This is a genomic window from Rhodococcus sp. HM1, assembly GCF_023218075.1.
In the GTDB taxonomy this organism is placed as follows: domain Bacteria; phylum Actinomycetota; class Actinomycetes; order Mycobacteriales; family Mycobacteriaceae; genus Rhodococcus.
The window spans coordinates 115,344-173,014 of the sequence record NZ_JALPTB010000001.1; the positions used below are offsets into that span (position 1 = coordinate 115,344).

The window sequence follows — 57,671 nt, forward strand, 5'->3', positions numbered from 1 at the left end:
TGGTGGAGAACAATCCGAAGCCGATCGACGAGGCGCTGCAGCAGGCCCGCGCGACGCAGCCGGCGATCGACGGGATGCGCACCCACCTCAAGGGTGGTCGGGAGATCAGCCGGATCTCCCCGCTGTACTGGAACACCAAACCCCGGCTCGAACGGCTGACGGCGGCGGCCGATCCGATCGACAACGCGATGCGCAACATCCGGGTCCTGGCCCGGCGGTCGCTGTCGCTGGTGCGCGACGACGAGATCCTCGACCCTCGGCTCGTTCAGCGCATCCAGGACATCGCGAAAGCCCTCGACGTACTCCGCGAGATGATCCTCGCGGAGCCGGGGGATCAACCCGATCAGGCCGAGGCCGCGCGGGTGTTGCGCAGCGTCGCCCGCAAGATGAGGCCGGAACTGATCGAGGGTGCCGGCCTGTCCGCGACGGTGGTGTTCGCGCAGTTGCGTTCACTGATCGTCGACCTCATGCAGGCCGCGGGCATGGAACGCATCTCCGCGATCGCGACCCTGCCGCCGACCACGGACACTCCCGCCTATCGTCCCGAGCTCGTCAGCGACTACGACCCCGAACCCCGTCCCACCTCGGATGACGGGAACCGATTTCCGGCCTGACCGGGTGACGGATTCCCGTCCCCCGCAGCGGAAGTATTGAATACATGCGCATGTGTGCATATGCTGTCCGGGATTCGGAGGGAGAGTCATGGGGGCCGGTCACGGGCATTCACACGGAGTGGGACGCGAGAACGGCGGCGTCGGTCCTTCCAGGACGACGATCCGCCGGATGGCGATCGCGCTCGGCATCCTCGTCGGATTCCTGATCCTCGAAGCCACCGTCGGCCTGCTGATCGGGTCGCTGTCGCTGCTCGCCGACGCCGGGCACATGCTCACCGACGTCGTCGGCATGTCGATGGGATTGGTCGCGCTCCTGCTGGCACGACGCGGCAGCACCGCCGCGGCCCGCACGTTCGGCTGGCACCGCGCCGAGGTGCTCACCGCGATGGCCAATGCCGTCCTGCTGCTCGCCGTCGCGGCCTGGGTGTTCTACGAGGCGATCGAGCGCATCGGTGACACCCCGGAACTGCCCGGGCTGGCGATGATCCTCACCGCTGTCGCCGGACTCGCCGCGAACCTCGTGGTGATGTACCTGCTGCGCAGCGACGCGAAGGACAGCCTCGCCGTCCGCGGCGCCTACCTCGAAGTGCTCGCCGACGCGGTCGGCAGCGTCGGCGTCCTGATCGCCGGTGCGTTGATCATCGGCTTCGGCTGGGACTACGCGGACATCGTCGTCGGTGTCCTCATTTCGCTGTGGGTCGTGCCGCGCGCGTTGAAGCTGGCCGCTGCTTCGCTGCGGATCCTCACGCAGGCGTCGCCGGCGCACCTGGACGTCGACGCGGTCCGCGCGGACCTCGCGGCCCTGCCCGGCGTGGCCGGCGTCCACGATCTGCACGTCTGGACTCTGACGACCGGAATGGACGTCGCGACCGTGCACCTGGTCAGCGACCACGACTCCCGATGGGTCCTCGACTCCGCCCGCACCGTGCTGTCCGGCCACGGCCTCGACCACGCGACCGTGCAGATCGAAACCGTCGTCGACGGACGCCGGTGTGAGGACGACGTCACCTGGTAGGCGGTCAGGTCAGCCGCAGCGTCCACCTGCCGTCACGGGCGTGCAGCCGGGTGATGCTCACCGGCCGCACGTCGACGCGCCAGAACGCCGAGACCGGAGCTCCCAGCGCACAGACCGTCGCGGCCCGCACCACCGACGGGTGCGTCACCGCCAGCCACCGGCCCGATCTGCCCGCCATCGTGTCGAGCCAGCATCGGGTTCGGTCGAGCAGCGTCGCGATCGATTCGCCGCCGTGCGGCGCCGCATGCGGATCGGTCAGCCAGACCGCGAGATCGGCCTCGGGCACCGCCGACATCGGCCGGCCCGTCCACGTGCCGTAGTCGAGTTCCCGCAGTGCCGCGTCCGGTTCCGCGCACATCCCCAGCGCAGCTGCGGTCTCGACGGTGCACCGCTCCGGTGCGCTCAGCGTGTGGTCGACGGCGGGCGCGTGGACGCGCCGGAGTTCGCGCCGGCCCCGATCGGACAGCGGGTCGTCGGCGGGGAAGCGCACGTCCGCGAGCGCGTCGGTGGACGCGTGGGCCAACAGCAGCAGGCGCAACACGAGCGATATTCGACCACAACGGTCTTCCGCTTGACATGCGCGGTGGCGCAGTGCAATTGTTCGGCGTACGCATGTGTCGAGGTGCAGGCAATCCGGTGGGAAACCGGAGCGGTCGCGCCACTGTGACCGGGCCGATGGTCCGGGAGCCAGAAAACTCCCTCGGCGCGTGACCTTTTCGATGGGACGCGTCATCCCGAGGAGGCTCTTTCATGGCTGTCGTTCATCTTCCGGACGAGTCGCTGGGCAACGCTGCGCTCGCCGCGGCCGTCACCGCGACGGTTCTGTTCGCATTCGTGGTGCTCTACCTGGTCGGATTCGATCAGGGCGCGATCTCCCGCAGTGGCATGTTCATGCACGAACTGATGCACGACGGCCGGCACCTGCTCGGTCTGCCGTGCCACTGAGCGCGGGTGGATCGATGCACCCCGCCACAACCGAATCGAAGTCCCTTCCGCTGACCGGCAGTTTCGTTCAGCTCCTGCTGCGCGGCTTGCTGGCCGGTCTCGTCGCGGGCCTGCTCGCCGGGGCGGTCGCCTTCGTCGTCGGCGAACCGCACGTCGAGGCGGCGATCGCCCTCGAGGAAGCGGCAGCGGATCACGGGCACCCGCACGACAGTGCAGAAGCTCAGGGCCACAGCCACGGTGAGGAAGCCCTGGTCGGCCGCACCGGGCAGAAGGCCGGCCTGTTCCTCGCGACCACCCTCGCCGGCCTCGCGCTCGGCGCAATCTATGCGTCCGTACTGCATTTCGCTCGCAGGCACTCCGCGCTGTCCGGATGGTCGCTGGCACTGGCGACGGCGGCACTGGGCTGGGTCGCGATCGAGGCGGTTCCGTTCTTCGAGTACCCGGCGAATCCGCCCGCCGTCGGCGATCCGGAGACGATCGCCCAGCGCACCTGGTTGTGGCTCGCCGCCGTCGTGCTCGGCCTCGTGGCCGTCGCGGTCGCCGTGATCGTCCGGAAGACGCTGGCCGCGCAGGAATTGCGTACCGTGCGCCTCGGTGCGCCGGTGCTCGCCTTCCTCGCCGTCGTGGTCCTCGGCTACCTGGTGCTGCCGGCGATCGACGAGGTCTCCGACGACTTCCCGGCGACGCTGCTGTGGGAGTTCCGGATCTCGTCCCTCGCCGTGCAGGCCACGCTGTGGGCCGGGCTCGGTGTCGCCTTCGCGTTCCTGACCGAACGCGCCGATCGCCGCACCGCGGTCGCCTGACCGATGGGACAGGGTCTGCTCGTCGCCGGAACCACCTCGGACGCAGGAAAGTCCGTGGTGACCACCGGGATCTGCCGGGCCCTGTCCCGCCGCGGACTCGCGGTCGCGCCGTTCAAGGCGCAGAACATGTCCAACAACTCCATGGTCACCGTCGATCCGGTCACCGGCACCGGCGCCGAAATCGGCCGGGCCCAATGGATCCAGGCGGTCGCCGCCCGCGCGACCCCCGAGCCCGCCATGAATCCGGTGCTGCTCAAACCCGGCAGCGATCGCACCAGCCACGTCGTCGTCATGGGTGCACCGGCAGGTCGTCTCCAGGCCGGTGAATTCGCCGGTGGCCGGAAACATCTCGCCGAGGCGGCGTTCGCGGCGTTGGACGACCTGCGGTCCCGTTTCGACGTCGTCGTCTGCGAAGGTGCGGGTAGCGCCGCCGAAATCAATCTGCGTGCACACGATTACGTGAACATGGGACTGGCCCGGCACGGCGGGATGCCGACGATCCTGGTCGGCGACATCGACCGTGGAGGTGTGTTCGCCTCCATGTACGGCACGCTGGCGTTGCTCGACCCCGACGACCAGGCGCTGATCCGCGGTTTCGTGATCAACAAGTTCCGCGGCGACGTAGGGCTGCTCCGCCCGGGTCTGGACTCGCTGGAGAAGCTCACCGGCCGCCCGGTGCTGGGCGTGCTGCCCTGGCAGCGCGACCTGTGGCTCGACTCGGAGGATTCGCTGGCGCTGACGTCGCGTCCCGCCCACGACGGCGCAGGCTCGCTGACCGTGGCGGTCGTGATGCTGCCGCACATCAGCAATTTCACGGACGTCGACGCGCTGTGCCTCGAGCCCGACGTGCGGGTGCGGTTCGTCGACGATCCGCGGGCGCTGGCCGGCGCCGACGCGGTGATTCTCCCCGGTACCCGCGCGACCCTCGCCGACCTGGCATGGCTGCGGTCGCGGGGGCTCGACGTCGCACTGCTCGACCACGCCCACCGCGGCGGCGCGATTCTGGGGATCTGCGGAGGGTTCCAGATGCTCGGCGCGGTGATCGACGACCCCAATGGTGTGGAAGGGGTTGCGGGGGCATCTGCTCGGGGGCTCGGGTTGCTCGACGTGCGTACTGTTTTCGCGCGCGAGAAGGCGCTGCGGCTGCCGGCGGGGTCGGCGCTCGGTGTCCCCGCGTCCGGGTACGAGATCCACCACGGGCGGATCACCGTCGGCAGCGGCGAGGAGTTCCTCGGCGGCGCCCGATCCGGGTCGGTGTTCGGCACGATGTGGCACGGCAGTCTCGAGGGCGACGCCCTGCGCGCGGCCTGGCTGCGGGAGGTCGCGAGGGCGGCCGGTCGTCGGGTGCGCACGGGCGCAGTGAGTTTCCCGGTCGAACGGGAGGCGCGGCTCGAGGTGCTGGCCGATCTGATCGAGCAGCACGTGGACGTCGATCGTCTGCTGGGCATGCTGTCGGACAGGTCGCGACTGCCCACGCTGACCGGGGTCCTGGCGTGACCGTCCTCGTCCTGGGCGGAACCGGCGAGGCCCGTGCGCTCGCGGAGCACCTGCAATCGGACGGCACCGCGTTCGTGTCCTCCCTCGCCGGTCGGGTCACGGACCCGCGACTGCCGGTCGGGGAGGTCCGCATCGGAGGCTTCGGCGGGGTCGAAGGCTTGCAGAAGTTTCTGCGGGACAACGCGATCGAAGCCGTCGTCGACGCCACCCACCCGTTCGCCGCCGGCATCAGCGCGAACGCGGTGACGGCGTGTATGAGGGAGGGTGTCCCGTTGTTGCGGCTCGCACGCCCGGGCTGGGCGGGAACCGCCGGATCCGATACGTGGACGTGGGTCGACGGGCACGACGAAGCGGCAACGGCCGCCGCCGGCGGCGACCGCGTCTTCCTGAGCACGGGACGCCAGACCCTGCACCGATTCGTCGGTCCGCTCGCCCGGCACGAGACCCTGGTGCGGGTCGTCGACCCGCTGGACATCGAGGTGCCGGCCCGATGGACGGTGCTGCGCACCCGCGGGCCCTACACCCGCGAGGGCGAGCGAAACCTGATGCGGGAACACCACATCGACACCCTTGTCACCAAGGATTCGGGCGGCACCTACACCCGCGCCAAGCTCGACGCGGCGGCCGAACTCGGGGTGCGGGTGATCGTGGTGCGCCGGCCCGCCGTGCCGGAAGGGATCGACACGGTCGCGACCGTCACCGCTGCGGTGTCGTGGGTGCAGCGCCGCTGAACTGTCAGCGTTGTCGAACTGTCAGAGTTGTGGTCCCTCGGCGCGTAGATCGTCGACCTTGCGCATCGCCTCCCGCAGCTCGGCGAGCCACGCTTCGCTGTGCTGCCCGGCCAGTTTGACGGTCCAGCTCAGGGCATCCGCCCGGGAGCGTGCCACGCCGGCGTCGACCAACGTGTCGAGGACCTTCCGTTCGGGTTGACGGAGTCGCGTCATCACGGGAACAGCCAAGTGGGTGAACAGAACTCGGCGATCGCCGAGGGTGACACCCCACGCGACCTTCCGGCCGTAGCGGGCCTCGGCCTCGTCGGCGATACGCATGCGCTCGCCGCGGGTGGTTTCCCGGAAGCGGGTGATGCGCCCGTCTGCGGTCGCGTCGCTGTTCTCGTCGGGTGGGGGAAGCGCGCCGACGACGACGATCTCCTCCCGATCCACCTCGACCTCGGCGGGGCCGGTGAACCAGTCGTCGGGTAGTCGCCCGGCGAACCATTCGGCCGCGTCGGACGCATCGGGGATGTCGGCTTGCTGCCAGCCGCCTGGGCGGCCGAATCGCCTGTAGTTAGTCATGATGGTCCTCCCAGGGACCGATCGGCAGGTGCGTGTTGCACTGATTACAACGTTACACCGATTCACCACCTGGGGGCAGCCGTGATGCTGCAAGACTGCGGTCATGGCCGAGAACAAGACCAAACCCACCACACAGTCCGTGCCGGAATTCCTGGAAACGGTCGAGCACCCGGTCCGGCGGGCCGACGCCTGGACGCTGCTCGACCTGATGAGCGAGGCGACCGGAGAGCAGGCGGTGATGTGGGGACCGTCGATGGTCGGGTTCGGGAGCTACCACTACCGCTACGCCAGCGGCCGGGAAGGCGACGCACTCGCCGTGGGCTTCGCCCCGCGGAAGACGAACCTTGCGCTCTACGGACTCACCGTCGCGCCGGGGGCTGCGGACCTCCTCGCGACCCTCGGCAAGCACAAGACCGGTGCGGCGTGCCTGTACATCACGAAGCTCGCCGACGTCGACCTGATCGTGCTGACCGAACTCGTCCGCATCGGGTACAGGCACATGGCGACGGTGGAGCACCGGCCCTAGGCACCTACCGACCGGCGGCGAGCGCCGTGGCAACGGCCACGGCGAGCGCTCCGGCCCCGACCCGCGCCGCGAGCCGGGCGGTGCGGCCGATATCGCCGGGCACCGGGTGCGGGCCGTCGCCCAGGGTGCCGCGGTCCTCGACGCGCCCGTGGTAGACGTTGACGCCCCCGAGCGTGACACCGAGGGCTCCGGCGAACGCGGACTCCACCGGCCCGGCGTTGGGACTCGGGTGCTTGTGCGCGTCGCGCCGCCAGATGCGCAGCGCGGCCCCGGGGTCGTCGCCGAGCAGCGCCGCCAGCAGCGCGGTGAGACGTGCGGGCACGAGATTCACGGCGTCGTCGAAACGTGCGGAGGCCCAGCCGAACCGATGGAACCGGGGGGTGCGATGGCCGACGCGGGCGTCGAGGGTGTTCGCCGCCCGGTATCCGAGCAGTCCGGCCGGACCGAGCAGCGCCCCCCACACCAGTGGGGCGACGACCGCGTCCGAGGTGTTCTCGGCGACGGATTCGATGGTGGCCCGGGCGATTCCGTCGGCGTCGAGTTGCGAGGGGTCGCGCCCGACGAGATGGGTCACCTGGATGCGGGCGGCGGCGAGGTCTCCGCGGTGGAGCTGGTCGTCGAGGGTGCACGCCTCGCGGCCGAGCGATCGCCCGCCGAGCACCGCCCATGTCGCGGCGGCGGTGACCGTCGTGTTCAACAGGGCATGTCGCCGGGTGGCACGGTCGGCGGCGTAGCCGAGCGCAGCGGCGCCACCGACCAGAACAACGGTGAACAACGTTCCGGCACAGCGAGAGTCGGCATACAGTCGGCGTTCGGTGGCGCGGGCGATCGCCCCGAACCCGCTCACCGGATGCCCGCGTCGCGGATCGCCGAAGATCCGGTCGGCCACGTATCCGAGGGCCAGTCCCGCCGCCCTCATCGGATGGACCGCCACGCGTCGACGAGCGCCCCGGTGGTCTGCGGGTCGCGCACTGCGATGCGGATCCAGTCCTCACCGAGGCCGGGGAACGTGTCGCCGCGCCGCACCGCGAACCCGCTCGCGCGCAGCTTCTCCCGGGTGTCCTCGGGAACCCGCGCCAGCACGAACGGTCCGGCGGGATCGCCCGCGACGGGAACACTGAGCGCGTTCAGCTGATCGACGAGAAACTCTCGGTTAGAAGCGATCTCGGCTGCGATGGCCTCGGATTCGGAGGTGGCCTGCGCCGACGCGCAGGCGATCATCGCCGCCGCGGCGGGGGTCGACACGGACCACGGCGGCTGGTGCACGGCGAGATCCCCGATCACCGCGGCGTCGCCGACGACGTAACCGGCCCGCACCCCAGGGATCGCCCACGTCTTGGTCAGTGACCGCACCACGACCAGTCCCGGAACGAACGCGCCGGCCAGTGTTTCCGGTTCGCCCGGTACCGCGTCCATGAACGCCTCGTCGACGACGACCACGCGCCCGGGCCGTACCAGCGACCGCAGCGACCCGGCCGGATGGAGCACCGACGTGGGGTTGGTCGGGTTGCCGACCACCACCAGATCGGAGTCGTCGGGCACGCGGACCGGGTCGAGCACGAAACCGTCCTCCGGCCGCAGCAGGACCCGGTGCACGGTGTGCCCGGCGGCGATCAGCGCGGCCTCGGGCTCGGTGAACTGCGGGTGAACCACCACCGGCTTGCGCCAGGGCCGCGCTCGGGCAATCAGAGTGAAGGCCTCGGCGCCACCGGCGGTGGGCAGCACCTCGTCGGCGGTCCGGCCGTGACGTGCGGCCAGGGCTGCGCGGGCCGCACTCGGATCCGGGTATCGGCTCAGCTCGTCGAGTGAGGCGCGCAGTGCGTCGTCGAGCCAGACCGGACGCGGTCGCCGCGACACGTTCACGGCCAGGTCCACCAGCCCGGGGGTGGCTTCGCGGTCGCCGTGGTGATGCAGGTCGGGGGCCTTCGTCCGCGGTCGGCGCAGGGGTGCGGCGACGGGTGTCGCGCCGCGCACGGCGTCGACGAATCGCTGCGCCATCGAGGGGTGCCCGGCCCAGTGGGTGTGCAGGTACGACGCGTGCAGCGTCGCGGTCGCGAACCCGTCGGGTCGCCCGTCGAGCAGCCAGGCCGGATCGGTACCGGAATCGACGGTGGTGCGGTGGAATTCGTGGCCGGTCACGCGAGTACCGGTCACGGCGAGAAGGTGGTCGGCGGGCGCGATCGCGGTGCGGTAGCCGAGGGTCAGGCGCGGCGTCATCCGGGCGGAGGCGTCGAGCACCCCGACCATGTCGGCGCCGTCGACATCACGGCACAGATACAGCAATCCCGCGCACTCGGCGACCGTCGGGACCCCGGCGGTGATCGCACTCCGCAAATGGTCGCGCAGAGGTGTGTTCGCGGACAGGTCCGCGGCGTGCACCTCGGGGAATCCGCCACCGAGGTAGATGCCTGCGGTGCCCTCGGGAAGCTGTTCGTCGCGCAGCGGATCGAACACGACCGTGCGACATCCCGCGGCGCGCAGCATCTCTTCGGTCTCGGTGTAGCGGAACGTGAAGGCGCGACCGCCGGCGATCGCGACGACCGGACCGTCATCCTCCGTGCCGGCGCCGGGGGACCACGGCTCCGCGTGCAGATCCGGTGCGCTGCGGGCGATCCGGACGATCTCGGCGAGGTCGACGTGCGCGGCGATCCGGTCCGCGAGCCGGTCCAGCTGCCCGGCCGCCTCGCCGCGCTCCTGCGCCGGCACCAGCCCCAGATGCCGGGACGGGGCGCTGATCCCGTCGTCGCGGTGCAGGACGCCCAGCACGGGGATCCCGGTCGGTTCCAGCGCGGCGGTCACCTCGTCGGAATGCCTCTGCGACCCGGCCTTGTTGAGGATCACCCCGGCGATGCGGACGCCCCGGTCGTAGGACGCCATGCCGTGTACGACCGCCGCGATCGACCGCGACGCGTGCGAGATGTCGACGACGAGCACCACGGGGGCCTGCAGGAGCGTGGCGGCGTGGGCGGTCGAGGCGAACCCGTCGGTACCGAGCATCCCGTCGTACAGGCCCATGACGCCTTCGACGATCGCCAGATCGGCACCGGCCGCTCCGTGCAGGAACAGCGGCGCGACCAGGTCGGTGCCGACGAGGTGCGGGTCGAGGTTGCGGCCCGGGCGGCCGGTGGCGAGGGTGTGGTAGCCGGGATCGATGTAGTCGGGTCCGATCTTGTGCCCGGACACGACGTGACCGGCCACGCGGAGTGCGGCCATGAGACCTGTTGCAACGGTGGTCTTTCCGTGCCCCGATGCGGGAGCGGCGATCACCAGCCGCGGTATGGCTACCATGCTGTGCCTACCATGCTGTGCCTACCATGCTGTGCCTACCATGCTGTGCCTACCATTCGATGCCCTTCTGGCCCTTCTGCCCGGCATCCATCGGATGCTTGATCTTGGTCATCTCGGTGACCAGGTCCGCCGCGTCGACGAGCTTCGGGTGGGCGCGGCGACCGGTGATCATCACGTGCTGATGTCCGGTGCGGTGGACGAGGGTGTCGACGACCTCGTCGATGTCCACCCAGCCCCAGTTGATCGGGTAGGTGAACTCGTCCAGCACGTACAGCCCGTGCTGTTCGGCCTCGAGCCTGCGCCGGATCTCCCGCCATCCGGCGAGGGCGTCGGCGGCGTGGTCCTTCTCGGTGCCGTCCTTGCGCGACCACGACCAACCCGACCCCATCTTGTGCCATTCGATGGCCCCGCCGGTGCCGTCTTCGTCGTGCAACGCCCCGAGCGTCTCGAACGCGGTCTGCTCGCCGAGCCGCCACTTCGCGGACTTCACGAACTGGAAGACCGCGACCGACCAGCCCTGGTTCCAGCCGCGCAGCGCGAGACCGAACGCGGCCGTCGACTTGCCCTTGCCGTCGCCGGTGTTGACCATGAGCAGCGGCCGGTGCCGGCGTTGCCGGGTGGTGAGACCGTCGTCGGGTACCGCGATCGGTTGTCCCTTCGGCATCAGGCGGCTCTCCCTCGGATCGCGGTGGTGATGGCGTCGGCCTGCACGTCGCCGACCGCGACGTACTCGGCACCCAGACGTTCGGCGAGATGTCGTGCGAGTCCCATCCGGAACCGGCCGGTCTCCGAGTCCAGAACCACGGAGGAGATACCCTGTGCGGCAATGAGTTCGGCGGCTGCGAGCGAACGGTTCACGGCGTCGGGCCCGGCGGTGGCGCGACCGTCGGTGACGACGACGAGCAGCGCCCGCCGGTCTGGATCGCGCAGGCGGTGCCGTCGAATGGTCTCGGCGGCCTCGTGCAGCCCCTCCGCCAGCGGCGTGCGGCCGCCGGCGGGCAGTTCCCGCAACCGGGTCGCGGCGACGTCGACGGAGTTCGTCGGAGGCAGCAGCAGGTGCGCGCCGTCGCCGCGGAAGGTGACGAGCCCGACGGTGTCGCGGCGGCGGTAGGCGTCGAGCAGCAGCGACAGGATCGCGGTTTTCACCTGCGTCATCCGTGCTTTCGCGGCCATCGACCCGGAGGCGTCGACGCACAGCAGCACCAGGTTGGCTTCCTTGCCTTCGATGACCTTCCGCCGCAGCTCCCACCCGTGTGCCTTTGTGGCGGTCCCAGCCGCCACAAAGGCACACGGGCGGGCGGCGGTGGCGCGGATGGTCGCGGGCAGGTGGATCGGGCCGGAGTCGCCGTTGTGCTCCCCGACCGTGCGGCCGATCGTGGTGCGCGCCCGCGATCTGCGCCCCGCCGCTCCGCGACCGGTCCGGTCCGCGGCCAGCAGGCGGGCACGATAGGGCTCGGCGGGAGCCGTCACCGTCGTCTCCGCAGGCCGACCGGGGGAATCCGGTGCGGCGGCGTCCGAACCCTCGCAACCACCGCTCGGATCGTCGTCGGGATCGTCGGGTCCGCCGTCCTCGTCGGCGAGGAGGTCGTCGAGCAGCCGGTCGTCCATCCCGGGGGAGTCGAACGGGTTGCGGCGACGCCGGTGCGGCAGCGCGAGTTTCGCCGCGACCGCGATGTCCTCGCGGGTCACCTCGTCACGCCCGCACCACGCGGCGTGCGCGACCGCGGCCTTCGCGGTCACCAGGTCGGCGCGCATCCCGTCGACGTCGAACGCCGCGCACACCTCGGCGATCGCGACGAGCGCGGCATCGGGCAGGAGCACGCGCGGGAGCCGGAGCCGGGCATCGGCGATGCGACGCGACAACGCGGCCTCGGCGTCGGACCACTTTGCGACGAATCCGTCCGGGTCGGCATCGAACGCCAGGCGACGCCGGACGATCTCCGCACGCTGCGCGGGATCACGCGGCGCCGCGACCTCGACGGTGAGCCCGAACCGGTCCAGCAGCTGCGGCCGCAGCTCGCCCTCCTCCGGGTTCATCGTCCCCACCAGGACGAATCGGGCCGCGTGCGTGACGGAGACGCCGTCGCGCTCGACGGTCGAACGGCCCATCGCGGCGGCATCGAGCAGCAGATCGACGAGATGGTCGTGCAGCAGATTCACCTCGTCGACGTACAGCACGCCGCGGTGCGCGAGCGCGAGCAGTCCGGGCTCGTATTCCGCGGTCCCCTCGGCCAGCGCCTTGCCCAGGTGCAGCGACCCGGTGACCCGGTCCTCGGTGGCGCCGACCGGCAGTTCCACGAGCCGGGCCGGGCGGGTGTGCGCGGCGGCACCGGCGGGGTGCGGACCGTCGACGCACGCCGGATCCGGGGCTTGCGGATCGCACCCGAAACGACAGCCCGTGACCACGGTGACCTGCGGCAACAGTGCCGCCTGCGCCCGCACCATCGTCGATTTCGCGGTGCCCTTCTCGCCGCGCACCAGCACACCACCGATCGCCGGCGAGACGGCACACAGGGTCAGGGCCAGCGCCAGGTCGTCGGAGCCGACGACGGCGCTGAACGGATACACGTGCACAAGATCCTCCACAGGCTCCCGCTGGGACGTTCTGTCCGGCAGCCGAATCGAGGCCGGTATTCGGACTTCCCGGTCGAGCGCCGTGCGATCGCCTTCCCGGACCGACGGTCCAGTGGCTGCGCTTACGCGCGTGATCGACGACTCCCGGGTCACCGCAGCGGGCCTGTGCCGGATTCACACCGGCTTCCCGATTATCCCCTGTGAAGGGGCACCTCGATTGTCACTACCGCCGCCGAGTGTAGCCGGAGAGTCTCGGTTATGGTTCACCGCCATGGGTTCCTCGATCACCGTCGTCGGCGTCGGTGCGGACGGCTGGGACAGCATCACCTCCGAAGGGCAGGCGCAGGTGCTGCAGGCCGACGTGCTCATCGGCGGACGCCGGCACCTCGCACTGCTGCCGGACACGCCCGCTCTCCGCGAGCCGTGGCCGTCGCCGCTGCTCGCCGGTCTCGACGACCTGCTGGCGCGGCACGCCGGGAGCGACGTCGTCGTGGTCGCGTCCGGTGACCCGATGGTGTCGGGCATCGGCACCACGCTGATCCGCCGACTCGGATCCGGTGCCGTGCGGGTGATCCCGACGGTATCCTCCGTTGCGTTGGCCAGGGCCCGGATGGGTTGGGCCGCAGAGGATTGCGACACCGTCACCCTGGTGGGCCGCCACGTCGGCACATTGCGCCGCTATCTGACACGCGACCGCCGCCTCGTCGTATTGACCTCCGACGCCTCGGGTCCGGCGGAGGTGGCGCGACTGCTCGTCGACGCCGGTTTCGCAGACGCCCGCGTCACCGTGCTCGCAAACCTCGGACACCCCACCGACGAAACGCGCCGCGACGGGCGGGCCTCCGAGTTCGTCGACATGCCGGCCGCCGACCTGAACCTGCTGTGCATCGAATGTTGCGGAGCTGAAGGGCTTTCGACCACGCCGGGTCTGCCCGACGACTGTTTCGAGCACGACGGGCAACTCAGCAAACGTCCGATCCGCGTCGCGGCGGTGTGCGCGCTGGCCCCGAAGCCGGGTCAGCTGCTGTGGGACGTCGGGGCCGGTGCCGGGTCGGTGGGCATCGAGTGGGCCCGCACCGATCCGCGCTGCCGCACCGTCGCGCTCGAGCACAACGACGCCCGCGCCGACGCAATCGAACGCAACGCCGCCCGGCTCGGCGTCCCGACCGCGGTGCAGGTCGTGCGTGGTGACGCCCCCGCGGCGCTGACCGGACTCGAGACGCCCGACGCGATCTTCGTCGGCGGCGGGGGCAGCCGGCCGGGGGTGCTCGACACCTGCTGGGATGCGCTGCGCCCCGGTGGCCGCCTCGTCGCGCACGCGGTGACGCTGGAGACCGAGGCGGTGCTGGTCGAGTGGTGGAAGCGCCGCGGGGGAGAACTCACGCGGCTGTCGGTCGAACACGCCGCCGCGATCGGAACGTTCACCGGCTGGCAGGCGCTGCGTCCGGTGGTGCAGTGGAGTGTCGTGAAAGGTGAAAAATGACAGTACATTTCGTGGGATCCGGCCCGGGTGCCGCCGACCTGCTGACGCTGCGGGCGGTTGCCCTGCTGCGCGAGGCGCCGACGGTGCTGTACGCGGGCACCTACCTGGACGAGGAGGTGCTGTCGCACTGCGCGGCCGGCGCCGAGCTGATCGACACCCGGAACCTCGATCTCGACGAGATCACCGCGCATCTCGTCGATGCGCACCGACGCGGACTCGACGCCGTGCGGCTGTGTTCCGGTGACCCGTCGCTGTATTCGGCGCTCACCGAACAGACCCGGCGACTCGACGCCGCGGGTGTGCCCTGGGACGTCACACCGGGGGTACCCGCGTACGCCGCGGCCGCCGCAACCCTCGGAACCGAACTGACCGTGCCCGAACTCGCGCAGACCGTCGTGCTCACCCGCACGCAGGCCCGCTCCACCAAGATGCCCGACACCGAGGCGCTCGCGAAGGTCGCGGGGATTCACGCGAGTCTCGTTCTGCACCTGGCGATCACGCGGATCCGCATGCTCGCGGAGGAGTTGAGCGCAGAATACGGGGCGGACTGCCCGGCCGCGGTCGTGGCGTTCGCGTCCCGGCCGAATCAGGTGGTGCTGCGCGGCACGCTCGCCGACATCGCCGATCTCGTCGAGGCGGCGGAACTCAAGCACACCGCAGTCATCCTCGTCGGCCGGGCACTCGGCATCCGCGAGCAGGCGGACGTCGCGTGCTCACATCTCTACGATCCGGCGCGCGACCGGGTGCGCTGACCTGCCCCTCCGCCCGAGCGAGCGGTACACTCACTCGCTCAGATCGACTGAATGTACCGTTCGCTCGGAAGAACGGGAGAGAAATCCCGGCCCCTGCCCTCGGCCCCTCGTTCAGTCGTCGGCAGCGACGGTGCCCACGGCCGCCTTCACGGCCGCGATGATTCCCTGATAGCCGGTGCAGCGGCAGATGTTCCCGGACAGCGCTTCCCGGATCTCGTCGTCGGTCGGGGACGGGTTGTCCCGCAGGAATGCGCTCGCGGTGACGACGAAACCCGGTGTGCAGAAGCCGCACTGGAGACCGTGGTGATCGCGGAACGCGGCCTGGACCGGTGACAGCGTGCCGTCGGGTTCGGCGATCCCCTCGATGGTCGTGATCTCGGAACCGTCGGCCTGCACCGCGAACACCAGGCACGCGCGGACCGCTTCCCCGTCGAGCATCACGGTGCAGGCGCCGCAGACCCCGTGCTCGCAACCGAGATGTGTTCCGGTCAAACCGCAGTCGACGCGAAGGAAATCGGCGAGGGTCAGCCGCGGAGGCACGGTGCGGCGAAAGCTCGTGCCGTTGATCCGGACCTCGATGTCGACGTCAGCCATGCGTTGCCTCCTCCACGGCGCGCTGCCATGCGCGCGCCACCATTGCCGTGCCGACACGCTTGCGGTACTCGACCGGACCGTGCAGGTCCTCGGAGATCGACTCGACACCGGCAAGAACGTCCCGGGCCACCATCTCCGGATCCTGCTCGGCCACAGCCCCGCCGGTGAGAGCCTGTTCGACGACGGTCGCGCGGGTTGCGGTGGGACCCAGCCCGAACGTGGTGATCGCACACCGTTCGATCGTCGAGTCCTCGGCGAGAGTCAACGCGACCAGCGCACCCGCGACCGCGAAATCGCCGCTGCGACGGGTGAACTCCTCGATCGCGTAGCCGCTGCGGGCCGGTGCGACCGGGAAGGTGATACCGGTGATCAGTTCGTCCTCGGCGAGGTCGGTGCTCCACATGCCGGTGAAGAACTGCGACGCGGGGATCGTGCGGGTACCGCCGGGCGACAGCGTCTCGATCTCGGCGTCGAGTGTCAGCGCGACGGCCGGGTATTCGCCGGCGCCGTCCGCGTGGGCGATCGACCCGCCGATCGTGCCCCGGTTGCGGATCTGGAAGTGCCCGATCAGCGGGGTGGCGCGCGACAGCAGCGGCACCGCAGTCCGGATCTGCTCGGACCGGCCGACCGTGCTGTGCGTGGTACCGGCGCCGATCCACACCGAATCGCCGCGAACTTCGATGCCGCGCAAGGTCTGTACGCGGCGCAGGTCGACGAGGTGCTCGAACACGGCCAGCCGCAGGTTGAGCATCGGCATCAGGGACTGTCCGCCGGCGATGAACTTCGCTTCGTCGCCGAGTTCGCTGATCAGTGCGACGGCTTCCTCGGCGGTCGCGGGCGCGTGGTAGTCGAACGCTGCCGGTTTCATGCCGTCACCGTCCGGGCCTGCTCGATCATCGACACGATGGTCGACGGGGTCAGCGGCAGCCGGGTGATCTCGACTCCGAAGGGGGAGAGGGCATCTGCGACCGCGTTGACGACCGCGGGCGACGATCCGATCGCGCCGCCTTCGCCGACGCCCTTGTGGCCGCCCGGTCCGGGACTCGGTGTTTCGATGTGCCCGAGTTCGATGTCGGGGACCTCCGTGGTGGTCGGCAGCAGGTAATCCATGAACGTGGTGGTCACGGGGTTGCCGGTCTCGTCGTAGGCCAGGTGCTCGTAGAGGGCGCCGCCGATGCCCTGCACCGTGCCGCCCCAGATCTGGCCCTCGACGACGTTGGGGTTGATCATGGGGCCGCAGTCCTCGCTGACGATGTAGCGCAGGAACTTCACCGCACCGGTCGCGATGTCGACCTCGACCGTGCACAGGTGCGTCGCGTTGGCCCAGATCATCATGTTCTCGGCGCGGTAGCGGCCGCTCGCCTCCAGCCCCGGGGGCACACCCGGCGGCAGTGTCTCGGTCTGGAAGTACGCGATGTCCGCGATCTCCTGCAGCGACAGCCCGGCTCCCGGCACGCCGCGGACCGTCGCGCGGCTCTCGGCGAGTTCGATGTCCTCCGGGGCGGCTTCGAGGCGGTGCGCGGCGATCGCGAGGATACGTTCACGCAGTACCGACGCGGTCTCACCGACCGCGCCGGCGGTCATCGCCCCTGAGCGGCTACCGCCCGTGCCGGCACCGAACGGCGAGACGGCCGTGTCGCCCTGGATGGTGTTGACGTCGGAGAGGGCGACGCCGAGCGCGTCGGCGGTCAGCTGGACGACGGTGGTTTCGAGGCTGTTGCCCGACGACCCGCCCGCGACGTAGACGTTGACCTTGCCCGACGGTTCGATGCGGATGGTCGCGCCCTCGGTGCTGTGGAACGGGGTTGCGCCGGCGGTGGGTTCGAGGTAGGTGCAGGTGCCGACGCCGATGTAGCGGCTCTCGGCGCGGGCCTGCTCCTGTTCGCGGCGGAACGCGTCGTAGTCGAGCATGGCCAGTGCCTGCTCGAAGGTCTCGCGCGGGGTGACGTCGCTGAACGGCATGCCGGTCGGTGCCGCGACCGGGAATTCGTCGCTGCTGTACATGTTCCGGCGCCGGAGTTCGGCGGGGTCGAGGCCGATGCGCCGGGCTGCGCTGTCCAGCAGCACTTCTCGTGCCATGGACTCGTACTGCCACGGACCCCGGTAGGCGACGCGGCCGACGGTGTTGGTGTAGTGCAGTTTCAGGCTGAACGTCGCGGCGGGGATGCGGTAGGGGCCGGGGAAGAGCATGCCGACGGCGGATGCGGCGGTGATCGGGGACGGGATCGGGTAGGCGCCGACGTTCTGCACGTGGTCGAGCGTCGCGGCGAGGATCCTGCCGTCGGCGTCGAACGCCATGCGGGCCTCGCCGTGTTCCTGCCGTGCCATGCCTGCGGACATCATGTGTTCCTGCCGGTCCTCGATCCACTTGACCGCGAACGGCAACATCGTCGCCGCGAGCATGATGCAGATGTCCTCGCGCTGTGGCACGACCTTCTGTCCGAATCCGCCGCCGGTGTCGCGCATGAGCACGCGGACCCGGTGTTCGTCGATGCCGAGCAGCTTCGCGCAGAACGCGCGGACCTCGTGCGGCGACTGGGTCGACGCCCAGATCGTCATCTCTCCGGTCGATTTCGTCCACTCGGCGACCAGGCCGCGCGTCTCCATCGGCACCGCGATGTAGGCCTGCTGATGGATGGTCCGGCTCACGACGTGCGGGGCCTCGTCGAAGATGCGCAGCAGGTCCTCGGACGGCGGGATCGCCATGCCGCCGGCGTTGTTGCCGGGGAACTGTGCGTGGACGAGTTCCTCGTTCGTGTCGGCGGTGGCGTAGTCGACGACGGGGGTCAGCGCGTCGTAGTCGACGGCGACGAGTTCGGCGGCGTCCTCGGCGATGTAGCGGTCGCGGGCGATGACCAGCGCGACCGGGTCGCCGACGAACCGGACCTCGTCCTCGGCGAGCGGCGGCCAGTTCAGGCTCGGCATGAACGGCCCGTCCAGCGCGTACTTCTGCTCGTGGACGCGCGGGTTGAGATCGGACGCGACGAACACCGCGTGCACGCCGTCGAGTGCCTCGGCCTCGCTGGTGTCGATCGAGAGGATTCTGCCGCGGGGAATCGGGCTGCGGACGAAGCACGCGTGGAACATGCCCGGGCGGGTCACGTCGTCGACGAACAACCCGGCTCCTGTGAGCAACCGAGGGTCCTCGACGCGTGGAACGCGGGTACCGACATAACAGGACGGAACTGCGGGGGTCACGCTCACTCGTCACCTCGGACTTCGCACGAACAAGGACGCTGGACGGTCGAGATCGCTGTGTGCTGAGCACTTGTTTAGCATCAGCTCGAAAGAGATGTCAATCACATTCTCCTTATTGGAGAGTGTGAATTGCCTGCATGGCCCGCCTCGAACCGGGAGCGTTCTTGACGGGCAAGGGGTGAACGACGTTCACTGGGGCGCGGTGAACATCGTTCACCCCTTGCGAGCGATGGAGAACACCGTGACCCCAGATCATCCGAGCCCCTCGGCGGGCACCCCCGCGCCGGTACGGTCCGGTACCGCCGTCACCGCGCTGCTGAGCCTGGCAGGGCTCGTCGTCGCGCTGCAGACCACCCTCGTGGTCCCGCTGCTGCCGAACCTGCCGGGCATCCTGAACGTCAGCGACGGCGACGCCACCTGGCTCGTCACGATCACGCTGCTCACCGGCGCGGTTACGACGCCCATCGTCTCGCGCATGGCCGACATGTACGGCAAGCGCCGGATGATGGTCCTGTGCCTGTCGATGATGGTGCTCGGCTCCCTGATCGCCGCCCTCGGTGGCACCTACATCGCGGTCCTCGTCGGCCGCGGCTTCCAGGGTTTCTCCTCCGCGCTGATCCCGGTCGCGATGGCGGTCCTGCGTGACCTGCTCCCGCGCGAGAAGGTGGCAGCCGCCGTCGCCCTGGTCAGCGCCACGATGGGTATCGGCGGCGCACTCGGCCTGCCGGCCGCGGGCCTGCTGTTCGACCACCTGGGCTGGGCCTCGGTGTTCTGGATCTCCGCCGCCGCGGGCACCCTGCTGCTGACCGGCATTCTGATCCTCGTTCCGGCCGGCGTCACCGGTACCCGCGGCCGGTTCGACGTCGCCGGCGCGATCCTGCTCTCGCTCGCCCTGATTGCGCTGCTGCTCGGCATCTCGAAGGGACCGGCCTGGGGCTGGACCAGCCCGCGCATCCTGCTGAGCCTCGCGGCCGCCGTCGTCGTCCTCACCGTGTGGGTTCCCTACGAACTGCGCGTGAAGGCGCCGATGGTCGACCTGCGGGTCTCGATGTACCGCCCGGTGCTGCTCACGAACATCGCGGGCTTGTTCGTCTCGTTCGCCGCGTACGCCAACACCCTGGCGACGACCCAGCAGCTGCAGCTGCCCGAGGCCACCGGATTCGGATTCGGGCTCAGCGCCGCGACCGCGGGCCTGTGCATGGTGCCCGGCGGCCTGGCCATGATGATCTTCTCGCCCGCGTCGGCCCGGATCACCGCGCGGTTCGGTGCCCGCGCGACGCTGGTCGCGGCGACCCTCCTGATGACCTTCGCCTACACCTTCCGCATGACCTTCGACGACACCGTCGTGCTCATCGTCGTGGGCAGCGTCCTGGGGAGTATCGGCAACGCGGTGGCCTTCGCGACCATGCCGGCGCTCATCATGAGTTCGGTGCCGTTGAGCGAAACCGCCGCCGCCAACGGCGTCAACGCGCTGCTGCGCACCGTCGGCTCGTCGGGCATGAGCGCCGTCGTCGCCGCGCTGCTGACCGCAATCACCATCGACGTCGCGGGACAGACCCTGCCCGGGCACGGCGCGTTCGTCGCGATGTTCGGCGTCGCCGCCACCGCGACCCTCTTGGCTACCCTGGCCGGTGTGTTCCTTCCGAAGCCCACCCGTGCCCGCGCAGAACAGGTGACCATCCCGGAATCCGTCCGGGCAGGATCGTGACCGACCGGACGACGCGCGACGTCATCCTCGACGTCGCGCGGCAGTTGTTCACCGAACGCGGATTCACCTCGACGACGATCCGTGACATCGCCGAACGCGCCGGTGTCTCACCGGCATTGGTGATGAAACTGACCGGCAGCAAGGCCCAGCTCTTCGAGGCCGCGGTCCCGGATGCGCCGAACGTCGGCGAACCCGACCATCCCGCCGAGCCGCTCGGCCACCGGATGGCCCGGGCACTCGTCGAACGCCGCGATACCGGCGACTTCGAATTCTGGGCGATGGCGCCGTTCCTGCTGCAGGAAGCGCCCGACCGGGAGGAGGCACGCGCGAAGATGGCGGCGCGGTTCGTGCCGCGCATCGCGACCGTGATCGGTGAGGACACCCCGGAGAAGGTCCGCGCGCGGCTCGTCGTCACGTTGCTCCTCGGGCTGGCAAGCGGGCTGCGAACCTTCGAACTCGTCACCCCCGACGTCATCGAGAGCCGTCGGCTGATCGACACCTACGGCGCGCTCATCCAATCGATCATCGACGACCCGACACTCTGACCTCTCCAGGCGCTTACCGCACGGATCGGGCCGTCCACACGGCACCCGAGGACGTTACCGAAGTACCTGCGGCGCCGACGATCACGAGGCATTTCATGTCGATTGTCGCCGGATCCAGCTTCTCGAGCGTGGTGACCTCGAGAGACTCCCCGGGCCGGCCAACGTCCCGGCCGACGACGACCACGGTGTCGGCCGGGCGGTGCCGCAGCAGCACCGTCTTGGCGTCGGCGACCTGCGTCGTGCGCGACCGCGACGCCGGGTTGTAGATGCCGAGGACCAGATCCGCCTGCGCGACAGCGACGAGGCGTTTCTCGATGACCGGCCACGGCTTGAGCCGGTCGGACAGGCTCATCACCGCGAAGTCGCCACCGATGGGGGCACCGGCGCGCGCGGCGACAGCCTGGATCGCGGACACACCCGGGATCACCCGGACCGGAACCGCTGCGTAGCGGTCGTCCTGCGCGGCCTCGAACACCGCCGACGCCATGCCGAACACGCCCGCGTCGCCGCCGGACACGACCGCGACCTTCTCGCCCCTCAGTGCCAGCTCGAGAGCAAAGCGCGCGCGGTCCACCTCGACGGTATTTCCGCTCGAATGACGGTGCAGCCCCGGACGAACCGGCACCCGATCCACATAAGGCCCGTACCCGATCACATGATCCACGTCGGCGAGCGCCGCGGAAGCCTCCGGGGTCAGCCACCGCTCGTCGGCGGGACCCAGCCCGATCACCAGCAGCTCCTGCGCCGCAGGCAGTTCCGGATTCTGTACGACCTCGGGTCGGGAACGGTCGGCGGTGTCACGATTGCGCGGCGCCCGGTCGCCGGGCGCCAGGATCACCGAGAAGTACGGCACCGCATCGGGATCCACCTCAGCGGCCGGTGCGATGCGCTGGCCACCCATCGACGCGCGTTCGACATAGACGGCGTCGTCGAGCCGGCCGGCCTGGGCGAGGGCGTTGCGCACGGCGGGAAAGGTCCGGCCCAGCTTCATGATCACGGCGCCGTCCGTGTCGGCGAGGCGCCGCGCCAGTTCCGGTTCCGGCAGGGTGCCGGGCAGGATCGTGAGCACGTCGGTGCGTCGCACGAGCGGTTCCGCGGCTGCGGCGGCCGCGGCGGAGAACGACGTCACGCCCGGAACGACTTCGGCAGCATGCTGTTCCGAGAGTCGATCGTGCAGGTACATGTAGGAGCCGTAGAACAGCGGATCGCCTTCGCAGAGCACGACGACCGTCCGGCCGGCGTCGAGGTGTGCCGCGAGCCGTCCGGCGCAGTCGTCGTAGAAGTCGGCGATCGCGCCGTCGTACCCGCCGGGGTGGTCGGTGGTGCCGGTCGTCACCGGATACACCAGCGGTTCCTCGAGTGCGCCGTCCGGGATGAGTTCGGCAGCAATGGATCGTGCGATGGATCGGCCGTGCGTGCCGGAGTGGTACGCGATGACGTCGGCCTCGCCGATCAGCCTCGCCGCCTTGCGGGTGATCAGTTCGGGATCGCCGGGGCCGAGACCCACGCCGTAGAGTCGTCCGGTGCTCATTCCTGCTCCTGCGCCAGTGCATTGAGTGCGGACGACGCCATCGCCGACCCGCCGCGTCGTCCCCGGACCGCGAGGAACGGGATCTGCAGTTCGTGTTCGATCAGGGCTTCCTTCGACTCCGCGGCACCGATGAAGCCGACCGGCACACCGACGATGGCGGCCGGTCGCGGGGCGCCCGCGTCGAGCATCTCGAGCAGGTGGAACAGGGCGGTGGGTGCGTTGCCGATCGCGACGACCGCGTTCGCGAGGTGCTCGGCCCACAGCGACACCGCCGCCGCGGACCGGGTTGTACCCCACCGTTCGGCGAGGCCCGGCACCCGGGGATCGCCGAGCAGACACAGCACCGGGTTGTCCGCCGGCAGCCGTTTGCGGGTCACGCCGCTGGCGACCATGTTCGCGTCGGTGAGGATCGGGGCACCGGAGTTCAGTGCGTTCCGTGCCGCCCCGACCAATCCGGGATGGATGACCAGATCGCGGGTCAGGTCGGTCTGGCCGCTCGCGTGGATCATCCGCACCGCGACCTTCTCCGCGTCGGCCGGGATGCCCGAAAGGTCGGACTCGGCGCGGATCGTCGCGAACGAGCGAACGTAGATCTCGGCGCCGTCGGTTTCGTACTCGTACCGGCGGGGTGGGGGTGTCTCGATCACATGGAACTCCTGGCGACGACGAGGGTATGGGGAAAATGTGGTGCGCCGCAAGCACGTTCACATCCGACGATGTGGACATGCCGGGAAGGGGCCGGCCCCGCGACGGTTCGTCGGGCCACTTCTCGCGTATCGCTGCGGGCGAGACTACACCGGGGTGCGCCGGTGCACGCGGACACCCGAGACCACGGCGAATCCTCGGCAGCGTCGAATCCCACAGCCGTGAGCGCCTCCACGTCGGTGCCGGCGGGAAGGACGAGTCCGCGCCAGGGCGTGACGATCACACCGCGGTCCGGAAGTGCCGCGACCATCGACGGCGTCAGGATTCCCAGGGGAACCCGGACGGACAGGGCGCCGTCGAGAACCCCGTACGGCATTCGGGACCTCTCCGGGCGGGGGAGCGGTGCGGTACCACCCAGTTCGCGGCCCTCACCGGGCAGTTGCCGCACGTTCCAGCGGGTTTCGCGGATCGCGACGAACCTCAGCGCGGTGTCGATCAGTGTCCGGACCGCGTCCGCAGTCGGGACGACCGGTCCGCTCAGGGCGCCGATCCCGATCCGCATCCGATCCGAATCGAGCGCCGTCGCGGACAGATCGCACCGGAGACCGGCGACGTCGCCGCGGCCGTCGTCGACACCGAACAGGAACCGGCCCGGCAGGTCGGCGAGCGCCGGTTCGCGGCACAGCGCAGCGTCGAGTGCACCGATGATCGGGCGCACATCCGCGAACCCTCCGGTGAGTCCCGACAGCGGGGACGCGACGATGTTGCGGACCCGTTCGTGGCTCGCGGACGGGAGGAACCCGGCCGTCGCGACCGATTCGATCAAGCCGGTGGGCACGCCGCCGCACTCGTCGACGACGACACCTCTGACCTGCAGGTTTCCCCGAGAGGTGAGGTGTACGTCGCCGTCCGCGAATGCGCGTGAGGCCGCCGCGAGGAGTCGCAGACCCCCGTCGGGAAGACGCCCGCCCGGGGCGCGAACGCGCACCAGTGCGCCGTCCGCGGCGAGGTGCGGCCGCAGCAGGCCGGGGCAGCGATCCGGAGGGAGATGGTCGGCCGAATGGTCCGTCATGGGCGCACATGGTTGCACACCTGCCGAAATCGTGCGCTAGGCTCGGCGTGCCGTGGTGCTCGGGAAGCCGGTGGGAAACCGGCGCGGCCCTCGCCACTGTGAGCGGGTAGTTGTTCGCCCTCGTCCGTGCCGGTTCGCCGGTGCGGAGACCACTGGAGTCACCTCCGGGAAGGTCGGCCGAGCAGCGTCGATCCGTCAGCCAGGAGACCGGCCACGGCACGCGAGGTCCACGAGGGTTTGGAGACTGAACATGGCTGTATTCGTGCTGTTCCGGGGCGCGCAGTGCCGCGCCTGACGTTGCTGTCGACGTCCGACACCGACCTGCTGTCGGCGCGGGCCGGTGGCGCCGACTGGGTGATCGGCAATCCGTCCCGGCTGGACCTCTCCGGCGAGTCCCCGGCGGCGCTGCCCGCGCTGCTGGAGGGCTCCGACCTGGTGGTCGTGCGGATCCTCGGATCCGCGCGTTCCTGGCAGGACGGGCTCGACCGGGTTCTCGCACAAGGGGTCCCGGTCGTCGTCCTCGGTGGGGAGCAAACCCCCGACGGCGAACTGATGAGCTACTCGACCGTGCCGATCGGGATCGCGGCCGAAGCACACCGGTATCTCGCCTACGGCGGACCTGCGAATCTGGCCCGGTTGCACGCATTCCTGTCGGATACCGTGCTTCTCGGCGGCGACGGATTCGAAGCCCCGGCGGCGCTGCCCGAATGGGGTGTCGCGGAGCGTCCTGCGCTTGCGCCCGGCGGCTTGCCGAGGGTGGGGGTGGTCTTCTACCGCGCCCACCACACCAGCGGAAACGTCCGATTCGCACACGATCTCGCGGATGCGATCGACGCGACCGGACGAGCGCAGGCCGTGGTGATCCACTGCGCCTCGTTGCGCGGGGCACCCGACGATCTGCTCGCCGAACTCGGCAGCCTCGACGCCCTGGTGGTGACGGTGCTCGCGGCCGGCGGCACCCGCCCGGCGACCGTCGGCGCGGGCGGGGACGACGAGGCGTGGGACGTCGCGGCGCTGGCCGCTCTCGACATCCCGATCCTGCAGGCGCTGTGCCTGACCTGGAGTCGCGACAGCTGGGCCGACTCGGACGACGGTGTCTCCCCGCTGGATTCGGCCACCCAGATCGCGGTTCCCGAATTCGACGGCCGGATCATCACGGTGCCGTTCTCGTTCAAGGAGTTCGACGCCGACGGCCTGCCGCGGTACGTCACCGATCCTGAACGTTGCGCCAGGGTCGCGGGAATCGCGGTAGCCCACGCGCGATTGCGGCACGTGCCGCAATCGCAGCGCCGCATCGCGATCATGCTCTCTGCCTACCCGACGAAACATTCCCGCGTGGGAAACGCGGTGGGTCTGGACACGCCGGTCTCGGCGATCCGTCTGCTCCGGGCGATGCGCGAACAGGGCTACGACCTGGGCGAGGGCTTCCCCGGCATGGATCTGGCGGACGATACGGAGGCCGGAAATGCCCTGATCCACGCGCTCATCGACGCCGGCGGTCAGGACGAGGAGTGGCTCACCGCCGACCAGCTGTCCGGTAATCCGGTGCGCGTCACCGCCGAGCGGTATCGCGAGTGGACGAAGGACCTGCCCGCGGAGCTGACCGACGCGATGACCGAGGCGTGGGGTGAGGCACCCGGGTCGTTGTTCGTCGACGGCGAAGGCGACGACAAGGCCATCGTCCTCGCGACCCTGCAGGCCGGCAACGTGGTGCTGATGATCCAGCCGCCCCGCGGATTCGGGGAGAACCCGGTCGCGATCTACCATGACCCGGACATGGCTCCCTCCCATCACTACCTGGCCGCATACCGTTGGGTGGAGCGCGGATTCGAGGCCGACGCGGTCGTGCACCTCGGCAAGCACGGTTCGATGGAGTGGCTGCCCGGAAAGAACGCGGGACTGTCGGCGGCGTGCGCGACCGACGCCGCGATCGGGAACCTGCCGCTGATCTACCCGTTCCTCGTCAACGACCCCGGTGAGGGCGCGCAGGCCAAGAGGCGCGCGCACGCGACGATCGTCGACCACCTGATCCCGCCCATGGCGCGCGCCGAATCCTACGGCGACATCGCACGTCTGGAGCAACTGCTCGACGAGTACTCGAACATCGCGGCGATGGATCCGGCGAAACTCCCGGCGATCCGCGCCCAGATCTGGACGCTGATCCAGGCCGCGAAACTCGACCACGACCTCGGCCTGGACGGCCGGCCGCACGACGCCGAGTTCGACGACTTCCTGCTGCACGTGGACGGGTGGCTGTGCGAGGTCAAGGACGCCCAGATCCGCGACGGACTGCACGTGCTCGGCGGTGCTCCCGTGGGCGAGGCGCGTGTGAATCTGGTGCTGTCCATCCTGCGGGCCGCCCAGGTGTGGGGTGGCAAATCGCACGCCGTGCCGGGTCTGCGTGCTGCGCTGGGTCTGAAGCCCGATGCGCCGCTGACCGAGGTCGACGCCGTCGAATCGCAGGCCCGGTCGCTCGTCCAGGCGATGGAGGACGGCGGGTGGGTACCCGAAATCGCCTCGTCCACCGTGGAATCCGTGCTCGGGCACACTGATGCCGAGGTCGCTCGGGTGCTCGGATTCGCCGCCGAGCAGGTCGTGCCGCGGCTCGCGCAGACGACCGGCGAACTCGACGCCGTGCTCCACGCTCTCGACGGCGGCTATGTCCCCGCCGGGCCGTCCGGCTCACCGCTGCGCGGTTTGGTGAACGTGCTGCCGACGGGACGCAATTTCTACACCGTCGACCCGAAGGCGGTGCCGAGCCGTCTCGCCTACGACACCGGTGTCGCTCTCGCGAACGCCCTGGTCGAACGCTATCTCGCGGATACCGGGAGCTACCCGCGGTCGGTGGGACTGTCGGTATGGGGGACATCCGCGATGCGCACCTCCGGCGACGACATCGCCGAAGTCCTGGCGCTGATCGGTGTCCGGCCGGAATGGGACGCCGAATCCCGCCGGGTTCGAGAGCTGACCGTGATTTCGCTCGAGGAACTCGGCCGTCCCCGCATCGACGTCACCGTCCGCATCTCCGGGTTCTTCCGTGACGCCTTCCCGCACGTGATCGGGATGCTCGACGACGCGATCCGCATGGTCGCGGCGCTCGACGAGCCCGATGACCTGAACTATGTTCGCGCCCACGCCGAGCGGGACAAGGCAGAGCACGGTGATCCGGAGCGCGCGGTGCGGCGGATCTTCGGGTCGAAACCCGGGTCCTACGGCGCGGGCATCCTGCAGCTCGTCGACTCCGGCAACTGGCGTACCGACGAGGACCTCGCCGAGGTGTACACCGCGTGGGGTGGATTCGCGTACGGCCGGAACGTGCACGGCGAGCCCGCCGCCGAGGACATGCGCGCCAACTACCGGCGCATCGCGGTCGCGGCGAAGAATACCGACACCCGCGAACACGACATCGCCGACTCGGACGACTACTTCCAGTACCACGGCGGCATGGTCGCGACCGTGCGCGCGCTGACCGGCAGCGACCCCGAGGCGTACATCGGTGATTCGACGACGCCGGACGCCGTGCGCACCCGGTCGCTGTCGGAGGAGACCGCGCGGGTGTTCCGGGCACGCGTGGTCAATCCGCGGTGGCTCGCGGCGATGCGCCGGCACGGCTACAAGGGCGCGTTCGAACTGGCGGCGACCGTCGACTACCTATACGGGTACGATGCGACCGCAGGCGTCGTCGCCGACTGGATGTACGAGACCCTGGCGCAGACCTACGCCCTCGACCCGGAGAACCAGCGGTTCCTGCGCGAGGCGAACCCGTGGGCGTTGCGGGGCATCGTCGAACGCCTCACCGAGGCGGCCGATCGCGGGCTGTGGGCCGAGCCGGACCCGTCGACGATGCAGGCGCTGCAGCAGGCCTACCTCGACGTCGAGGGAGACCTCGAGGACCGCGGATGAGGGTGCGCCTCATCGGGATCGGCCCCGGCGGACCGGACGATCTGACGGTCGCCGCGGTGCACGCGCTCAACGAGGTGGACGTGTTCCTCGTCGCGGACAAGCAGCGCGGCGTGGACGATCTGGTGTCGGTGCGCGAGGAGATCTGCCGACGGCATATCACCGGCGACCACCGGATCGTCGTCGTTCCGGACCCACCCCGCGATCGGGCACCGGAACGGTACGGCGACGAGGTGCGGGACTGGCATGCCGCCCGCGCGCAGGTCTACGAGACGGTCCTGCGCGAACAGGTACGTGACGGCGAGACGGCCGGGTTCCTCGTCTGGGGCGATCCGAGCCTGTACGACAGCACGATTCGCGTGATCGAACGGATCCGCGATCGTGGGGTCGTCGATCTCGACTACGACGTGATCCCCGGCGTCAGCAGCGTGCAGATGCTCGCCGCGCGGCATCGATTGGTGCTCAACAGGATCGGCGGTCCGGTCACGATCACGACCGGCCGCCGCCTTTCGCGTGAGGTCGCGGCGGGCGGCGACAACCTCGTCGTGATGCTCGACGGCGATCTCTCGTGCACGGAACTGCCCGGGGAATGGGACATCTGGTGGGGTGCGAACCTCGGTACGTCCGACGAGGAACTCGTCGCCGGACGTCTGTCCGACGTGCGCGGGCACATCGAGGCCGCGCGGTTGCGGTCGAAGGCCGCGCGCGGCTGGGTGATGGACACCTACCTGCTGCGACGAGCCTGACCCGAATCTATCGCTGCGCGAACAGGACCGCCGGGCGTGGCCCGGTGTCGGTGGGAGACTTGCTCAGCACGACGGGCAGCCACTGTGAGGTGAGTGCGGCCATCGCGAGCCAGGCCAGCATCATCCCGAACGACGGCGAATGCGGCGCCGGTGTTTCCATCCCGTTCTGCGACCAGTATCCGAACAGACCGAACAGCGAGGACAGGCCCGAGCCGAGCATCGCTGCCACCGCCAGGCGCCACCGACGCAGGCACAGTGCGGCGCTCGAGATCCCGACCCCGAACACGGTCGCCAGGGTCATGAACAGACGCATCGGAACCGTCACGGGCGCGTCCGCACCGAACCAACCGGCGAGCACGGTCCACGATGCTGCGCTTTCGGTCTGGGGCAGGAGCAACGCGACGACCAGCACGAGCACGCATCCGGCGAGCACCCACTGCCGGCGACCGGCACGGAACTCACCGGCGACCTTCTTCTCGATGCGGGCGAACTCGTGGCGGTAGGCGGACAGGTCGTCGCTCACCGGTACTCCTCCTCGCTCAGGGCACAAGGTCCCCAGTATGCCCCGGCGCCCCTGGTGAGGGGTTCGTGGGGTCGGGCGAACAGATCCTCGGTGCCGCCGATCGCGAGCAGGGGGCGCCGAATTCTGCACGCAAGCGATGTCGGCTGTGTCACGATTGCACCACTCAGACACCCCGACAGGAACTTTCCCATGAGTGGTTCGAGTGGTTTCAGGCGTCAGTGCGCGATCGTCGTCACGGTGGTCGTGGCCGCCCTCTGGTCCGTGGTGGCGGCGTCCCCCGCCTCCGCCGACGGCGGCACGCTGCGCGGGCGGGTGCTCACGGCAGGCGCGCCGCTCGCCGGCTACGACGTCGCCCTGTTCGCCTCGGGCGTTCCCGTACCCCTCGGCACCGCGCGGTCCGGTCCGGACGGCGCCTTCGCGATCGACTACACCGCGCCCGCGGGCACGCCGGTGGTGTACGCGGTCGCCACGAACCCAGGGGATCGCCGCGTGACGCTGGCGAGCGTGCTCGGGGCGGGCGGGCTCCCCGGCGACGTCGTGATCAACGAGAGGACGACGGTGGCCACCGGGTTCGCGCTCGCCCAGTTCACGAACGGCGGGCGCATCGACGGTAGTGCGCCGGGCCTGCCGAACGCCGCGGGTATGGCGCGCAATCTCGTCGATCCCGTCAGCGGGGAGGTCGGTGCCGTGCTCGCGACCTCGCCCAACGGCCCGGACACCGAAACCCTGGGCACCTTCGGCTCTCTCGCCGACATGATCGCCAATTGCGTTGCGGTCCCCGTGGTGTGCGATCAACTGCTGAATCTGGCTGGTGAGCCCGGGCAGGGAACGGCCGCCGACACCTGGCAGGCGATGGTGAACACCGCCCGACACCCGTGGCAGAACGTACCGGCGCTGTTCGCGCTGTCGAAGGCGGGACCTGCTCCGTACCAACCGGATCGAGTGCTGCCACCGAGCGCATGGACGCTCGCGTTGCGGTTCGTCGGGGACGGACATTCCATCGACGGTCCCGGCAACATCGCCGTCGACGACGACGGCAACATCTGGGTGACCAACAACTACCAGTACGCGCCCAGCGCGCAGACCCCGGTGTGCGGGGCGAACAACCTGATCAGGCTGACCCCGACGGGGCAGAACTTCCCCGGGGCGCCGTACACCGGCGGTGGGCTCAGTGGTGCCGGGTTCGGCATCGACATCGACGACGACGGGAACGTGTGGGTCGCGAACTTCGGCTTCGCAGCGCCGGTTCCGGACTGTCCCGAACAGGATCAGCCGCCGCACAACAGCGTGTCGCTGTTCTCGTCCGACGGCGTCGCGCTCTCGCCCGACGAAGGTTTCACGCAGGGCGGGATCAGCTGGCCGCAGGGCACCATCGTCCACGGCAGCGGCGACGTGTGGTTCGCCAACTGCGGCAACGACAGTGTGACCGTCTACCCCGGAGGGGATCCCGGGTCGGCGCGGCAGCTCACCGACCTCGGGATCGTCAAACCGTTCGGTCTCGCCGAGGGCACCGGCGGCACGGTCTTCGTCACCGGGAACGGGAGCGATACGGTCGCCGTGCTCGGGCCTGACGGCACCCCGATCGTGCCGCCGGTCGCCGGGGGTGGACTGGACAAACCGCTCGGGGTCGCGACCGACAGTGCCGGGACCGCCTGGGTCTCGAACTCCCGCACGATCGGTGTCCCGTGCCCGACCCCGGAAGGGCCTGTGGATCTGGACGGGACGCTGACCCGGATCGGGGCGCGCGGCGAACTGCTGACGCCGACGCCGCTGTCCGGTGGTGGCCTGCGTATCCCGTGGGGCATCGCCGTCGACGGCATCGACAACGTGTGGGTCGCGAACTTCGGCGGGCAGGCGCTGTCACAGTTCTGCGGTGTGCGGGTCGTGGCGTGCCGGCCGGGCACGACCACCGGCGCGCCCATTTCGCCGGACGGAACCGGCTACGGGTTCGACGGATTGACCCGTAGTACCGCCGTCGCGATCGATCAGGCGGGCAACGTGTGGGTGACCAACAACTGGAAGCAGATCCCGATCCAGACCAACCCCGGTGGCTACGAGATGGTGGCGTTCGTCGGCGCCGCAGCCCCCGTGATCCCCTGACCCGTGCGTGGTTTCGGTAGCGGCCGCTACCGAAACCACGCACGAGGGCGGGGCTACCGGGGCAACACCACCGCTTCCCCGAGAACGTGCAGGCTCACGTGCGCGCCGATGTCGGGAGCGATGACACTGGTCTGACGCACCGCGAGCACGCCGTGCGGGGCCTCCGAGGCGTAGCGGGACCGGATGTCCGGTGTCGGTGTCAACCGGATCTGCAGCATCGAATCGTGGCCCAGGAACTCGCGTTCCAGCACGACCGCGTTGGCGCTGCCGTTCGCGGGGGTCGCCACGATCTGCTCGGGACGCAGCAGGACCCGAACCTCGCCCCCGGGCGCGTCCGCAGGCACCGGCACCGCGCCGAGCGGGCAGTCCGCGATGCCCGCCGTGCTGATCCGGCCGGGCAGGATCACCACGTCCCCGAGGAAGTTCGCGGTGAACAGGTCCGTCGGCCGGGTGTACACGTCCTGCGGTGCCCCCACCTGGGTGAGCCGTCCCTGCTTCATCACCGCGACCTGATCGGCGAACGACAGCGCCTCCTCCTGATCGTGGGTGACCAGGACCGTCGTCACCCCGGTCTCGCGGAGCAACTTCGCGACCGACCGGCGCATGCCGGCGCGCAGCGAGGCGTCGAGCGCGGTGAACGGTTCGTCGAGCAACATCAGCTTCGGCCGTCGGGCCAGTGCGCGGGCCAGAGCCACACGTTGCTGCTGCCCGCCGGACAGTTCGTCGGGCCGCCGGTCCGCGAAATCGGGGTCCAGCGACACGATTTCCATCAGTTCCCGCACCCGATCCCGCGAACGGCGCTCGCGCCACGGCAAACCGAACAGGATGTTGCGTCCCACGGTCAGGTGGGGGAACAACGCGCCGTCCTGCGCGACGTATCCGATGTCGCGCCGGTGCGCGGGCACGAACCGGGTGCCGTCGACCACGACCGTCCCGCCGACGCGGACGCTGCCGCCGCCGGGATGTTCGAATCCGGCGATGATTCGCAGCAGGGTCGTCTTTCCGCATCCGGACGATCCGACGACGGCCGTGGTGCTTCCCGCTGCGACGGTGAGGTCCACGCCGTGCAGCACTTCGACCGCGCCGAACGACTTGCGTACCGCGTCGACGACGAGACCGCTCATATCCCTGCAGCTTTCTGTGATTGCCGGAACAACAGATAGGTGACCGGCAGCGACACGATCACCATGATCGCCGCGTAGGGCGCGGCCCCTGCATAGTCGAGTTCGCTGCTCGCCGACCAGAACCGGGTCGCGAGCGTCGCGGTCCCGGTGGGGGAGAGCATCAGCGTCGCGGTCAGTTCGGTGGAGACCGCGATGAACACCAGTGCCATCCCCGCGGCGACCGCGGGGGCGGTGAGCCGGAGGGTGACCCGCCGGAACGCGGAGACGGGACGGACACCGAGGGACCGGGCGGCTTCCTCGAGCTCGACGGGTGCCTGGGCCAGCCCGGCGCGCACGTTCACCAGTGCCCGGGGCACGAACATCAGCACGTAGGCGACGATCACCATCGTCGTCGTCTGATACAGCCCGGGCAGATACGTCAGGCCGACGGTGATCAGGGCGAGCGCCACCACGATCCCGGGCAGCGAGCTCGTGACGTAGTTGCAGCCTTCCGCGACCTTCGCGAACCGGCCGGGGAACCGCACCGCGATCCATGCGACCGGGAAGGCCAGCACCGTCGTCGCGACCGCGGCCACCACCCCGTAGCCGAGCGTCTGCAGCAGGGCGCGCTGCAACTCGGCGCCGTCCCACACCGTGGCGCCGCCGCGTACCAGCCACCGCACGATCACGTACAGCGGCACACCGATCGCGGCGGCGAGCAGCGCGGTGAGACACGCGAGGGCAGGGAACTGTGTCCACCCCAGCGGCGTGGGGGTCGCGGTGCGGCCGGTGCCGGAGCCGAGTCGCGCGTACCGCGCCCGTCCCCGCGCGAGCGCTTCGAGCACCAGCACCGCCAGGCAACACAGCACCAGCACCCCGGCGAGCATCGTGCCGGCCGTGCCGTCGAACGTCGCCTGGAACTGTTCGTAGATCGCGGTGGTGAAGGTGTCGAACCGGATCATCGAGAACGCACCGAACTCGGCGAGCAGATGCAGCGCCACCAACAGCGACCCGCCGAGAATCGCGAGCCGCAGCTGCGGCAGCACCACCCGGACGAAGACCGCCCACGGTCCACAGCCCAATGCCCGCGCCGACTCCTCGATCTCGGCGTCGAGGCGGCGCAGCGTGGCGAGCACCGGGAGGTATACGAGCGGGAAGTACGCCAGCGTGGTGATCAGGACACCGGCGAACAGCCCGTGCAGCGACGGAACGACGGTGACCCACGCATAGCTGTCGACGAACGCGGGGATCGCCAGCGGCGCCACGAGGATGGGCGCCCACCAGCGGGCACCCACGAGGGTCGTGCGGGCAACCAACCAGGCGGCGGCGACCCCGATCACGGCGCACAGCGGCACGGTGATCAGCACCAGGAGGCCGGTGTCGACGAGCAGCTCGCCGACACGGGGCCGGAAGACGAGGGTCCGGATGCTGTCCCACCCGGATTCGACGACACCGGTGACGACGAATCCGAGCGGGATCAGCGAGGCCACGACCATCAGTGCCGCGGGGATTGCCACGGCGAGGGGTGGACGTGATCGGGTGGTGCCGCCCGCCGGGATCCGGACGAGCGTGGATGTGACGGTCATGCGGAGCGGCTCAGATCAGGCCGGCATCGGTCATCATCTGCGTGACCTTCGCACTGTCGAGCGTCGACGGGTCGACCGGGGGCGCCTGAAGTTCGACGAGCGGCACGAGCGCGGGGTTGGCGGCGACGTCGCTGCCCACCGGGTATTCGAACGAGGTCCCGGTCTGCAGGATCTCCTGCCCCTTCTTCCCGGTGATGAACTTCAGGAACGCCTGCGCCTGCTGCTGATGTGTGCTCGCGGCGAGCACGCCGCCGCCGGACACGCTGACGAATGCGCCCGGGTCCTCGTTGCGGAAGTAGTGGAGCTGGGTGTTGCTGCTGTTCTCCCCGCCCTTGGCCTGGTCGCCGAACCAGTAGTAGTGGTAGATGACGCCGCCGTCGATCTCTCCGGCATTCACGGCCTTGAGCACCGCGGTGTTGCCCTTGTAGGGCACGGAGCCGGCCTTCATGGCGTCGAGCCACGCGCGCGTCGCGTCCTCCCCGCGCAGCTCGAGCAGCGCGGCGACGATGGCCTGGAAGTCGGCACCCGACGGCGACGCCGCCCACCGGCCCTTCCACTCGGGGTTCTGCAGATCGAGCAGGGACTTCGGCAGTCGGTCGGGGGTGAGGGCCTCGGTGTTGTAGACGAACACCGTCGAGCGAGCGGCGATGCCGGTCCACTTGCCGGTGGACGGGCGGTACTGCTCGGGAACCTGGGCGAGCGTGTCGGGGGCGACGTCGGCGAACAGGCCGGCGTTCTCGACGGCGGCCATGGCCGGCGAGTTCTCGGTGAGGAACACATCCGCCGGGGAGCGGTCGCCCTCGGCGATCAACTGGTTGGCCATCTCGGTGTCGCCGCCGTTGCGGAGATTGACGGTGATGCCGGTTTCCGCGGTGAATTCGTCCACCCATTCCTGGGTGAGCGATTCGTGCTGCGCGTTGTAGACCGTGATCGCGTTCGCGTCTTCGGAATTTCCGCCGGACGTGTCGTTGCTGCATGCCGACAACGTCAGCAGTGCAGCAACGCCCAGCGCCCCGGCTGCCAGGGCGCTGCGGGTCCATCGGTGTCGCGACGGTGTAGTTCTCATGTGTTCCTCCGTGTCGAGCGCAGTTCGATCGCACCGGCGATCGAGTCGAATGCTACGCGCCGACCAAGGTAAGACTCACCGAAGTATCCTCGTCAACGACCGTGCCCTTCAGGTGAATTGGGCGTTTCGCCCGATTTTCACCGATCGTGACGGACCACTCCGGCGCCGGGACGCCACACGTCGACGTGCAACTTCTCGTCGACGGTGACGAGCACGGCCTCGTCGAGGTCGAGCTCGAACAGGTGCATCGGGCCCTCCGGCACCTCCGACGGATACGCCGCGAGGATCGCGTCCTTCGTGGCGCCGTGCAGTTCGCGCGCCCGCCCCGCGACCTTCGCGTCGCCTCCCACCATGTCGTGGTGGCCGGGATTGGAATGCAGGGCGTACCGACCGTCCCGCTGCAGGTCGCGGGCCTTCACCGCGCCGTACATCGATCCGATCACGAGCCGGCCGTCGACGATCTCGACCTCGGTGCCGCTGACGCGCGGGGAGCCGTCGCGGCGCAGTGTGGCCAGCACGTGGTGCTTGTGGGCGGCCCAGCGCGCGGCGATCGCGTCCGCGAGATCCGGTGCTTCGGTACGGAACTGTTCCCAAGTTGCCATGCGACCACTGTGCACCCACATCACTGACATCTTGTGTCAGGGATTTCGTCTAGTGTCGATCTTGTGCGATCGGCCCGCCTACTGGAGATGATGCTGCGCCTGCAGGGCAGTCCCGGCGTCACAGCCCAGCATCTCGCGGACGAACTGGGCGTCTCGGTCCGTACCGTGTATCGCGACGTCGGCGCGCTGTCCGCCGCGGGGGTGCCGGTGTGGACCGAGAGCGGGCCCGGCGGTGGCATCCGGCTGCTCGACGGCTGGCAGTCGCGGCTCAGCGGGCTGACCCGGCCCGAGAGCGCCGCCCTGATGCTGCTGGGTGTGCCGGCGCTCGCCGCCGAGCTCGGTGTCGAGGTCGATGCCGCCCGAACGAAACTCCTCGGGTCGATGCCCCTGCCGTTGCGCACCGCCGCGCAGGTCCGGCGCGACCGCGTGCACGTCGACGCACCCGGCTGGTTCACCGAACCGGGTGGGAACGAGCATCTTCCGATCGTCGCGACCGCCGTTCTCGAAGGCCGACGACTGCACATCCGCTACCGCCGGGGCCGCGCTGAGGTGACCCGCACCCTCGATCCACTCGGCCTGGTCGCCAAGGCCGGGATCTGGTATCTCGTCGCCGCGCATTCTCGCCGCATTGTCAGCTATCGGGTCGGTCGCATCACCGCAGCCGATGCTCTCGAGGAACCGGCCCGCAGGCCCGACGATTTCGACCTGGCTGCGTGGTGGACCACATCGACCCTCGAATTCGACCGCGAGATAAGGACGTTCGCGTGTACCGTCCGGCTGTCGCCGACAGCCCGGCGCAGGCTCCCGAAGATCGTGGGAGCAGGTGCCGCGGACGTCGAACCGGGCGAACCCGATGCCGAGGGCTGGGTGCGCGTCGATCTGATGCTCGAGGGGGAGGACGTCGCCGTCGATCAGTTCCTCGCCCTCGGCGGCGGCGTCGAGGTGCTCGCCCCGTCCTCGTTGAGGGCGGCGCTGCGTGCGGCGGGGGAGCGCCTCGCGCGGCTCAACCACCCATGATGCGACGCAACTGCCGGCCCTGGGCGACGAGTTCGCCGGTGGGCCTGCGCAGTTCGGTGTCGTCGACGCACAGATCCACGCTCGCCCACGTCGTGTGCTGGCGCAGGTGGAACCAGTCGCCGTCCGGATCGTGGGCGGCAGGCGCCAGGTGGGCCGTGAACTCGGCGGTGGGGATCGGCACCGGCGCCGTCCGCGTCGCGAACAGGCCCGGGGGCAGCGCGTCGAGCAGCACCGCGGCGCGAACCACCGGCGGTAACAGCACATCCGGTCGCAGCCGGATCCACACCTCAAAGGTGGGATCCGTGCCGCCCCCGAACGGGCGGGCCGCATTGATCGGGCGGATGTCGAGATACTGCGAGAACGGCACGAAGTCGACCGGGATCTCCAGCACCGGCCGGGTCCACGGATCCACCTCGGGCACCACCGACGGGGACGACCACCGGGTGGGTTCGAGATCCCGCACGAGCCGCACCAGCCCGGTCACCTCACCGTTCCCGAGCGAGGCGCGGGCGCCCGCCGTGCGCCCGGATCGCAGCGACTCGACGTGCACCTCGACCCGTCCGGGCGGCACCGGCGCATAGAAATGGGCGGTGATCGCGGCCGGTACGGCGTCGAGTTCGGCGGCGCTCGCGTGGAGCAGTATCCCGGCGACCAGGCCGCCGTGCAGGCCCCCGAACCCGCGCCACGTGGCGTCGAACGAGGACGGAAGATCGACGGTCAGCGGAGAACTCGTCATCGCACGGGCTCCTGATCGATGGGTGCGGACACGGCAGCGGGAGAAGTGATTCGCAGAGCGGCGACCGCGGTGAGCACGGCAATCGCGGCGACGACCCACCAGGCCCGGTGGAATCCGGCGATGCCGCCGGCCGACAACGCCGTGACGGTCGCCGCGACACCGAGCACGGTGCCGATCTGGCGGGCCGCATTGACCACGGCGCTGCCCGTCGCGGCCTGTGCCGGCGGCAGAACCGCGGTCGCCGCGGCCAGGATGGTGGGCAGCGCCAGGCCCACCCCGGCGCCGGCGAGCAACCAGCCGGGCACCAACCCGGTCGCATAGTTGGGTTCGACGGTGGCGGTCGCCAAGATCAGCAGCGCGCCGGCGCCCCACAGTGCGCTGCCCGCCGCGGCGATGGTCCCGGGGGAGAGACGCCGGGCGAGAACCTGACCTGCCGCGGCGAAGACCGGGACGAGCAACGGTCCCGGGGCGATCGCGAGTCCGGTGTGCAGCGCCGAGTAGCTCCACACCTGCTGGAGCCACAGAACCGTGGCGAGCAGTCCGCCCGCGAACGTCGCACTGAACGAAACCGCCGCGACATTCGACCATGCGAACCCGGGCACCCGCAGCAGCGCGGGATCGACCAGCGGTGCACGGTGGCTTCGGATGCGCCGGACGAACAACCCGAGGGCAACGACCGCGACGGCCCCGGCGGTGGTGACCCACGACTCGGTCCAGCCCCGTTCCGGACCCTCGACGAGCACGAAGGCCGCCGCGCCGACCCCGGCAGCGAGCAGCGCTGCGCCGGGCAGATCTCCGTCACGGATACCCTCGACGTCCCTCGATTCCGGAACGGTCCGCAACGACCACATCAGTAGCGCGACGCCGATCGGGACATTGACGAGAAACACCCAGCGCCATGAGAGTTCGACGAGAAGCCCGCCCACCACCGGGCCGAGAGCCGCGGCCGCGGCACCGGTCGCGGCCCAGACGCGGACGCCGGCGGCGCGCCGATCCGCGGGCAGTGTGGCGACGAGCAGACCGAGGCTCGCGGGGGTGAGGGCGGCGGCGCCGACCGCCTGCAGCAGCCGGGCCGCGACGAGGAACTCGAGGGTCGGGCTCAGGGCGCACGCTGCGCTGGCGACGGTGAACAACGCCAGCCCGGTCAGGAAACCGCGCTTGCGGCCGATGCGGTCGGCCCAGCGGCCGAGGGGTACGAGCAGAGCGGCATAGACGACGGCGTACCCGCTGAGGACCCAGCTGAGGGCGCCGAGCGACGAATCCGGGAACGAGGACGCGAGCTCACCGAAGGCGATGTTGACGACGAACAGGTCGAGGGATGCGATGAACGGTGCGCCGGCGAGCGCGACGAGGAGGGGAGCGAACCGGGTAGCCGGCCGAACCGCCTGGCTATGTTGTTCCATAGTCAGAAACGTTAGAGTCTGGCTATGCAATTTGCAAGCCAGGTGGGGACGGGGGTGTCCGCGTGCCGCCCGGCCGTCCGGTGGGTCTGCTACGGCAACAAGTTTCGACTACTGCGCAGGGAGGGGATCGAGCCTGCGGCAGGGCGCGTCGTCAGCGCACCAGCAGCCAGTTCTGATCGTGCCGGTAGAACGTGGAGCGCTTCACCGCGCGGGGGTTCGCGACCCCGTCACGTGTCAGCAGGGCGCCGGGAGAGCCGAGTTGCACCGCACGACCCTCGAGCCACCGGTACCCGCCGAACCAGCGCGGCCGGTCGACGGCCGCCCGCAGCCCGGGCATGGTCACGGTCGGCTCGATGCGCAGGCCGGGAACCTCGCCGGAGAACAGGCGTGTGTCGTCGACGTAGGCCTCCCCGACGAGATCGGGGCCTTCCCCCTCGACGAGTGCGCGACCCACCAGGGCGATCCCCGCGTCGTCACGGATCAGCGGGACCGACTTGGCCGTGCCCTGCAGCGCCACCGCGGCCGCCTTCGAACCCGTGCGCAACCCGTAGGCCTCGGTCGCCGGGGTGCGCTTCTCGGGCACGTACGCCAGCTCCACACCGAGGCGGTCGGTGCGCATGAGCCGGGTGAGGGTAGCTGCGAACGCGGCATCGCTGCCCACCACGATCAGGCGGGGATCCTCGACCGCCTCGAGGTGGGCGAACACGTCCTCGAAGTCGTCCTTCTCCGGCAGAGCGGGTGCGGATACTGCGGTCACCGGCGTGAGCGCCAACGGTACGGGTGTTTCACCGCATTTGAGCACTACCGGTGTCAACAGGGCTCCTCGCAACTGATCGGGGTCGGGCAGGTGGCCGGGCGTCGACTCCACTGTAGTGAAGCTTCCAGCGGGGTGTGCGCGGCGTTTCGGTGACGCCGGGCACGAAGGGGAACCGGCCGTCCATTAGACTGACGTCCCGGCTACTGCCCGTGGCGGCAGGACCTGCAGGCGAGAGACCGCCCGCACATCGACACCTGCTTAGGAGACCGCGAGATGCCGGCAATCGTCCTGATCGGCGCCCAGTGGGGCGACGAGGGCAAGGGCAAAGCTACCGATCTACTGGGCGGACGCCTGCAGTGGGTGGTGCGGTACCAGGGCGGCAACAACGCCGGCCACACCGTCGTCCTGCCGAACGGTGACAAGTTCGCGCTCCATCTGATCCCCTCGGGCATCCTCACCCCGGGCGTCACCAACGTGATCGGCAACGGAGTCGTCGTCGATCCGGGCGTGCTGCTCACCGAGCTCGCCGGTCTGGAAGAGCGCGGCGTGGGCACCTCCCGCCTGCTGCTGTCCGCCGACGCGCACCTGATCATGCCGTACCACGTGGCCATCGACAAGGTCACCGAACGGTTCCTCGGCGCCAAGAAGATCGGCACCACCGGTCGCGGTATCGGCCCCTGCTACCAGGACAAGATCGCCCGCGTCGGCGTGCGCGTCGCCGACGTCCTGGACGAGAAGATCTTCACCCAGAAGGTCGAGGCGGCCCTCGAGTTCAAGAACCAGGTGCTGGCGAAGATCTACAACCGCAAGGCTCTCGACCCGCAGCAGGTCGTCGACGAGGTGCTCGGCCAGGCCGAAGGGTTCAAGCACCGCATCACCGACACCCGGCTCGAGCTCAACCGGGCGCTCGAACGCGGCGAGACGATCCTGCTCGAGGGTTCGCAGGGCACGTTGCTCGACGTCGACCACGGCACCTACCCGTACGTGACCTCCTCGAACCCCACCTCCGGTGGCGCGGCGGTCGGTTCGGGCATCGGCCCCACCAAGATCACCACGGTGCTCGGCATCCTCAAGGCCTACACGACCCGCGTCGGCTCGGGCCCGTTCCCGACCGAGCTGTTCGACGACCACGGCGCGTACCTGGCCAAGCAGGGCGGCGAGGTCGGTGTCACCACCGGCCGTGCCCGCCGCACCGGCTGGTTCGACGCGGTCATCGCCCGCTACGCGACGCGCGTCAACGGCATCACCGACTACTTCCTCACCAAGCTCGACGTGCTGTCGAGCCTGGACACCATCCCGATCTGCGTCGCCTACGAGGTGGACGGCGTGCGCGTCGACGACATGCCGATGACGCAGACCGACATCCACCACGCCAAGCCGATCTACGAGGAGATGCCGGGCTGGTGGGAGGACATCTCGCAGTGCCGCACCTTCGAGGAGCTGCCGAAGAACGCGCAGAACTACGTGCTGCGGCTCGAAGAGCTGTCCGGTGCACGCATCTCGTGCATCGGTGTCGGACCGGGCCGCGACGAAACCATCGTGCGCCACGACGTGCTGGCCTGACGTCGGTAAACAGTCGGTTTCGTGGTGTTCGCGGAGTTGCTGTAGGCGCCCCCTGCCGGGACTAGACTCCTGGCCATGAGTCAGACTTGGCCGCTGATTCAGCGGCAGGGGGAGTTCGACATCATACTTCGGGCACTCACTGCCGACGCCGGTACGTGTGGGGTGGTGCTGACCGGTGCCGCCGGTGTCGGCAAGACCACTCTCGCGCGGTTCGCGACCGCGTCTCTGCCGGGTGGGGTGCGCTGGGTGGCCGGCACCGAATCCGCGCGCAGTATTCCGCTCGGTGTGTTCGCGCACCTGGTGGGATCGGCCACCTCCCGCGATCCCGTCAATTTCCTTGCCGCCGCCCGCGAAGCGCTGCTCGCGGACGGTACGGGCATCGTCATCGGCGTCGACGACGCGCACCTGCTCGACCAGCTCTCGGCGACCTTCCTGCACCAGCTCGCCATCGACGGGGTCGCCCACATCGTCGCGACCGTCCGCACCGGCGAATCGGTACCGGACGCGGTGACCTCGTTGTGGAAGGACGGCTATCTCGAGCACCTCGAGCTGACGCCGTTCAGCCGCGAGCAGAGCACCCAGTACATCGAATCGGTGCTCGGCGGCACCCTCGAGGAACTCAGCGCCGACCGCATGTGGGAGGCGTCCGGCGGGAACGCCCTGTTCCTGCGGCATCTCGTCGAAGGCGCACTCGAAGCCGGCACCCTCCGCGAGAAGCGCGGTGTCTGGCAGCTCCGCGGGCGCGCGGCGATCACCTCCGAACTCGCCGCCCTGCTCGAGGGCCGCATCGAGCAGCTGCCCGAGGATGTGCTGCGCTGCCTGCAGCTCCTCGCGTTCTGCGAACCCATCGATCTCGACACGCTGGCGTCCATCGCGAGCGAGGACGCCATCGAGGAGGCAGAGAAGCGCGGCCTGATCCGCATCCACGAGGACGGCCCGCAGCTCGAGGTCCGCTACGCGCATCCGTTGTTCAGCGAGGTGATCCGTGCCGGCGTCGGCCGGGCCGCGGCACGCCGCCTGCGCGGCACGCTCGTCGAGGCGCTGCAGTCCTCCGACCTGTCCACCCCGGCCGCGCACATCCGGCTCACCGAACTCGCGCTCGAGAGCGACCGCGCACCCGATATCGAATTGCTGACCTCGGCGGCGCGCAGCTCGATCCGGCTCGCCGACTTCGGTCTCGGTGAGCGTTTCGCGCGTGCCGCGGTGCGTGCCGGGGGCGGCTTCGACGCCGCGCAACTCCTGGCCCGCACGCTGCTGTGGCTCGGCCGGTGCGACGAGGCCGAAACGCTGCTGGCCGGATTCGACCCGGACGACCTCGACCCGGCACAGTTGTTGCGGTGGGGCATGCCCCGCGTCGCCAACCTGTTCTTCGGCAAGGGGGACGTCGCGACGGCCGAGCAGGTCCTCGCAATGCTCCGGGAGCGCGTGGAGCATCCCGCGCTGGCACTGGCGGTGCGCGCGCTGACGGCGACCTGCGCGGTCTCACGGAACCGGCTCGAGGAAGGACTCGCCGAGGCGGAAGCGGTCATGGCCGAACCGGATCTGCTGCCCTGGGCCGTCGAATTCGCCACCTACGCGCAACTATGGGGATACGGGGTGGCCGGGCGCAGCTCGGACGCGTGCGCGGCCGCGGCGCGCAACGACACCATCGCCGACAAGGTCGACGGACTGTTCCGGTACATGCCCGCGGTGGCGTCGGTCAATGCCCAGCTCTTCGCGGGCGAGCTGGAGGCCGCGGAACGCCGGGCCCGCAAGTTCCTCGACAGCGCAAGCAGTCTCGAATATCTCGCGTGGGGGCAGGCCAGTGTCGTGGTCGCCCTCGTCGAACTGGCGCGCGGGAAGGTCGCCGATGCGGCGCGCCGCCTCGAGCAGGCGATCGCGGCGCTGAGCGTCGGCCCGCCGACGAACGCGATCGCGTGGGTGTTCCCCGCATACGCACCACTGGTCGTGGCGTATTCGCTGCTGGGCCGCACCGGCGATGCCGAGGCGATGCTCGAGATCGCGGACCGTCGCAACAGCCCGCTGCTGCTCAACGCGGTGCAGCACGAGCTCGCTCGCGCCTGGCTCTACGCGGCCCGCGGCGAACTGTCCCGCGCGCTCGCCACCGCCCGCTCGGTCTCCGAAAAAGCCGCTGCCAGTGGACAGTACGGTGTCGAGGCCATGGCGTTGTACATCGCGATGCGATTCGGCGACACCACCACCGCACCGCGGCTCGCCGAACTGGCCGAGATCTGCGACGGACGCCTGGTGCCCCTCGCCGCCGCGCAGGCCGCGGCGGTCGCGGCGGCGGACCACCGCAAACTCGTCGAGATCGCAGGCGAATACGAGTCCATCGGGATTCCGATCGATGCCGCCGACGCCTACGCCCAGGCGGCGCAGGCGGCGATGGCCGCGGGCCGCCGGAACGAGGCGCTCGATGCCGCGGCCGCCGCGAACACCATCGCCGAGAAGTGCGACCACGTGACCACACCCGCGATTCTCGATGCGGCACAGCCGCTTCCGCTCACCAAGCGGGAACGGGAGATCGCGACGATGGTGGCGACCGGGCTCAGCAACCAGGAGATCGCCGATCGGCTGTTCCTGTCGGTGCGCACCGTCGAAGGGCACATCTACCGGGCCTGCACGAAACTCGGCGTCTCCGACCGTGCGCAACTGGGAGAGGCGCTGCGCAAGCGGCACTGAGCAGCAGGCGGGGGATCGTCAGAACAGGGTCGGGTCGTCGAATCCCGGTGTGTGTTCGAGGGCGAGGAGTTCGCGCTTGGTGACGATGCTGCCCGGCGCCGAGAACCCGCCGATGGCTCCCCCGGCCGCGAGAACCCGATGGCACGGCACGACGATCGGAACCGGATTGCGGCCCAGTGCCTGGCCGACGGCCTGGGCCCCGCCGGGTCGTCCGAGTGCCGCGGCCACCTCGCCGTAGGTCGCTGTCGAACCCGGATCGAGGGATCGCGTGTATTCGTAGACAGCGCAGTCGAATTCGGAGACGTCGCGATAGTCCACGGGCACCCACCGCAGATCGTCGGCGGCTCCGGCCAGATGTGCCGTCACCGCCTCGACGATCGGCGCGATCGCCGGCGGCAGGGAATTCTCGACGGCGGTGGGGAAGCGGCGCCGCACCTCGTCGCGGGTCGGTTCCGGTGCGGGTTCGGGCAGTTGGATCCCGACGACGCCGGTCGCCGACCAGACGATCGCGCACGTGCCGATCGCGGTGTCGAACAACGCGAACGACGTGTGCAGGGGCTCTCGGGTCTCGGTGGTGCCGGGTTCGGTCACCGCCCCAGTATGAACTGGACCTCCGACAGATGGCCACTGGTGACGACTGGACTGACATACTGGACCGGTGATGATTCGCGCGATCGGCGCAGGCTCCCTGGCGCGGGACCTGGGCAACTGGCAGGACACGGACGACGCGCGCCCCGCGTACCGGGCGCTCGCCGACGGCATCCGCCTGCTCGTGCACGACGGCCGCGTGCCGCTCGGCGTCGCGCTGCCCAGCGAACGGGAACTCGCGGCCGTGCTGTCGCTGAGCCGGACCACCATCACCTCCGCGTACACCGTCCTGCGAGAGCAGGGATACCTCCACAGCCGCCAGGGTGCCCGCAGCGTCGTCGCGAAACCGGCCGACGCATCGCGTCCGGTGGGGAACCGGGACCGAACCGCCGCACCTGTCGGCGACGTGGTCGACCTGAGCGACGCGTCGATGCCGGCGCCGGGACCGGAGATCGAAACCGCCTACGCGGCGGCGCTGCGGGCGATGCCCGCCTACCTGACCGGCCACGGGGTCGAACCGATCGGCATCCCGAGCCTGCGAGAGGTCATCGCGCAGCGCTACGCCGAGAGCGGTCTCCCCACCACCGTCGACCAGATCATGGTCACGACCGGGGCCCAGCACGCGCTGCGACTGCTGCTCGGGGTGCTCACCGATCCCGGCGACCGCGTCGTCGTCGACCACCCCACCTACCCGAACGCGCTCGAGGCGATCCGGCGGCACGGCGCCCGCCCGATCCCGGTGCCGGTACGGCCGGAAGGCGGCGCCGACGGCGGCTGGGACCCCGACGGACTGCGTAGCGCCGCCCGCCAGACCGCGGCGCGCATGGCCTATCTGATCCCCGACTTCCACAACCCGACCGGGCTGTGCCTGGGGGAGGACGGTCGCGCCGAACTCGCCCGCATCGCCCGCGAGACCCGCATGACCGTGGTCGTCGACGAGACGATGGTGGATCTGTGGCTCGACGCGCCCCCACCCCCGTCGGTGGCGTCCTACGCGCAGGCTCTCGGCCACGGCGAGTCGGTCGTGACCATCGGCTCGACCGGCAAGTCGCTGTGGGGTGGTCTGCGGGTCGGCTGGATCCGAGCCGACCGCGACCTGATCACCCGGCTCACCGGCGCCAGAACGGCAGTGGACCTCGGTACCCCGGTCATGGAGCAACTGGCCGCGGCGCACCTGCTCGCCGACGTCGACGACCTGCTCGCCGGGCGCCGCGCCCGGCTGCGGGATCAGCGGGCGGTGATGCTCGAGGAACTCGGGGCACGCCTGCCGGGGTGGGAGTGCTCGGTGGGGCGAGGCGGCATGTCGTTGTGGGTGCGCATGCCCGAGCCGGTGTCGACGGCATTGGCCGCGATCGCCCCGAACCACGGGGCGCTGCTCGTCGCCGGCCCGAGATTCGGGGTGCAGGGCGCGTTCGAGCGGTTCGTGCGCCTGCCGTACACGCGGGAGTCCGACGATCTGCGCCGTGGGGTCGCGGCGGTCGCAGAGGCCTACCGCGCGCTCGCGATCGGCCGTGACCTCACCGAACCCCGCCTGGTGGTCTGATCGTCGCGGGTTCGGGAGCGGACCGTGGCCCGCATGTCGTTCGCTGACGTTATCCTCGATGACAACGGGAAGAATTGAGCATCGGCACTGCGAACGAGATTCGAGGGCGACCGTGTCCGGGCCGGATCCGCTGTCCACGCAGCGCGACGTCGGAGCCGACGTCGCATCGGAACTCGCCCTTGCCGGATTCGTGGACGCGTACGAAATCGGCCGTGGCGGTTTCGGAATCGTGTATCGCTGTCACGAGGTCGCGCTCGACCGGACGGTCGCGGTCAAGGTTCTGACCTCGCACCTCGCGCCGGACAATCTGGAACGCTTCCTCCGCGAGCAGCGCGCCATGGGCCGCCTGTCCGGGCATCCGCACATCGTCAACGTGATGCAGGTCGGGACCACCGTGTCCGGTCGGCCGTACCTGGTGATGCAGTACCACCGCCGGGATTCGCTGGACGCCCGGATCCGCCGCACCGGCCCGGTCGGGTGGGAGGAGACCCTGCACCTGGGGGTCGCGCTGGCCGGGGCGCTCGAGACCGCCCACCGGCTCGGCATCCTGCACCGCGACGTCAAGCCCGCGAACATCATGCTCACCGAGTTCGGGGAACCGCAGCTCACCGACTTCGGGATCGCGCGGATCCGCGGCGGATTCGAGACGGTGACCGGCGAGATCACCGGGTCGCCGGCGTTCACCGCACCCGAGGTGCTGGCCGGGCACACACCGACACCGGCGTCGGATGTCTACAGCCTCGCCGCGACACTGTTCTGCGCGCTCACCGGGCACGCCGCATTCGAACGCCGCAGCGGCGAGAAGATCGTCACCCAGTTCGTGCGGGTGAGCACCGAACCCATCCCGGATCTGCGCGAGGAGGGTGTGCCCGACGCCCTCTGCGCGGCGATCGAGCAGGCCATGTCGGCCGATCCGCGGGACCGGCCCGCGACCGCCGCGGAATTCGGTGAGCAACTGCGCGAAATCCAGGCACAGCAGGGCCTGGTCGTCGACGAGTTGTCGATCGCCGGTGCCTCCGACCATGCGCACGAGCCGCTGGTGTCCGGGAGCACAACCGGGACGAGCGGACGCAGCGTCCGGCGCACCGGAGCGGCCTCCCGGGTCACCACCCCGCCGGCCCCGGCCACCCGATTCCGCCCGCCGGTGCCGACCCGCCGGCTCGTGGCCCGGCGCAGACTGCTCGCTCTGCTCGGCGGTGAACGCCGTCGGCGCCTGATCGCCGTGCACGCGCCACCGGGCTTCGGCAAGACGATGCTGGCGTTGCAGTGGCGCTACGTGCTCGACAACAGCGGCGTCCCGGTCGCGTGGCTGAACGTCGATCGGGACGACAACAACGTCGTGTGGTTCCTCACGCACCTCGTCGAAGCGTTCCGTCAGGTCCGCCCGGAACTGGTCGGGGACCTCACGCAGACCCTCGCCGAACACGGCGACGAGGCCGAGAGGTATGTGCTCACCTCGCTGATCGACAGGATCCACGCGGCCGGGGAACGAGTCGTGATCATCCTCGACGACTGGCACCGCGTCACCGACCGGGCGACCGTCGCGGCGATGGGGTTCCTGCTGGACAACTGCTGCCGCCATCTGCAGGTGATGGTCGTCGGACGGACCCGGGCGGGACTTCCGATGAGCCGGATGCGGGTGCGTGAGGACCTCATCGAAATCGATTTCCACGAACTGCGTTTCAGCGTCCAGGAGGCTCGCGAATTCCTCGTGGACCAGTGCTGCCTGGCACTCGACGACGAACGCGTGGCGGCGCTGACCGCGGCGACGGACGGCTGGCCGGCGGCACTGCAGCTGGCCTCGATGTCGCTGTGCGGGCTCGACGACCCGGACGACTTCATCGCCCATCTGTCCGGCCGTCACCGCGACATCGGCGAGTTTCTCACCGAGAACGTCCTGGCCTCGCTGGAACCGGAACTCGTCGACTTCCTGCTCACCGCGGCCGTCACCGAACGCACCTGCGGAAGCCTCGCCTCCGCACTCAGCGGGCACGAGCGAGGGCAGGCGATGCTCGAGGAGATCGAGGAACGCGACCTGTTCCTGCACCGCGTGGACCAGGAGGGGAGGTGGTTCCAGTTCCAGCCGTTGTTCGCCGAGTTCCTGCGCCAGCGTCTCGAACGGGACCATCCCGAGCAGTTGCTGCAGTTGCATCGCAGCGCTTCACAGTGGTGCGAGAAGCACGACATGCTCATCGAGGCCGTCGACCATGCGCTGGCGACGGGTGACGACGAGCGCGCCGTCGACCTCGTCGAACGCAACGGCCGCCGGCTTCTCGAAAACGGCCGGGGATCGGTTCTGCTCGGTCTCGTCGAGAAGCTGCCCATGGCGGAAGTGACGCGTCGTCCCCGCCTGCAACTGGCGATCGCGTGGGCGAACGTCGTCACCCACCGCCCGCAGCCGGGACTGCGGGCACTCGGTCTCGTCGAGAGCGGAATGGCGTCCGGTGCCGTCACGGGCGAGGAAGCCGCGGACATGGTCGTGGAGGTGGAGGTCATCCGCGGTCTCATCGACGTGCGCGCCGATCGGAGCGGGCGCAGCGCCGACATCGTCGAACACTGCCTGGCCCGGGCCGAGACCCTCCCGTCCGTGGTGGTCTCGACCGGACTGAACACCGCCACGTTCGACGCCGTGTACCGCGGGGAATTCGACGAAGCACGTCGCCTGCAGGAACTCGCGCGGCCGTATCACGAACTCAACGCCGGACCGTACAACCTGATGCACGGGCACACCCTGCTCGGTCTCGCCGCATTCGAACAGCTCGACGTCGACACCGCCGCCGAGCACTTCCGGGACGCCCTGGCCCTGTCGCGGCGCGTCGGCGGCCGGCACTCGTCGGCGGCTCTGCTCGCGGGATCGGTTCGCGGTGAGTTCCTGTACGAGAGAGGCGAACTCGACGAGGCGGCGCGACTGCTCGACGACGGTTACGCGCTCGGTGCCGAAGGCGGCGTCGTCGACTTCAAGATCGCCCGGTTCGTCGTCGGCGCGCGCATCGCCGCGGTACGCGGCAACCGCGACATCGCGGCCGAACGGTTGCGCGACGGCGCCGACGCGGCCGCGAGCATGCACCTCGACCGGCTGGCCGCGGCCGTCGAGAACGAACGCATCCGGTTGGACCTGTCGCCGGTGCGCCGGCCGCGACCGGTCGCGCGGTACGGGTCCGACCGACCCGAAAGCGGAACCGCCCTGCTGACGGCGCAGATCGACGACGCGACCGCGATCCGGCTCCTGCTGTCCGACCCCACCGCCGAGCACACCGACCTCGCCTGCCGGTGGGCCTCGGAGTGGGTGCAGAGGTGGCGGGACGGCGCGTGGCCCCGGAGAACCCTGCTCGCCGAACGGCTCCTGGTGGCGTGCCTCGCCGCGGCGGGGCGCGACGACGAGGCCGCCGACCTGCTCGTGACGGTGGCCGACGTCGCCGCGCGCGCGGGACTGGCCCGCCTCCTACCGGACGGCGGCCCGTACGTGATCGAGGTGACGCGGCGCGTCCTCGACGACATCCGTGCCGACCGGGCACGCCCGGGATGGCCCGCCGTGCCGGCCTCGTTCCTCGAGGCAGCGGTCACGGCGGGGTCCGTACATCGGGTCTAGCGACTCAGGTCCAGACGGTGTCGATGTCGGTGGCCTCACCGGCCGGCGGAATGGGCGCACCCGCAGGCGTGCGCGAGAAGCGCGGCGCCGGCGCGTGCTGCGTGACCCCGTCGAGTTCGATGAGCGAGCCGCGGGCGGCGATGTGCTCGTTGTTCGGTGCCTCGGCCCAGGTCAGGACCGGGGACACACAGGCATCGGTGCCCAGGAAGATCTCCGACCACTCGTCGCGGGTCTTGGTGAGGAACGTCTCGGTGAACAGCTTCTTCATCTCGGGCCAGGCCGACCGGTCGAGCTGCTGCGGCAGGTTCGCCGCATCGAGTCCGAGGCCCTGCAGCAGCAACGCGTAGAACTGCGGCTCGATCGCCCCGACCGCCATGTACTTGCCGTCCGAGGTCTCGTACACGTCGTAGAACGGTGCGCCGGTGTCGAGCAGGTTCGTGCCCCGCTCGTCCGACCACACGCCGCGGCCGCGGAACGCCCACATCATGTGCGAGAGCGCGAGCGCGCCGTCGACCATCGCCGCGTCGACGACCTGCCCCTTGCCGGACGTCTGCCGCTCGACGAGCGCGGAGAGGATGCCGAAGATCAGGAACATCGAACCGCCACCGAAGTCGCCGACCATGTTCAGCGGCGGCACCGGACGCTCACCCTCGCGACCGATCGCGTGCAGCACACCGGTGAGCGAGATGTAGTTGATGTCGTGACCGGCGGCGTTGGCCAGAGGGCCTTCCTGACCCCAGCCGGTCATGCGGCCGTAGACCAGACGCGGGTTGCGGGCCAGCGCGACGTCGGGGCCGAGACCCATGCGCTCGGTGACGCCGGGACGGAATCCCTCGATCAGGACGTCGGCGCGCTCGATGAGCCCGAGCACCTTCTCGACCTGCTCGGGATCCTTGAGGTTGGCCTCGACGACCGTACGGCCGCGCTGGATCTGGTCGCGGTGACCGGCGGGCGGGATCAGTCCGGGACGCTGGACGCACACGACGTCGGCGCCGAGATCGGCGAGCAGGGTCGCGGCGTGCGGACCCGGGCCGAGACCGGCGAACTCGACGACGCGGATACCCGCGAGCGGACCCTTCTTCTCAACAGCTTCAGCGGACACTCGGCGAACCTCACTCGGGACGTTGGGACCTGTTCTCCGTGAGGTTACCTTTAGCGATCGCTAGATGTGCCGGTGGTCACCCCTCGTACAGGTCGGCCTCGCCGAGTCGGGTCGCTTCGAGTGCGTGCTCGAGCGTCGGGTGCCGGTAGACCGAGACCACCTGGTCGTCGACCACCCGGAAGGCCAGTGCCTCCTCGACCGCTTCGTCCGGTGCGGACGCCCACGTCGCGGTCTCCTCGACGACGACGATGCCGCCGTGCACGTACATCCGGCCCGGGGTGAGCGTCACGCCGGACGTCGTCGCCCACTCCCGGAGCTCGTCCAGGCCCTGATCCTCGTCGTCGTCGTCCGTCGGCAGGACGATGTCGTCGCTGGACAGTTCCAGCAGTGTTTCGACGTCGTTGTCGTTCACGGCGTCGTGCCAGGCGAGGACGGTGGCGATCTCCGAGGTGCTCATAACCGCAGATGCTAGTCAGTGGCAGGGGGCGGTGGGTGAATGTCGTGATTCGGTTGCCGGTGCCGGAGGCGGGGGAGCACAGTGGATTGCATGACGATCAGCGGCCAACTCGTGGGTTTCGTGCCGAGCACCGATCTCGATGTCTCGGAAATGTTCTATGTCGACACGCTCGGATTCCGGAAGATCGCCCGCGACCACTTCGCCCTCGTGCTCGACGGTGGCGGTGGCACGCCGGTGCGGGTGACGCTGGTGCAGTCCCGGGCCGACACCGGTTACACGGTGCTGGGCTGGCAGGTCGACGACATCAACGCCTCCGTCGAGGCGTTGCGGGACAAGGGCGTCGACCTTGTCCGATACAAAGGTATGGATCAGGACGACCACGATGTCTGGACGGCCCCGGACGGCATGCGGGTCGCCTGGTTCCGCGACCCGCACGGCAACGTGCTGTCGTTGACGCAGCCGCCGGCCTGACCGGCGCCGTCGCGGCGGGTCACCCGCCGAGGAAACTGCCCCACACGAATCCGGCGAGCAGGACCGAGAACCCGCCCATCTCGCCGACGATGAGCGCGGTCATCGCGACGGTCGTGGTCCGGTCCGGACGCTCGAACTGGTTGGTGGTGTCGCGCAGTGCGCCGTGCACGATGTAACTGCCGATCGCAATCACGAAGAACGCCACCAGCACTCCGGCGGCGACCAGGTTCACCGCCGTCGGCCACGCGCTCAACTCGACGAACACCGCGGTGAGCAGCGTCGCGAACGAGTACAGCAACGCCGAACGGTGTGCGATGTCGACGTACGGGTGCGCGAGATGGTTCTCCGACGTGACCATCTGCCGGTACTTCCATACGCCGAGGCCGAGCGCGAGCACGAAGATCAGCCCCGCGGCGAGCACCGTCAACTCCGTATCGATCCCCACATCCATCGCGCAAGTATGGCGGCGGGTGCGGGATTGCACCAGATTCAGCTGCAGCCGCTGGTGTTTCCGCACGACGGACACGCATGGCACGAACCGGAGCGCTGCATCCGGACCCCGCACTGCATGCAGTACGGGGCGTCCGACTCCCGGCCGGAGGTGCCTGCATGGCCCTGGCGGGTGTCGGTGACCGTCTCGGCGGTCTCGGCGGTCTCGGTGCCGCCGGGCAACCGGTCCGACCGTTCCGAGGTGGTGCGGATACCCAGATCCATACGGACGTCCGGTTCCAGGTAGTCGATCGCGAGCCGCCGGAAGATGTAATCGAGGATCGACGTGGCCAGCCGCAGATCGGGATCGTCCGTGATGCCCGCGGGCTCGAACCGGGTACTGGTGAACGCCCGCACGAATGTGCTCAACGGAACCCCGTACTGCAGGCCGTAACTGACCGACATCGAGAACGCATCCATGATCCCGGCCAGGGTCGAGCCCTGCTTCGACACGCGCAGGAACATCTCCCCGGGCCTGCCGTCGTCGTACTCGCCGATCGTGAAGAAGCCCTTGCAGTCCGCGACCCGGAACTCGAAGGTGCGCGAATTGCGGGTCCGCGGAAGGCGTTCGCGTCGCGGGGCCGGCACCGCCGCATCCGGAACCGTGGTCCCGGGGATTGTGCTACCGGGGATCGGGGGCGCCGACGTCGTCTGCGTCGGTGCGCCCGACAACGGTTGTCCGAGCTTGCAGTTGTCCCGGTACACCGCGACCGCCTTGAGCCCCAGTCGCCAACTGTCGAGGTACAGATCCTCGATGTCGCGCACGGTCGCGGACTCGGGCAGGTTCACGGTCTTCGAGATCGCCCCCGACAGGAACGGCTGCACCGCCGCCATCATCAGCACATGCCCGCGCGGCTCGATCACGTTGTCGCCCATCGATGTCGCGAACACCGCGCGGTGCTCGTCGCGGATGTGCGGGGCGCCGGTCAGAGTGCGACGGGTGTCCAGGTGGGTCACCACGTCCGCGACCTGCGCCGGGGTGTAACCGAGTCGCGACAGGGCGCGCGGCACCGTGCGGTTGACGATCGACAGCGTGCCGCCGCCGACCAGCTTCTTCGACTTGACCAGCGCCAGATCCGGTTCGATACCCGTTGTGTCGCAATCCATTGCGAGACCGATCGTGCCGGTCGGGGCGAGCACCGTCACCTGGCTGTTGCGCACACCGTGCTCGGCCGCCCCCGCGACCGCCTCGTCCCAGCTCTCCCGGGCCGCGGTGAGCACCGGACCGGGAGCGAGATCGGCGTCGACGTCGTCGAGTGCGCCGCGATGCCGCGCGAGCACGGCGAGGGTCGGTTCCCGGTTCTCGGCGAATCCGTCGAACGGCCCCAGCCGCTCGGCCAGGCGCGCCGAGACCGCGTAGGCGTGCCCGGTCATCAGGGCGGTTATCGCCGCGGCGTACGCGCGGCCGGCATCGCTGTCGTAGGGCAGACCCGAAGCCATCAGCAACGCACCGAGATTCGCGTATCCCAACCCGAGCTGGCGGAACCGCCGCGAGGTCTCACCGATCCGCCCGGTCGGATAGTCGGCGCGGCCCACGAGAATCTCCTGGGCGGTGATGAGTACCGCCACCGCGTGCCGGAACCCGTCCACGTCGAACGTGCCGTCCTCGAGCAGGAACGTCAGCAGGTTCAGGCTCGCCAGGTTGCATGCGGAATCGTCGAGGTGCATGTACTCCGAGCACGGATTCGACCCATTGATCCGGCCGGTCACCGCCGCGGTGTTCCAGCGGTTGATGGTGGTGTCGAACTGGATGCCCGGGTCCGCGCACTCCCACGCAGCAGATGCGATGCGCCCGAACAACTCTCGTGCCGACACGGTACGCACCGTCGAGCCGGTGGTGACCGCACGCAGCGGCCACTGCGCGTCGTCGACGACCGCCTGCATGAACTCGTCGGTGACCCGCACCGAGTTGTTGGCGTTCTGGTACTGCACCGAATGGCTGTCGCGGCCGTCGAGTCCCATGTCGAAACCCGCGGCGTCGAGCACGCGGGCCTTACGTTCCTCGATGGCCTTGCACTCCACGAACTCCTCGATGTCGGGATGGCCGACGTCGAGGATCACCATCTTCGCGGCCCGCCGGGTCTTGCCGCCGGACTTGATGGTCCCGGCCGAGGCGTCCGCGCCGCGCATGAAACTGACCGGGCCCGACGCGGTACCGCCCCCACCCAGGGGTTCGGCGGACGACCGGATCCGGGACAGGTTGACCCCGGCCCCGGAACCGCCTTTGAAGATCACCGCCTCCTGCCGGTACCACTCGAGGATCGAATCGATGCTGTCGTCGACCGACAGGATGAAACAGGCGCTGGCCTGCTGCGGAACGTCCGGGACGCCGATGTTGAACCACACCGGGCTGTTGAACGACGCCTTCTGGTGCAGGAGCAGGTACGTCAGTTCGGCCGCGAACGCCTCCGGGTCGTCGAGGTGGCCGTCCGCGGTGCCCCACGCGGTGATGGTGTCGACGATGCGGGCGACGACGTCGCGCAGCGAGGTCTCCCGGCCCGGCGAGCCGAGTTCGCCGCGGAAGTATTTCTGGCTCACGATGTCCGTCGCGTTCTGCGACCAGCCGGACGGGAACTCGACATCCTTCTGCTCGAACACCACCGCGCCGGTGCCGTGGTGCACGATGCGGGCGTCGCGCCGCTGCCAGTCCACCTCGTCCGCGGGATCACGGCCGGCGGTGGTGAAGTGCCGGACATCGGCGGCGGTGAAATCCCGCACGTCGGCGCGGCCCATGTCGGGCGCGTCACCGTCGTGCTCGTGCGTCCTGCTGTCCGTCTGGCTACTGCCCATCGCATCCTCCCGGAACGAACGCCGGTGCCACATATAGTCCCACCATGATCTCACCGCGTCTCGGCACTCCGCTGTCGCCGAATGCCACTCGTGTCCTCATGCTCGGCGCAGGCGAACTAGGGAAAGAAGTCACCATCGCGCTGCAACGGCTGGGTGTGGAGGTGGTCGCCGTGGACCGGTACTCGAACGCGCCCGGGCAGCAGGTCGCGCATCGCGCCCACACCGTCGACATGGGTGACCCCCAGGCGCTCCTCGCGATCATCGAGGCCGAACGACCCGACCTGGTGGTCCCCGAAATCGAGGCCATCGCCACCGACGCGCTCGCCGTCGTCGAGGAACGCGGGCTCGCCGAGGTCATTCCCACCGCGCGCGCCACGCAGCTGACCATGAACCGGGAAGGAATCCGGCGTCTGGCCGCCGAGGAACTGGGCCTGCCCACCTCGCCCTACCGGTTCGCCGAATCGCTTGCGGAGGTGCTCGCCGCAGCCGAGGCGGTCGGCTATCCGTGCGTGGTCAAGCCGGTGATGTCGTCGTCGGGGAAGGGACAGTCGACGGTGCGGTCCGCCGACGAGATGCCCGCGGCCTGGGACTACGCGCTGGCCGGGGGGCGCATCAACCACGGCAGGGTCATCGTCGAAGGGTTCGTGGACTTCGACTACGAGATCACCCAGCTCACGGTCCGCGCGGTCGGTGACTCCGGCGACGTCGAGACGTTCTTCTGCGAGCCGATCGGGCACGTGCAGAGCCGCGGCGACTACATCGAATCGTGGCAGCCGCAGCCGATGAGCGACGCGGCGCTGACCCGGGCACGGGAGATCGCGGCGGCGGTCACCGGCGCGCTCGGCGGCCGCGGCGTGTTCGGTGTCGAACTGTTCGTCAAGGGCGACGAGGTGTACTTCTCCGAGGTCAGTCCCCGCCCGCACGACACCGGCCTGGTCACCCTGCGCAGCCAGCGGCTGTCGGAGTTCGAACTGCACGCCCGCGCGATCCTCGGGCTCCCGGTCGACACGTCGCTGCTCGCGCCGGGTGCGTCCGCCGTGATCTACGGGGGCGTCGACGCCACCGGTATCGCGTTCGAGGGCGTGGCCGACGCGCTGCGCGTGCCCGAGTCCGACCTGCGGTTGTTCGGCAAGCCCGAGTCCTACGCGCGTCGGCGGATGGGGGTGGCCGTGGCCACCGGCCCGGACATCGACACCGCCCGGGCCCGCGCGGGCGAGGCCGCCTCCCTCGTGCGGCCGGTCGCACCGTGAGCGCCGGCGCGGAGGCCCTCGTCGGCCTCGCGATCCTCGTCGGCCTGTTCGGGATCGTCGTGCCGATCCTGCCGGGCACCATCCTGATCTTCGGCGCGATCCTGGTGTGGGCGATCCTCACCGGCGGGACCCCCGCGTGGGTCGTGTTCGCGATCGCGACGGTCGCCCTGGTCGTCACCGGCGTCGTGAAGTACACGTGGCCCGGCAAACGGATCCGGCAGGCGGGTGTGCCGACCCGCTCGCTCGTCGTCGGTGGGCTCGTCGGGATCGTCGGATTCTTCGTGGTGCCGGTGATCGGCCTGGTACTGGGTTTCCTGCTCGGCATGTACCTGTCCGAGGCGCAGCGGCACCGCACCCATCGCGGTGCGTGGGATTCGACGGTCGAGGCGACCAAGGCGGTCGGCCTGTCGATGCTCGTGGAACTGCTCGGCGGCCTCGTCGCCGCCGGCGCCTGGCTGTGGGCCGTGCTGTTCGTCCTCTGAGCTCAGCTCCGGACCCTTCCCCCGAAACGAGCGAACGGTACGTTCCGTCGGATCAACCGACGGAACGTACCGTTCGCTCGGAATAGAGGGGCTGTCCCTCGGTCAGGCCTTGTGGGGCTCCGACGCGCGGAACATGTCGTCACGCTCGACGACCTTCACGCGCTCGCGGCCCTCGGCCTCGCCCAGGCTGCGCTCGTGCGCGTCGAGGCGGTACCAGCCCTGCCACGTGGTGTACGGCAGCTCCTTGGCCTCGAGGAACGCGACGACGGCATCCGCGTCGGGCTCGGCCGGGGTGTTCAGCCGGCCCTTGGCGTGGTCCTCGAGCAGGTTCGCGACCGTCTCGTTCGCGTCGCCCTTGGTGTGGCCGATCAGGCCGACCGGGCCGCGCTTGATCCAGCCGGTGACGTAGGTGTGCGGCAGGAACCGGTCGTGGCCCTCGGCGGTCTCGTCGGCGACGACGCGCCCGGCCTCGTTGGGGACGGTGCCGGCCTGGTCGTCGAACGGCAGCTGCGCGATGTTCTGCGACAGGTAGCCCACGGCGCGGTAGACCGCCTGGACCTCCCAGTCGTTGAACCTGCCGGTGCCGCGGACGTTGCCGGTGCCGTCGAGCTCGGTGCGCTCGGTGCGCAGACCGACGACCTTGCCGTTCTCGCCGAGCACCTCGGCGGGCGACTCGAAGAAGTGCAGGAACAGCTTGTGCGGGCGGTCGCCCACGTCGCGGATCGCCCAGTCCTGCAGGGTGTTGGCGACCATGTCGACCTGCTTGGAGTTGCGGCGCGCGAGCTCGGAGCCCTCGTCGTACTCGATGTCCTCCGGATCGACGATGACCTCGATGGTGGGCGAGTGGTCGAGTTCGCGCAGCTCGAGCGGGGTGAACTTGGCCTGCGCCGGGCCGCGGCGACCGAAGACGTGCACCTCGACGGCCTTGTTCTTCTTCAGGCCCTCGTAGACGTTCGGCGGGATCTCGGTCGGCAGCAGTTCGTCGCCGGTCTTGGCGAGCACCCGGGCGATGTCGAGGGCGACGTTGCCGACGCCGAGCAC

The 57,671-nt window shown here is 69.9% G+C and carries 48 protein-coding genes and 3 riboswitches (2 of these 51 cut by a window edge); of the genes, 22 read left to right on the forward strand and 26 right to left on the reverse strand.

The window, feature by feature from the left end; all coding sequences use genetic code 11:
* Window positions 1–614 carry the 3' portion of an aromatic acid exporter family protein gene (locus M1M07_RS00550; RefSeq protein ID WP_197254946.1) on the forward strand. The gene continues 571 nt to the left of window position 1, outside the view, so only the last 614 of its 1,185 coding nucleotides appear in the window; its start codon lies beyond the left edge, outside the window; its stop codon occupies window positions 612–614.
* Between the two features lie 88 nt (window positions 615–702).
* On the forward strand, window positions 703–1,629 hold the full coding sequence (locus M1M07_RS00555; RefSeq protein WP_248672955.1) for a cation diffusion facilitator family transporter: 927 nt from the start codon (window positions 703–705) through the stop codon (window positions 1,627–1,629).
* A 4-nt stretch (window positions 1,630–1,633) separates the two neighbouring features.
* Here M1M07_RS00555 and M1M07_RS00560 read toward each other — a convergent pair whose 3' ends face one another.
* Window positions 1,634–2,179, reverse strand: a complete 546-nt coding sequence (locus M1M07_RS00560; protein WP_197254947.1) for a histidine phosphatase family protein — start codon at window positions 2,177–2,179, stop codon at window positions 1,634–1,636.
* A gap of 80 nt (window positions 2,180–2,259) precedes the next feature.
* Window positions 2,260–2,324, forward strand: a riboswitch (cobalamin riboswitch).
* 55 nt (window positions 2,325–2,379) lie between these two features.
* Between M1M07_RS00560 and M1M07_RS00565 the strand changes: the two genes are divergently transcribed.
* The 4 genes from M1M07_RS00565 to M1M07_RS00580 are packed head-to-tail and all read left to right on the forward strand — an operon-like array spanning window position 2,380 to window position 5,605.
* Complete coding sequence (locus tag M1M07_RS00565; protein ID WP_248672956.1) at window positions 2,380–2,574, forward strand: CbtB domain-containing protein; 195 nt, start codon at window positions 2,380–2,382, stop codon at window positions 2,572–2,574.
* A gap of 14 nt (window positions 2,575–2,588) precedes the next feature.
* The gene (locus M1M07_RS00570; protein WP_248672957.1) at window positions 2,589–3,377 is read left to right on the forward strand and encodes a CbtA family protein; all 789 of its coding nucleotides are present in this window, start codon (window positions 2,589–2,591) and stop codon (window positions 3,375–3,377) included.
* Window positions 3,378–3,380: 3 nt separating this feature from the next.
* Window positions 3,381–4,874, forward strand: a complete 1,494-nt coding sequence (locus M1M07_RS00575; protein WP_248672958.1) for a cobyric acid synthase — start codon at window positions 3,381–3,383, stop codon at window positions 4,872–4,874.
* Window positions 4,871–5,605, forward strand: a complete 735-nt coding sequence (locus tag M1M07_RS00580; protein ID WP_248672959.1) for a cobalt-precorrin-6A reductase — start codon at window positions 4,871–4,873, stop codon at window positions 5,603–5,605. Before M1M07_RS00575 ends, M1M07_RS00580 begins: the two co-directional genes overlap by 4 nt.
* A gap of 21 nt (window positions 5,606–5,626) precedes the next feature.
* Here the strand turns inward: M1M07_RS00580 and M1M07_RS00585 are convergent, their stop codons facing one another.
* The gene (locus tag M1M07_RS00585) at window positions 5,627–6,169 is read right to left on the reverse strand and encodes a hypothetical protein (RefSeq protein ID WP_248672960.1); all 543 of its coding nucleotides are present in this window, start codon (window positions 6,167–6,169) and stop codon (window positions 5,627–5,629) included.
* A gap of 103 nt (window positions 6,170–6,272) precedes the next feature.
* Here M1M07_RS00585 and M1M07_RS00590 point away from each other — a divergent pair, with 103 nt between their 5' ends.
* Window positions 6,273–6,695 carry a DUF1801 domain-containing protein gene (locus M1M07_RS00590; protein WP_248672961.1) on the forward strand — a complete coding sequence of 141 codons (423 nt, stop codon included), beginning with the start codon at window positions 6,273–6,275 and terminating at the stop codon, window positions 6,693–6,695.
* 4 nt (window positions 6,696–6,699) lie between these two features.
* Here M1M07_RS00590 and M1M07_RS00595 read toward each other — a convergent pair whose 3' ends face one another.
* The 4 genes from M1M07_RS00595 to M1M07_RS00610 are packed head-to-tail and all read right to left on the reverse strand — an operon-like array spanning window position 6,700 to window position 12,557.
* Window positions 6,700–7,614, reverse strand: coding sequence for a cobalamin biosynthesis protein (locus M1M07_RS00595; protein WP_248673019.1), 915 nt, complete (start codon window positions 7,612–7,614; stop codon window positions 6,700–6,702).
* Entirely contained in the window at window positions 7,611–9,983 is a 2,373-nt protein-coding gene (locus M1M07_RS00600; protein WP_248672962.1) for a cobyrinate a,c-diamide synthase, read from the reverse strand. Before M1M07_RS00600 ends, M1M07_RS00595 begins: the two co-directional genes overlap by 4 nt.
* A gap of 49 nt (window positions 9,984–10,032) precedes the next feature.
* Complete coding sequence (cobO, locus tag M1M07_RS00605; protein WP_248672963.1) at window positions 10,033–10,647, reverse strand: cob(I)yrinic acid a,c-diamide adenosyltransferase; 615 nt, start codon at window positions 10,645–10,647, stop codon at window positions 10,033–10,035.
* A complete protein-coding gene (locus tag M1M07_RS00610; RefSeq protein WP_248673020.1) occupies window positions 10,647–12,557 on the reverse strand; it encodes a VWA domain-containing protein in 1,911 nt (636 codons plus the stop codon). Before M1M07_RS00610 ends, cobO begins: the two co-directional genes overlap by 1 nt.
* A 33-nt stretch (window positions 12,558–12,590) precedes the next feature.
* Window positions 12,591–12,788, reverse strand: a riboswitch (cobalamin riboswitch).
* Between the two features lie 40 nt (window positions 12,789–12,828).
* Between M1M07_RS00610 and cbiE the strand changes: the two genes are divergently transcribed.
* Together cbiE and M1M07_RS00620 are read left to right on the forward strand one after the other, a co-directional pair.
* Window positions 12,829–14,040 (forward strand): precorrin-6y C5,15-methyltransferase (decarboxylating) subunit CbiE, encoded by a 1,212-nt coding sequence (cbiE, locus tag M1M07_RS00615; protein ID WP_197254900.1) that lies wholly within the window; start codon window positions 12,829–12,831, stop codon window positions 14,038–14,040.
* The gene (locus M1M07_RS00620; protein WP_248672964.1) at window positions 14,037–14,792 is read left to right on the forward strand and encodes a cobalt-precorrin-4/precorrin-4 C(11)-methyltransferase; all 756 of its coding nucleotides are present in this window, start codon (window positions 14,037–14,039) and stop codon (window positions 14,790–14,792) included. The genes cbiE and M1M07_RS00620 overlap by 4 nt, the downstream gene beginning before the upstream one ends.
* Window positions 14,793–14,903: 111 nt before the next feature.
* On the opposite strand, the gene M1M07_RS00625 is transcribed toward M1M07_RS00620, so the two are convergent.
* From M1M07_RS00625 to M1M07_RS00635, 3 genes are read right to left on the reverse strand one after another with little or no spacing between them, the layout of a single operon-like run.
* Window positions 14,904–15,386, reverse strand: a complete 483-nt coding sequence (locus M1M07_RS00625) for a (2Fe-2S)-binding protein (RefSeq protein ID WP_248672965.1) — start codon at window positions 15,384–15,386, stop codon at window positions 14,904–14,906.
* Window positions 15,379–16,254, reverse strand: coding sequence for a xanthine dehydrogenase family protein subunit M (locus M1M07_RS00630; protein WP_197254903.1), 876 nt, complete (start codon window positions 16,252–16,254; stop codon window positions 15,379–15,381). Before M1M07_RS00630 ends, M1M07_RS00625 begins: the two co-directional genes overlap by 8 nt.
* A complete protein-coding gene (locus tag M1M07_RS00635) occupies window positions 16,251–18,584 on the reverse strand; it encodes a xanthine dehydrogenase family protein molybdopterin-binding subunit (RefSeq protein WP_248673021.1) in 2,334 nt (777 codons plus the stop codon). The genes M1M07_RS00630 and M1M07_RS00635 overlap by 4 nt, the downstream gene beginning before the upstream one ends.
* Window positions 18,585–18,825: 241 nt before the next feature.
* On the opposite strand from M1M07_RS00635, the gene M1M07_RS00640 reads away from it, so the two are divergent.
* Window positions 18,826–20,292: an MFS transporter gene (locus M1M07_RS00640; RefSeq protein ID WP_248672966.1), complete on the forward strand. Its 1,467-nt coding sequence runs from the start codon at window positions 18,826–18,828 to the stop codon at window positions 20,290–20,292.
* Window positions 20,289–20,837, forward strand: a complete 549-nt coding sequence (locus tag M1M07_RS00645) for a TetR/AcrR family transcriptional regulator (protein ID WP_197254907.1) — start codon at window positions 20,289–20,291, stop codon at window positions 20,835–20,837. The genes M1M07_RS00640 and M1M07_RS00645 overlap by 4 nt, the downstream gene beginning before the upstream one ends.
* Window positions 20,838–20,850: 13 nt before the next feature.
* On the opposite strand, the gene M1M07_RS00650 is transcribed toward M1M07_RS00645, so the two are convergent.
* The 3 genes from M1M07_RS00650 to M1M07_RS00660 are packed head-to-tail and all read right to left on the reverse strand — an operon-like array spanning window position 20,851 to window position 24,085.
* A complete protein-coding gene (locus M1M07_RS00650; protein WP_197254909.1) occupies window positions 20,851–22,368 on the reverse strand; it encodes a precorrin-2 C(20)-methyltransferase in 1,518 nt (505 codons plus the stop codon).
* On the reverse strand, window positions 22,365–23,015 hold the full coding sequence (locus M1M07_RS00655; RefSeq protein ID WP_197254910.1) for a precorrin-8X methylmutase: 651 nt from the start codon (window positions 23,013–23,015) through the stop codon (window positions 22,365–22,367). The genes M1M07_RS00650 and M1M07_RS00655 overlap by 4 nt, the downstream gene beginning before the upstream one ends.
* Window positions 23,012–24,085 carry a cobalamin biosynthesis protein CobG gene (locus M1M07_RS00660; protein WP_197254912.1) on the reverse strand — a complete coding sequence of 358 codons (1,074 nt, stop codon included), beginning with the start codon at window positions 24,083–24,085 and terminating at the stop codon, window positions 23,012–23,014. Before M1M07_RS00660 ends, M1M07_RS00655 begins: the two co-directional genes overlap by 4 nt.
* A gap of 26 nt (window positions 24,086–24,111) precedes the next feature.
* Window positions 24,112–24,316, forward strand: a riboswitch (cobalamin riboswitch).
* A 51-nt stretch (window positions 24,317–24,367) separates the two neighbouring features.
* Between M1M07_RS00660 and cobN the strand changes: the two genes are divergently transcribed.
* The gene (gene cobN, locus M1M07_RS00665; RefSeq protein ID WP_248672967.1) at window positions 24,368–27,988 is read left to right on the forward strand and encodes a cobaltochelatase subunit CobN; all 3,621 of its coding nucleotides are present in this window, start codon (window positions 24,368–24,370) and stop codon (window positions 27,986–27,988) included.
* Entirely contained in the window at window positions 27,985–28,731 is a 747-nt protein-coding gene (cobF, locus tag M1M07_RS00670; RefSeq protein WP_248672968.1) for a precorrin-6A synthase (deacetylating), read from the forward strand. Before cobN ends, cobF begins: the two co-directional genes overlap by 4 nt.
* Window positions 28,732–28,738: 7 nt before the next feature.
* Here the strand turns inward: cobF and M1M07_RS00675 are convergent, their stop codons facing one another.
* Window positions 28,739–29,254: a hypothetical protein gene (locus tag M1M07_RS00675; RefSeq protein WP_248672969.1), complete on the reverse strand. Its 516-nt coding sequence runs from the start codon at window positions 29,252–29,254 to the stop codon at window positions 28,739–28,741.
* Window positions 29,255–29,443: 189 nt separating this feature from the next.
* Here M1M07_RS00675 and M1M07_RS00680 point away from each other — a divergent pair, with 189 nt between their 5' ends.
* Window positions 29,444–31,354 carry a hypothetical protein gene (locus M1M07_RS00680; RefSeq protein WP_248672970.1) on the forward strand — a complete coding sequence of 637 codons (1,911 nt, stop codon included), beginning with the start codon at window positions 29,444–29,446 and terminating at the stop codon, window positions 31,352–31,354.
* A 53-nt stretch (window positions 31,355–31,407) separates the two neighbouring features.
* Here the strand turns inward: M1M07_RS00680 and M1M07_RS00685 are convergent, their stop codons facing one another.
* From M1M07_RS00685 to M1M07_RS00700, 4 genes are all read right to left on the reverse strand, one after another.
* Window positions 31,408–32,478, reverse strand: coding sequence for an ABC transporter ATP-binding protein (locus M1M07_RS00685; RefSeq protein WP_197254920.1), 1,071 nt, complete (start codon window positions 32,476–32,478; stop codon window positions 31,408–31,410).
* The gene (locus tag M1M07_RS00690; RefSeq protein ID WP_248673022.1) at window positions 32,475–33,953 is read right to left on the reverse strand and encodes an iron ABC transporter permease; all 1,479 of its coding nucleotides are present in this window, start codon (window positions 33,951–33,953) and stop codon (window positions 32,475–32,477) included. Before M1M07_RS00690 ends, M1M07_RS00685 begins: the two co-directional genes overlap by 4 nt.
* A gap of 100 nt (window positions 33,954–34,053) precedes the next feature.
* Window positions 34,054–35,109 (reverse strand): iron ABC transporter substrate-binding protein, encoded by a 1,056-nt coding sequence (locus tag M1M07_RS00695; protein ID WP_197254922.1) that lies wholly within the window; start codon window positions 35,107–35,109, stop codon window positions 34,054–34,056.
* Window positions 35,110–35,246: 137 nt separating this feature from the next.
* Complete coding sequence (locus M1M07_RS00700) at window positions 35,247–35,711, reverse strand: pyridoxamine 5'-phosphate oxidase family protein (protein WP_197254923.1); 465 nt, start codon at window positions 35,709–35,711, stop codon at window positions 35,247–35,249.
* A gap of 63 nt (window positions 35,712–35,774) precedes the next feature.
* On the opposite strand from M1M07_RS00700, the gene M1M07_RS00705 reads away from it, so the two are divergent.
* On the forward strand, window positions 35,775–36,728 hold the full coding sequence (locus tag M1M07_RS00705) for a YafY family protein (RefSeq protein ID WP_248672971.1): 954 nt from the start codon (window positions 35,775–35,777) through the stop codon (window positions 36,726–36,728).
* On the opposite strand, the gene M1M07_RS00710 is transcribed toward M1M07_RS00705, so the two are convergent.
* The 3 genes from M1M07_RS00710 to M1M07_RS00720 all read right to left on the reverse strand — a co-directional run bounded on the left by M1M07_RS00710 (window position 36,715) and on the right by M1M07_RS00720 (window position 39,669).
* Window positions 36,715–37,464, reverse strand: a complete 750-nt coding sequence (locus tag M1M07_RS00710; RefSeq protein ID WP_248672972.1) for a thioesterase family protein — start codon at window positions 37,462–37,464, stop codon at window positions 36,715–36,717. The genes M1M07_RS00705 and M1M07_RS00710 overlap by 14 nt on opposite strands.
* A complete protein-coding gene (locus M1M07_RS00715; protein WP_248672973.1) occupies window positions 37,461–38,867 on the reverse strand; it encodes an MFS transporter in 1,407 nt (468 codons plus the stop codon). Before M1M07_RS00715 ends, M1M07_RS00710 begins: the two co-directional genes overlap by 4 nt.
* Window positions 38,868–39,018: 151 nt before the next feature.
* On the reverse strand, window positions 39,019–39,669 hold the full coding sequence (locus M1M07_RS00720) for a hypothetical protein (protein ID WP_197252957.1): 651 nt from the start codon (window positions 39,667–39,669) through the stop codon (window positions 39,019–39,021).
* 228 nt (window positions 39,670–39,897) lie between these two features.
* Here M1M07_RS00720 and M1M07_RS00725 point away from each other — a divergent pair, with 228 nt between their 5' ends.
* Together M1M07_RS00725 and M1M07_RS00730 are read left to right on the forward strand one after the other, a co-directional pair.
* The gene (locus M1M07_RS00725) at window positions 39,898–41,187 is read left to right on the forward strand and encodes an adenylosuccinate synthase (protein WP_248672974.1); all 1,290 of its coding nucleotides are present in this window, start codon (window positions 39,898–39,900) and stop codon (window positions 41,185–41,187) included.
* 75 nt (window positions 41,188–41,262) lie between these two features.
* Complete coding sequence (locus M1M07_RS00730; RefSeq protein WP_197252948.1) at window positions 41,263–43,869, forward strand: LuxR C-terminal-related transcriptional regulator; 2,607 nt, start codon at window positions 41,263–41,265, stop codon at window positions 43,867–43,869.
* 18 nt (window positions 43,870–43,887) lie between these two features.
* Here M1M07_RS00730 and M1M07_RS00735 read toward each other — a convergent pair whose 3' ends face one another.
* Complete coding sequence (locus tag M1M07_RS00735; protein WP_231610829.1) at window positions 43,888–44,424, reverse strand: methylated-DNA--[protein]-cysteine S-methyltransferase; 537 nt, start codon at window positions 44,422–44,424, stop codon at window positions 43,888–43,890.
* 103 nt (window positions 44,425–44,527) lie between these two features.
* Here M1M07_RS00735 and M1M07_RS00740 point away from each other — a divergent pair, with 103 nt between their 5' ends.
* Window positions 44,528–46,000 carry a PLP-dependent aminotransferase family protein gene (locus tag M1M07_RS00740; RefSeq protein WP_248672975.1) on the forward strand — a complete coding sequence of 491 codons (1,473 nt, stop codon included), beginning with the start codon at window positions 44,528–44,530 and terminating at the stop codon, window positions 45,998–46,000.
* A gap of 112 nt (window positions 46,001–46,112) precedes the next feature.
* Window positions 46,113–49,589 (forward strand): serine/threonine-protein kinase, encoded by a 3,477-nt coding sequence (locus M1M07_RS00745; protein WP_248672976.1) that lies wholly within the window; start codon window positions 46,113–46,115, stop codon window positions 49,587–49,589.
* Between the two features lie 4 nt (window positions 49,590–49,593).
* On the opposite strand, the gene M1M07_RS00750 is transcribed toward M1M07_RS00745, so the two are convergent.
* Both M1M07_RS00750 and M1M07_RS00755 read right to left on the reverse strand, forming a co-directional pair.
* Window positions 49,594–50,691 (reverse strand): CaiB/BaiF CoA-transferase family protein, encoded by a 1,098-nt coding sequence (locus M1M07_RS00750; protein WP_197252952.1) that lies wholly within the window; start codon window positions 50,689–50,691, stop codon window positions 49,594–49,596.
* 76 nt (window positions 50,692–50,767) lie between these two features.
* On the reverse strand, window positions 50,768–51,148 hold the full coding sequence (locus M1M07_RS00755; RefSeq protein WP_248672977.1) for a nuclear transport factor 2 family protein: 381 nt from the start codon (window positions 51,146–51,148) through the stop codon (window positions 50,768–50,770).
* Window positions 51,149–51,238: 90 nt separating this feature from the next.
* Between M1M07_RS00755 and M1M07_RS00760 the strand changes: the two genes are divergently transcribed.
* The gene (locus tag M1M07_RS00760) at window positions 51,239–51,619 is read left to right on the forward strand and encodes a VOC family protein (RefSeq protein ID WP_248672978.1); all 381 of its coding nucleotides are present in this window, start codon (window positions 51,239–51,241) and stop codon (window positions 51,617–51,619) included.
* A gap of 19 nt (window positions 51,620–51,638) precedes the next feature.
* Here the strand turns inward: M1M07_RS00760 and M1M07_RS00765 are convergent, their stop codons facing one another.
* Entirely contained in the window at window positions 51,639–52,070 is a 432-nt protein-coding gene (locus M1M07_RS00765; RefSeq protein WP_248672979.1) for a hypothetical protein, read from the reverse strand.
* A 38-nt stretch (window positions 52,071–52,108) separates the two neighbouring features.
* Window positions 52,109–54,841: a vitamin B12-dependent ribonucleotide reductase gene (locus M1M07_RS00770; protein WP_308200754.1), complete on the reverse strand. Its 2,733-nt coding sequence runs from the start codon at window positions 54,839–54,841 to the stop codon at window positions 52,109–52,111.
* Between the two features lie 101 nt (window positions 54,842–54,942).
* Here M1M07_RS00770 and purT point away from each other — a divergent pair, with 101 nt between their 5' ends.
* Together purT and M1M07_RS00780 are read left to right on the forward strand one after the other, a co-directional pair.
* On the forward strand, window positions 54,943–56,148 hold the full coding sequence (purT, locus tag M1M07_RS00775; RefSeq protein ID WP_248672981.1) for a formate-dependent phosphoribosylglycinamide formyltransferase: 1,206 nt from the start codon (window positions 54,943–54,945) through the stop codon (window positions 56,146–56,148).
* A complete protein-coding gene (locus M1M07_RS00780; protein WP_197252956.1) occupies window positions 56,145–56,630 on the forward strand; it encodes a DUF456 domain-containing protein in 486 nt (161 codons plus the stop codon). Before purT ends, M1M07_RS00780 begins: the two co-directional genes overlap by 4 nt.
* 102 nt (window positions 56,631–56,732) lie before the next feature.
* Here the strand turns inward: M1M07_RS00780 and M1M07_RS00785 are convergent, their stop codons facing one another.
* Window positions 56,733–57,671: the 3' portion of an FAD-dependent oxidoreductase gene (locus M1M07_RS00785; protein WP_248672982.1), read on the reverse strand. 459 nt of this gene lie beyond the right edge of the window; only the last 939 of its 1,398 coding nucleotides appear in the window; the start codon falls outside the window, past its right edge; it ends in the stop codon at window positions 56,733–56,735.

What these genes read in the sequence shown, in the direction of transcription:
- M1M07_RS00695 (WP_197254922.1), bottom strand. Translation starts at nt 35,109, where the DNA reads ATGAGAACTACACCGTCGCGACACCGATGGACCCGCAGCGCCCTGGCA.
- M1M07_RS00730 (WP_197252948.1), top strand. Translation starts at nt 41,263, where the DNA reads ATGAGTCAGACTTGGCCGCTGATTCAGCGGCAGGGGGAGTTCGACATC.
- M1M07_RS00555 (WP_248672955.1), top strand. Translation starts at nt 703, where the DNA reads ATGGGGGCCGGTCACGGGCATTCACACGGAGTGGGACGCGAGAACGGC.
- cobO (WP_248672963.1), bottom strand. Translation starts at nt 10,647, where the DNA reads ATGCCGAAGGGACAACCGATCGCGGTACCCGACGACGGTCTCACCACC.
- M1M07_RS00565 (WP_248672956.1), top strand. Translation starts at nt 2,380, where the DNA reads ATGGCTGTCGTTCATCTTCCGGACGAGTCGCTGGGCAACGCTGCGCTC.
- M1M07_RS00625 (WP_248672965.1), bottom strand. Translation starts at nt 15,386, where the DNA reads ATGGCTGACGTCGACATCGAGGTCCGGATCAACGGCACGAGCTTTCGC.
- M1M07_RS00710 (WP_248672972.1), bottom strand. Translation starts at nt 37,464, where the DNA reads ATGACGAGTTCTCCGCTGACCGTCGATCTTCCGTCCTCGTTCGACGCC.
- cobF (WP_248672968.1), top strand. Translation starts at nt 27,985, where the DNA reads ATGAGGGTGCGCCTCATCGGGATCGGCCCCGGCGGACCGGACGATCTG.
- M1M07_RS00685 (WP_197254920.1), bottom strand. Translation starts at nt 32,478, where the DNA reads ATGAGCGGTCTCGTCGTCGACGCGGTACGCAAGTCGTTCGGCGCGGTC.
- M1M07_RS00575 (WP_248672958.1), top strand. Translation starts at nt 3,381, where the DNA reads ATGGGACAGGGTCTGCTCGTCGCCGGAACCACCTCGGACGCAGGAAAG.
- M1M07_RS00755 (WP_248672977.1), bottom strand. Translation starts at nt 51,148, where the DNA reads ATGAGCACCTCGGAGATCGCCACCGTCCTCGCCTGGCACGACGCCGTG.
- M1M07_RS00570 (WP_248672957.1), top strand. Translation starts at nt 2,589, where the DNA reads ATGCACCCCGCCACAACCGAATCGAAGTCCCTTCCGCTGACCGGCAGT.
- M1M07_RS00770 (WP_308200754.1), bottom strand. Translation starts at nt 54,841, where the DNA reads ATGGGCCGCGCCGACGTGCGGGATTTCACCGCCGCCGATGTCCGGCAC.
- M1M07_RS00700 (WP_197254923.1), bottom strand. Translation starts at nt 35,711, where the DNA reads ATGGCAACTTGGGAACAGTTCCGTACCGAAGCACCGGATCTCGCGGAC.
- cbiE (WP_197254900.1), top strand. Translation starts at nt 12,829, where the DNA reads ATGGGTTCCTCGATCACCGTCGTCGGCGTCGGTGCGGACGGCTGGGAC.
- M1M07_RS00620 (WP_248672964.1), top strand. Translation starts at nt 14,037, where the DNA reads ATGACAGTACATTTCGTGGGATCCGGCCCGGGTGCCGCCGACCTGCTG.
- M1M07_RS00585 (WP_248672960.1), bottom strand. Translation starts at nt 6,169, where the DNA reads ATGACTAACTACAGGCGATTCGGCCGCCCAGGCGGCTGGCAGCAAGCC.
- M1M07_RS00715 (WP_248672973.1), bottom strand. Translation starts at nt 38,867, where the DNA reads ATGGAACAACATAGCCAGGCGGTTCGGCCGGCTACCCGGTTCGCTCCC.
- M1M07_RS00600 (WP_248672962.1), bottom strand. Translation starts at nt 9,983, where the DNA reads ATGGTAGCCATACCGCGGCTGGTGATCGCCGCTCCCGCATCGGGGCAC.
- M1M07_RS00595 (WP_248673019.1), bottom strand. Translation starts at nt 7,614, where the DNA reads ATGAGGGCGGCGGGACTGGCCCTCGGATACGTGGCCGACCGGATCTTC.
- M1M07_RS00590 (WP_248672961.1), top strand. Translation starts at nt 6,273, where the DNA reads ATGGCCGAGAACAAGACCAAACCCACCACACAGTCCGTGCCGGAATTC.
- M1M07_RS00650 (WP_197254909.1), bottom strand. Translation starts at nt 22,368, where the DNA reads ATGAGCACCGGACGACTCTACGGCGTGGGTCTCGGCCCCGGCGATCCC.
- M1M07_RS00725 (WP_248672974.1), top strand. Translation starts at nt 39,898, where the DNA reads ATGCCGGCAATCGTCCTGATCGGCGCCCAGTGGGGCGACGAGGGCAAG.
- M1M07_RS00765 (WP_248672979.1), bottom strand. Translation starts at nt 52,070, where the DNA reads ATGGATGTGGGGATCGATACGGAGTTGACGGTGCTCGCCGCGGGGCTG.
- M1M07_RS00680 (WP_248672970.1), top strand. Translation starts at nt 29,444, where the DNA reads ATGAGTGGTTCGAGTGGTTTCAGGCGTCAGTGCGCGATCGTCGTCACG.
- M1M07_RS00690 (WP_248673022.1), bottom strand. Translation starts at nt 33,953, where the DNA reads ATGGTCGTGGCCTCGCTGATCCCGCTCGGATTCGTCGTCACCGGTGTC.
- M1M07_RS00660 (WP_197254912.1), bottom strand. Translation starts at nt 24,085, where the DNA reads ATGACGGACCATTCGGCCGACCATCTCCCTCCGGATCGCTGCCCCGGC.
- purT (WP_248672981.1), top strand. Translation starts at nt 54,943, where the DNA reads ATGATCTCACCGCGTCTCGGCACTCCGCTGTCGCCGAATGCCACTCGT.
- M1M07_RS00630 (WP_197254903.1), bottom strand. Translation starts at nt 16,254, where the DNA reads ATGAAACCGGCAGCGTTCGACTACCACGCGCCCGCGACCGCCGAGGAA.
- M1M07_RS00760 (WP_248672978.1), top strand. Translation starts at nt 51,239, where the DNA reads ATGACGATCAGCGGCCAACTCGTGGGTTTCGTGCCGAGCACCGATCTC.